This window comes from Streptomyces roseolus, from assembly GCF_014649855.1.
Lineage (GTDB): Bacteria > Actinomycetota > Actinomycetes > Streptomycetales > Streptomycetaceae > Streptomyces > Streptomyces roseolus.
Genome location: NZ_BMTV01000044.1, coordinates 1 through 52173 on the forward strand (window position 1 = coordinate 1; position 52173 = coordinate 52173).

General features: G+C 72.0%; 44 protein-coding genes and 13 pseudogenes. 33 read left to right on the forward strand and 24 right to left on the reverse strand.

Annotation, left to right across the window (positions count from 1 at the left end; all coding sequences use genetic code 11):
- Positions 1–403: 403 nt before the first annotated feature.
- Positions 404–463, forward strand: a pseudogene (locus IE245_RS37485) (hypothetical protein); the annotation flags it as partial.
- 217 nt (positions 464–680) lie between these two features.
- Here the strand turns inward: IE245_RS37485 and IE245_RS33775 are convergent.
- Together IE245_RS33775 and IE245_RS33780 are read right to left on the reverse strand one after the other, a co-directional pair.
- Positions 681–863 carry a hypothetical protein gene (locus IE245_RS33775; RefSeq protein WP_189954724.1) on the reverse strand — a complete coding sequence of 61 codons (183 nt, stop codon included), beginning with the start codon at positions 861–863 and terminating at the stop codon, positions 681–683.
- A 98-nt stretch (positions 864–961) separates the two neighbouring features.
- Complete coding sequence (locus IE245_RS33780; RefSeq protein ID WP_189954726.1) at positions 962–2032, reverse strand: RICIN domain-containing protein; 1071 nt, start codon at positions 2030–2032, stop codon at positions 962–964.
- Between the two features lie 349 nt (positions 2033–2381).
- Here IE245_RS33780 and IE245_RS38260 point away from each other — a divergent pair.
- A pseudogene (locus IE245_RS38260) lies at positions 2382–2477 on the forward strand (HipA family kinase); the annotation flags it as partial.
- A gap of 302 nt (positions 2478–2779) precedes the next feature.
- Here the strand turns inward: IE245_RS38260 and IE245_RS38265 are convergent.
- On the reverse strand, positions 2780–3037 hold the full coding sequence (locus IE245_RS38265) for a hypothetical protein (RefSeq protein WP_189954728.1): 258 nt from the start codon (positions 3035–3037) through the stop codon (positions 2780–2782).
- A gap of 57 nt (positions 3038–3094) precedes the next feature.
- On the opposite strand from IE245_RS38265, the gene IE245_RS38175 reads away from it, so the two are divergent.
- Both IE245_RS38175 and IE245_RS33795 read left to right on the forward strand, forming a co-directional pair.
- On the forward strand, positions 3095–3244 hold the full coding sequence (locus tag IE245_RS38175) for a hypothetical protein (RefSeq protein WP_189954729.1): 150 nt from the start codon (positions 3095–3097) through the stop codon (positions 3242–3244).
- 131 nt (positions 3245–3375) lie between these two features.
- Positions 3376–5334 carry an acyl-CoA dehydrogenase family protein gene (locus tag IE245_RS33795; protein WP_189954732.1) on the forward strand — a complete coding sequence of 653 codons (1959 nt, stop codon included), beginning with the start codon at positions 3376–3378 and terminating at the stop codon, positions 5332–5334.
- 428 nt (positions 5335–5762) lie between these two features.
- Here IE245_RS33795 and IE245_RS33800 read toward each other — a convergent pair whose 3' ends face one another.
- The gene (locus IE245_RS33800; protein WP_189954734.1) at positions 5763–6035 is read right to left on the reverse strand and encodes a hypothetical protein; all 273 of its coding nucleotides are present in this window, start codon (positions 6033–6035) and stop codon (positions 5763–5765) included.
- 777 nt (positions 6036–6812) lie between these two features.
- On the opposite strand from IE245_RS33800, the gene IE245_RS33805 reads away from it, so the two are divergent.
- Both IE245_RS33805 and IE245_RS33810 read left to right on the forward strand, forming a co-directional pair.
- Positions 6813–7460 (forward strand): SMI1/KNR4 family protein, encoded by a 648-nt coding sequence (locus IE245_RS33805; protein WP_189954736.1) that lies wholly within the window; start codon positions 6813–6815, stop codon positions 7458–7460.
- A 108-nt stretch (positions 7461–7568) separates the two neighbouring features.
- Positions 7569–7892, forward strand: a complete 324-nt coding sequence (locus tag IE245_RS33810) for a hypothetical protein (RefSeq protein ID WP_189954738.1) — start codon at positions 7569–7571, stop codon at positions 7890–7892.
- Between the two features lie 236 nt (positions 7893–8128).
- Here IE245_RS33810 and IE245_RS33815 read toward each other — a convergent pair whose 3' ends face one another.
- Complete coding sequence (locus IE245_RS33815) at positions 8129–8707, reverse strand: hypothetical protein (RefSeq protein ID WP_189954740.1); 579 nt, start codon at positions 8705–8707, stop codon at positions 8129–8131.
- Here IE245_RS33815 and IE245_RS33820 point away from each other — a divergent pair.
- Positions 8655–9161: a hypothetical protein gene (locus IE245_RS33820; protein WP_189954743.1), complete on the forward strand. Its 507-nt coding sequence runs from the start codon at positions 8655–8657 to the stop codon at positions 9159–9161. The two genes, IE245_RS33815 and IE245_RS33820, sit on opposite strands and share 53 nt — an antisense overlap.
- On the forward strand, positions 9158–9700 hold the full coding sequence (locus tag IE245_RS33825; RefSeq protein ID WP_229851949.1) for a hypothetical protein: 543 nt from the start codon (positions 9158–9160) through the stop codon (positions 9698–9700). The genes IE245_RS33820 and IE245_RS33825 overlap by 4 nt, the downstream gene beginning before the upstream one ends.
- 504 nt (positions 9701–10204) lie before the next feature.
- On the opposite strand, the pseudogene IE245_RS38180 reads toward IE245_RS33825, so the two are convergent.
- Positions 10205–10440 (reverse strand): annotated as a pseudogene (locus tag IE245_RS38180) (transposase); the annotation flags it as partial.
- A 78-nt stretch (positions 10441–10518) separates the two neighbouring features.
- Between IE245_RS38180 and IE245_RS33835 the strand changes: the two are divergent.
- Together IE245_RS33835 and IE245_RS33840 are read left to right on the forward strand one after the other, a co-directional pair.
- On the forward strand, positions 10519–10722 hold the full coding sequence (locus IE245_RS33835; RefSeq protein ID WP_189954746.1) for an EF-hand domain-containing protein: 204 nt from the start codon (positions 10519–10521) through the stop codon (positions 10720–10722).
- 362 nt (positions 10723–11084) lie between these two features.
- Positions 11085–11636 carry an SUKH-4 family immunity protein gene (locus IE245_RS33840; protein WP_189954748.1) on the forward strand — a complete coding sequence of 184 codons (552 nt, stop codon included), beginning with the start codon at positions 11085–11087 and terminating at the stop codon, positions 11634–11636.
- Positions 11637–11872: 236 nt separating this feature from the next.
- On the opposite strand, the pseudogene IE245_RS33845 reads toward IE245_RS33840, so the two are convergent.
- Positions 11873–12285, reverse strand: a pseudogene (locus IE245_RS33845) (HNH endonuclease family protein); the annotation flags it as partial.
- A 769-nt stretch (positions 12286–13054) separates the two neighbouring features.
- Here IE245_RS33845 and IE245_RS33850 point away from each other — a divergent pair.
- On the forward strand, positions 13055–14065 hold the full coding sequence (locus IE245_RS33850) for a quinone oxidoreductase family protein (protein WP_189954752.1): 1011 nt from the start codon (positions 13055–13057) through the stop codon (positions 14063–14065).
- A gap of 205 nt (positions 14066–14270) precedes the next feature.
- Here the strand turns inward: IE245_RS33850 and IE245_RS33855 are convergent.
- A pseudogene (locus IE245_RS33855) lies at positions 14271–14806 on the reverse strand (helicase associated domain-containing protein); the annotation flags it as partial.
- 377 nt (positions 14807–15183) lie between these two features.
- Between IE245_RS33855 and IE245_RS33860 the strand changes: the two are divergent.
- Positions 15184–18432 (forward strand): phosphoinositide-specific phospholipase C-related protein, encoded by a 3249-nt coding sequence (locus IE245_RS33860; RefSeq protein ID WP_189954754.1) that lies wholly within the window; start codon positions 15184–15186, stop codon positions 18430–18432.
- Between the two features lie 855 nt (positions 18433–19287).
- Here IE245_RS33860 and IE245_RS33865 read toward each other — a convergent pair.
- Positions 19288–19545, reverse strand: coding sequence for a hypothetical protein (locus IE245_RS33865; protein WP_189954756.1), 258 nt, complete (start codon positions 19543–19545; stop codon positions 19288–19290).
- Positions 19546–19756: 211 nt separating this feature from the next.
- Between IE245_RS33865 and IE245_RS33870 the strand changes: the two genes are divergently transcribed.
- The 6 genes and pseudogenes from IE245_RS33870 (at position 19757) to IE245_RS33895 (ending at position 24653) form a co-directional block, all read left to right on the forward strand.
- Entirely contained in the window at positions 19757–20752 is a 996-nt protein-coding gene (locus IE245_RS33870; protein ID WP_189954758.1) for an ArsR/SmtB family transcription factor, read from the forward strand.
- A 102-nt stretch (positions 20753–20854) separates the two neighbouring features.
- The gene (locus IE245_RS33875) at positions 20855–21322 is read left to right on the forward strand and encodes a peptidoglycan-binding domain-containing protein (protein WP_189954760.1); all 468 of its coding nucleotides are present in this window, start codon (positions 20855–20857) and stop codon (positions 21320–21322) included.
- A gap of 356 nt (positions 21323–21678) precedes the next feature.
- A complete protein-coding gene (locus IE245_RS33880) occupies positions 21679–22017 on the forward strand; it encodes a helix-turn-helix domain-containing protein (RefSeq protein ID WP_189954762.1) in 339 nt (112 codons plus the stop codon).
- Between the two features lie 37 nt (positions 22018–22054).
- Positions 22055–22612 (forward strand): annotated as a pseudogene (locus IE245_RS33885) (sigma factor-like helix-turn-helix DNA-binding protein); the annotation flags it as partial.
- Entirely contained in the window at positions 22518–23093 is a 576-nt protein-coding gene (locus tag IE245_RS33890) for a zinc-binding dehydrogenase (protein ID WP_268256622.1), read from the forward strand. The pseudogene IE245_RS33885 and the gene IE245_RS33890, both read left to right, overlap by 95 nt.
- Before the next feature lie 213 nt (positions 23094–23306).
- Positions 23307–24653: an outer membrane protein assembly factor BamB family protein gene (locus IE245_RS33895; RefSeq protein ID WP_189954764.1), complete on the forward strand. Its 1347-nt coding sequence runs from the start codon at positions 23307–23309 to the stop codon at positions 24651–24653.
- A gap of 1108 nt (positions 24654–25761) precedes the next feature.
- Here IE245_RS33895 and IE245_RS33900 read toward each other — a convergent pair.
- Together IE245_RS33900 and IE245_RS33905 are read right to left on the reverse strand one after the other, a co-directional pair.
- A complete protein-coding gene (locus IE245_RS33900; protein ID WP_189954766.1) occupies positions 25762–26385 on the reverse strand; it encodes a hypothetical protein in 624 nt (207 codons plus the stop codon).
- Positions 26386–27378: 993 nt separating this feature from the next.
- Positions 27379–28851: an MFS transporter gene (locus IE245_RS33905; RefSeq protein ID WP_229851954.1), complete on the reverse strand. Its 1473-nt coding sequence runs from the start codon at positions 28849–28851 to the stop codon at positions 27379–27381.
- A 277-nt stretch (positions 28852–29128) separates the two neighbouring features.
- On the opposite strand from IE245_RS33905, the gene IE245_RS33910 reads away from it, so the two are divergent.
- Together IE245_RS33910 and IE245_RS33915 are read left to right on the forward strand one after the other, a co-directional pair.
- Positions 29129–29854, forward strand: a complete 726-nt coding sequence (locus tag IE245_RS33910; protein WP_189954768.1) for a TetR/AcrR family transcriptional regulator — start codon at positions 29129–29131, stop codon at positions 29852–29854.
- A gap of 360 nt (positions 29855–30214) precedes the next feature.
- Positions 30215–30964, forward strand: a pseudogene (locus IE245_RS33915) (transposase); the annotation flags it as partial.
- 285 nt (positions 30965–31249) lie between these two features.
- Here IE245_RS33915 and IE245_RS33920 read toward each other — a convergent pair.
- Positions 31250–31684: a TY-Chap domain-containing protein gene (locus tag IE245_RS33920; protein ID WP_189954770.1), complete on the reverse strand. Its 435-nt coding sequence runs from the start codon at positions 31682–31684 to the stop codon at positions 31250–31252.
- Complete coding sequence (locus IE245_RS33925; protein WP_189954772.1) at positions 31681–32190, reverse strand: DUF6301 family protein; 510 nt, start codon at positions 32188–32190, stop codon at positions 31681–31683. The genes IE245_RS33920 and IE245_RS33925 overlap by 4 nt, the downstream gene beginning before the upstream one ends.
- A 381-nt stretch (positions 32191–32571) precedes the next feature.
- Here IE245_RS33925 and IE245_RS33930 point away from each other — a divergent pair, with 381 nt between their 5' ends.
- On the forward strand, positions 32572–33144 hold the full coding sequence (locus IE245_RS33930; RefSeq protein ID WP_189954774.1) for a hypothetical protein: 573 nt from the start codon (positions 32572–32574) through the stop codon (positions 33142–33144).
- Between the two features lie 59 nt (positions 33145–33203).
- Here IE245_RS33930 and IE245_RS33935 read toward each other — a convergent pair whose 3' ends face one another.
- Complete coding sequence (locus IE245_RS33935) at positions 33204–33344, reverse strand: hypothetical protein (RefSeq protein ID WP_189954776.1); 141 nt, start codon at positions 33342–33344, stop codon at positions 33204–33206.
- A 206-nt stretch (positions 33345–33550) separates the two neighbouring features.
- Here IE245_RS33935 and IE245_RS33940 point away from each other — a divergent pair, with 206 nt between their 5' ends.
- Positions 33551–34081 (forward strand): hypothetical protein, encoded by a 531-nt coding sequence (locus IE245_RS33940; RefSeq protein ID WP_189954778.1) that lies wholly within the window; start codon positions 33551–33553, stop codon positions 34079–34081.
- A gap of 13 nt (positions 34082–34094) precedes the next feature.
- Here the strand turns inward: IE245_RS33940 and IE245_RS33945 are convergent.
- Positions 34095–34421: pseudogene (locus IE245_RS33945) on the reverse strand (transposase); the annotation flags it as partial.
- 137 nt (positions 34422–34558) lie between these two features.
- Here IE245_RS33945 and IE245_RS33950 point away from each other — a divergent pair.
- Together IE245_RS33950 and IE245_RS33955 are read left to right on the forward strand one after the other, a co-directional pair.
- Positions 34559–36124, forward strand: a complete 1566-nt coding sequence (locus IE245_RS33950) for a serine/threonine-protein kinase (RefSeq protein ID WP_189954780.1) — start codon at positions 34559–34561, stop codon at positions 36122–36124.
- On the forward strand, positions 36121–37677 hold the full coding sequence (locus tag IE245_RS33955) for a serine/threonine-protein kinase (protein ID WP_229851956.1): 1557 nt from the start codon (positions 36121–36123) through the stop codon (positions 37675–37677). Before IE245_RS33950 ends, IE245_RS33955 begins: the two co-directional genes overlap by 4 nt.
- Positions 37678–37739: 62 nt before the next feature.
- Here IE245_RS33955 and IE245_RS33960 read toward each other — a convergent pair.
- Positions 37740–38012: pseudogene (locus IE245_RS33960) on the reverse strand (heme-binding protein); the annotation flags it as partial.
- Between the two features lie 15 nt (positions 38013–38027).
- Between IE245_RS33960 and IE245_RS38295 the strand changes: the two are divergent.
- Positions 38028–38522 (forward strand): DciA family protein, encoded by a 495-nt coding sequence (locus IE245_RS38295; protein ID WP_506005192.1) that lies wholly within the window; start codon positions 38028–38030, stop codon positions 38520–38522.
- Between the two features lie 79 nt (positions 38523–38601).
- A pseudogene (locus IE245_RS33970) lies at positions 38602–39259 on the forward strand (IS5 family transposase); the annotation flags it as partial.
- A 222-nt stretch (positions 39260–39481) separates the two neighbouring features.
- On the opposite strand, the gene IE245_RS33975 reads toward IE245_RS33970, so the two are convergent.
- The gene (locus tag IE245_RS33975; protein ID WP_189954782.1) at positions 39482–39904 is read right to left on the reverse strand and encodes a winged helix-turn-helix transcriptional regulator; all 423 of its coding nucleotides are present in this window, start codon (positions 39902–39904) and stop codon (positions 39482–39484) included.
- Between the two features lie 84 nt (positions 39905–39988).
- Here IE245_RS33975 and IE245_RS33980 point away from each other — a divergent pair, with 84 nt between their 5' ends.
- On the forward strand, positions 39989–40804 hold the full coding sequence (locus IE245_RS33980; protein ID WP_189954784.1) for a Rossmann-fold NAD(P)-binding domain-containing protein: 816 nt from the start codon (positions 39989–39991) through the stop codon (positions 40802–40804).
- A gap of 10 nt (positions 40805–40814) precedes the next feature.
- On the opposite strand, the gene IE245_RS37505 is transcribed toward IE245_RS33980, so the two are convergent.
- From IE245_RS37505 to IE245_RS38190, 3 genes and pseudogenes are all read right to left on the reverse strand, one after another.
- Positions 40815–41141 (reverse strand): transposase, encoded by a 327-nt coding sequence (locus tag IE245_RS37505; RefSeq protein WP_229851960.1) that lies wholly within the window; start codon positions 41139–41141, stop codon positions 40815–40817.
- Between the two features lie 378 nt (positions 41142–41519).
- A pseudogene (locus IE245_RS38185) lies at positions 41520–41693 on the reverse strand (winged helix-turn-helix domain-containing protein); the annotation flags it as partial.
- Positions 41612–42124, reverse strand: a complete 513-nt coding sequence (locus tag IE245_RS38190) for a helix-turn-helix domain-containing protein (RefSeq protein ID WP_373305449.1) — start codon at positions 42122–42124, stop codon at positions 41612–41614. The gene IE245_RS38190 and the pseudogene IE245_RS38185, both read right to left, overlap by 82 nt.
- Here IE245_RS38190 and IE245_RS33995 point away from each other — a divergent pair.
- Positions 42063–42749 carry an HAD-IA family hydrolase gene (locus IE245_RS33995; RefSeq protein WP_189954788.1) on the forward strand — a complete coding sequence of 229 codons (687 nt, stop codon included), beginning with the start codon at positions 42063–42065 and terminating at the stop codon, positions 42747–42749. The two genes, IE245_RS38190 and IE245_RS33995, sit on opposite strands and share 62 nt — an antisense overlap.
- A 7-nt stretch (positions 42750–42756) precedes the next feature.
- Positions 42757–43130, forward strand: a pseudogene (locus tag IE245_RS34000) (helix-turn-helix domain-containing protein); the annotation flags it as partial.
- 362 nt (positions 43131–43492) lie between these two features.
- Here IE245_RS34000 and IE245_RS34005 read toward each other — a convergent pair.
- On the reverse strand, positions 43493–43783 hold the full coding sequence (locus IE245_RS34005; protein WP_506005191.1) for a DUF8817 family protein: 291 nt from the start codon (positions 43781–43783) through the stop codon (positions 43493–43495).
- Positions 43780–47133 (reverse strand): annotated as a pseudogene (locus IE245_RS34010) (AfsR/SARP family transcriptional regulator). Before IE245_RS34010 ends, IE245_RS34005 begins: the two are co-directional and overlap by 4 nt.
- A gap of 138 nt (positions 47134–47271) precedes the next feature.
- Between IE245_RS34010 and IE245_RS34015 the strand changes: the two are divergent.
- The 4 genes from IE245_RS34015 to IE245_RS34030 all read left to right on the forward strand — a co-directional run bounded on the left by IE245_RS34015 (position 47272) and on the right by IE245_RS34030 (position 50974).
- On the forward strand, positions 47272–48030 hold the full coding sequence (locus IE245_RS34015) for an SDR family oxidoreductase (protein ID WP_189954790.1): 759 nt from the start codon (positions 47272–47274) through the stop codon (positions 48028–48030).
- Positions 48031–48069: 39 nt separating this feature from the next.
- Positions 48070–48675: an NAD(P)H oxidoreductase gene (locus IE245_RS34020; RefSeq protein WP_189954792.1), complete on the forward strand. Its 606-nt coding sequence runs from the start codon at positions 48070–48072 to the stop codon at positions 48673–48675.
- Positions 48672–50180: an MFS transporter gene (locus IE245_RS34025; RefSeq protein WP_189954794.1), complete on the forward strand. Its 1509-nt coding sequence runs from the start codon at positions 48672–48674 to the stop codon at positions 50178–50180. Before IE245_RS34020 ends, IE245_RS34025 begins: the two co-directional genes overlap by 4 nt.
- Positions 50181–50869: 689 nt before the next feature.
- Positions 50870–50974: an STAS domain-containing protein gene (locus IE245_RS34030; protein ID WP_268256623.1), complete on the forward strand. Its 105-nt coding sequence runs from the start codon at positions 50870–50872 to the stop codon at positions 50972–50974.
- A 346-nt stretch (positions 50975–51320) separates the two neighbouring features.
- Here the strand turns inward: IE245_RS34030 and IE245_RS34035 are convergent, their stop codons facing one another.
- Together IE245_RS34035 and IE245_RS34040 are read right to left on the reverse strand one after the other, a co-directional pair.
- Positions 51321–51698, reverse strand: coding sequence for a DUF1304 domain-containing protein (locus IE245_RS34035; RefSeq protein ID WP_189954795.1), 378 nt, complete (start codon positions 51696–51698; stop codon positions 51321–51323).
- A 162-nt stretch (positions 51699–51860) separates the two neighbouring features.
- Positions 51861–52028: a hypothetical protein gene (locus tag IE245_RS34040; RefSeq protein WP_189954797.1), complete on the reverse strand. Its 168-nt coding sequence runs from the start codon at positions 52026–52028 to the stop codon at positions 51861–51863.
- Positions 52029–52173: the final 145 nt, after the last annotated feature.

Below are 52173 nucleotides of genomic sequence, written 5' to 3' on the forward strand. Positions count from 1 at the left end.
CGAACGGTCGCCGCGCTGGAGGAGGCCGGCCGACGTTGCTGGGCGCCGCGCCGGTACGACACCCTCTACGAGAAGGCAGGCACCGCGCGGGGACTACCGCCAGGCGGTCCCCGTCGTCGTCACCCCCCTGGAACAGTTCCGACGAGCTCGTGCACGGTAAGCGGTGAGACGCCGGGCCAGGGATGGTCGATCATGGTGGGGTAGTGGGGACCGTGACTCGTGCAGCGATCGTTGGCAGCCGTCGATCGCGGGCCTGTCGGCCGATGTGATCGCTGAACTCGTCGCGGAGCTGGGCCCGTTGTGGCATGAGTGTCAACAGGCAAAGCTGACCTCCCGGCCGCGGCAGCGGCGTGTGGGAGCCGACGCGAAGCACCGGCTGGTGTTCGTCGACCGGCTCCTGGCCATGCTCGTCCATCTCCGTCACGGGGTCACCCATGACGTGCCGGCCTGCTGGTCCGGCGTGGATCGCTCCACCATCACCCGGGCCATCGGAGAGGTGCGGCCCCTGCTCGCCGAGCGGCGGTGCACGATCAGCCCCGGCGTTCGGCTGCGGACCCTGGTAGAAGTCGTCGACCACCTCGGCGCCGGCGAACAGACCGGAATCATCGACGGCACCGAGATCCGAGTCCGCCGCCCCCACCGGGACACCCGGCACGCCGTGAGCCGCGTGCGACGGGGGCTCAGTCCAGCAGCCCGACCAGCCATCCTAGGAGGTCGCCCACCGCGCCGAAGGCCCACTGGGCCGCCACCACGAGCAGCACGCAGACACCGAGGAAGAGGACCGTGCCCCAGCCGCAGCCGTGGCCGCCCACCTCCGCCGAGCTGTTGTCGCGGCCGCCGGCCTCGAAGTCGAACAGATCCATGTGCGCCCCCTGAACGCCCTCGTGAAGCCCCCGGCTCCGTCCTTCTGTGATCTCAGGACTCGCCGGGGCCCGGCGGTTCCGGCCGACCGCGGTGGGGTTCAGCGTGCGACGGTCCAGCGCTGGCCCTCGGAGCCGTCGCAGGTCCACACGCCGAGCTTCTTGTAGTCCTCGTGGTAGGTGAGGCAGTCCTGGTCGCTGATCCTGATCTGGTAGGCGTCGCCGTCGAGGGGGAGGACCTCCCACTTCTGGGTCGTGCTCGCCTTCCAGGTGTTGATCTGGGCGTAGTAGGTGCTGGTGTTCATGGTGAGGGCCGGGCCGTTGCCGTTGGCGATCTCGTAGCGCCCGTCGCCGGCGTCCTTCAGCGTCCACGTGCCGCTCGTGGTGCCGAGCTTGCCCGCGACGACGGACGAACCGGACGAGGTGTTCGTCGCGACGGCTCCGAGGCCGTTGACGGTCCGCAGCTGCACGGGGACACCGACCGGGAGCTGCCCGGCCGCGGGGCCGGGCGCCTCCGGCCCGCTGTAGGAACGGAAGGCCGGGGGAGTGCCGGGGTGGGCGGGCACACCGGGGATGGGGGTCATGTCGCCCGGTCCGGGCGTCTCGCCCTTGGGTGCGCCGGGGTCCGCCGGGGGCTCCATCGTGGGCCGGAAGTCGATGGTGGAACCGTTGCGGTCCCACAGGCCGTAGAAGCCCCAGTTGATCCAGCCGCCGTCACCGTGGTTGGTGAAGCTGCCGCCGCCGGAGAAGATCCAGATGCGGAAGGTCTGGTCCTCACGCGAGTTGGGGGAGCTGTACTCGACATCGCCCTGGAACGCCACGTCGCGGAGGTTCTCCGTGTAGTGGTTGTAGAACCACGGGTCCCCGAAGGCGTTCTTGCCCTTGATGTCGAAGATCATGATGTTGTAGTTGCCGCCGGTGTAGTCCGTCAGCATCTGCAGCAGTTCCTTGACGAAGTTCTCCCGGTCGAGCGTCTTCGCCTGGCTGCTCTCCTTGACCGCCAGGATGCACCACGTCAGCGTGCCCGTCCCGTACGACCCCGGCACGACCGTGTCCTCCGGCTTGCAGTTGTCGGCGGCGCCGTCCGCCAGGGCGGGCTGCGCCGCCCCTCCGACCAGCAGGGCGCTCGTGCACATGGCGGCTGCCACGACCGTGGCCAGGCGCTTCTTCACTCGGGGACTCCTCGGGGACGGGACGCGAAAGAACGACGGTCCCCACCCTGGGCCTCTCCCCTAACGTTCCGCTGATGATCCACTTACGTCTTACGTCGGCCGGGGACGACGCCCGGCTGCGGTGATCACCCTCGGTTTCTACGCTCCCTTCGTGCCGGAGGCAGGCGGCAAGGGAACGTGGCGGCTCGACGACCTGCTCGAGAGCGGGGACGGCCGGTCCGCCGGCCGGAACTTCCCGGGTTCTCCCCAGCGCCGTCGACCGTGGTTCCCGCCCCTGCGCTCCGGGGAAGTCGTCCGTGGACGGTAAGGCCGAAGAGATGGGCGGCCTGGGAAAGCGTGGGAAGAGGACGTGGCGACCCGCTACGTCACGCCCCTGCGTGAGGGCGGTTCGCTCCCCGGGATCGTCGAGGCCGACGATCCCGGCACGTACGTCATGCAGTTGTCCACCTGCCGGCGCTGACCTGCGTTGATGCGGCTGTAGCCACCTCTGACCCGCGCGGACAAGTCCTTCAGCGTCTTTCGGGATCGTGCCGCGTTACGCGGCCGATTCTCCCCACGCGCTCCCCAGGACAGCCGATACTCCCCAGATTCTCCCCAGGAAGGAACGTCGCGGCGGGGCTGGTGGCACGGACATCACGCCACTGCAGCTGCTGCCAAAGGCACGTGGAGTGGCCGTCTGCGGGTCATGGCAGAGACCTGCGCTGAGCGGGTGAGCGCAAGGCGTAAGTCGGAGTCCCCTGAACAGGCTCAGGAGACTCCGGCGTCCAGCGCGACGAAGAAGGCGACATCATCCCCGCGCCCGGCCCCGGCCAGGACGCCGACGAAGAGGAAAGCGCGGCACAGGCCGCCGGGTCCGCCCGGCTGCACTTCGCCGGCCCCCGCACCCCGGCCACCGCCGCCGCCTTCCTGCGCACCCGCGTCTACTGACCCGAGTCCCTGGTCTGGCTGGAGGGCTACCAGGCCCTGCGCCGCTGGCGCGCCGAGCACGGCATCACCGGCCTGCACGCCGTTCCCTGGGGCGTCAAGGCGCTCGCCCGGTTCACCGCCCGCGAGGGCACCGGCGTGACCCCCGCACGCGGCCACGTCGAGCGCCTTCTCGACGACGGCGAGGAGCACGAGCACAAGCTCGGCATCTGGTACGCCGACACCCGCCGGCGCCGCGCCAGCCTCGACCCCGCCCAGCGCGCCGCCCTCGGCGTCACCTGGGCCTGACCCGCCCGTCCCTGCCCGACTCCGCGCCCAAGGGCCCCGGAGCTACCAGCCGGTGCTCCGCCGCCCGTTCCCCGGCTCCTTCCCCTGATCACGTCTGGTATGACACGGGCACGGCGGGGTAACGGACGCCCATGGCATCCGACGACTCCTCCGCCGCGAGCGGCTTCGTACGACCCGAGATCGACGCCGAGTCCCTGGCACGCCTCCTGGACGGGGAGCACGCCGGGGTCCGCGACCTCGTCCGGACCAATCTGGCGGCCCATTCCTCCGTCCTGGACGACGCCGAGCGGCTCGACCGGGAGGCGTTCCGCGAGCGGGTGCGGGACGTCGCGGTCGCGATGGCCGGGACCGGGCAGACCGGGATGGGCTTCCCGGCCGCGTACGGCGGCGGGGACGACATCGGCGCCTCCGTCGCGGCCTTCGAGACCCTCGCCTTCGGCGATCTGTCGGTACTGGTCAAGGTCGGGGTGCAGTTCGGCCTGTTCGGCGGGGCGATCCTGCAGCTGGGCACCGCCCGCCACCACGACGCCTACCTCGCGGACCTGGTGGCCGGCCGGCTGCTGGGCTGTTTCGCGATGACCGAGTCCGGGCACGGCTCCAACGTGCAGGCGCTCGGCACGGTCGCCCGTTACGACGCGGCCGCCGGGGAGTTCGTGATCACCACCGAGGGCGAGGCGGCCCGCAAGGACTACATCGGCAACGCCGCCCGCCACGCGGAGCTCGCGGTCGTCTTCGCCCAGCTGGAGGTCGGCGGCGAGGCACGGGGCGTGCACGCGTTGATCGTGCCGCTGCGGTCCGGTGGCGAGGTCCTGGAGAGCGTCGAGATCGAGGACGACGGGCTCAAGATGGGCCTCAACGGCGTCGACAACGGCCGCATCCGCTTCCACGGCGTCCGTGTCCCGCGCGAGGCGCTCCTCAACCGCTTCGCCGACGTCACGCCCGAGGGCGCGTACGTCAGCCCCATCGACAATCCCGACCGCCGCTTCTTCACCATGCTGGGCACACTCGTCCAGGGCCGGGTCTGCGTCGGCGGCGCCGGGGTGAGCGTGGCGAAGGTCGCGCTCACCCTCGCCGTCAAGTACGCCGTGCGCAGGCGCCAGTTCGAGGCATCCTCGGGCGCCGGGGAGCAGCTGCTGCTGGACTACGGGCTGCACCAGCGGCGGTTGCTGCCGCTGCTCGCCCGTACCTACGCCCTGCACTTCGCCCAGGATGCCGTGCGCGGGCAGCTCCACGCCGTCTTCTCCGGCGACGACGACTCCCCGAAGGCGCGCCGGCGCCTGGAGTCGCGGGCCGCGGGCATGAAGGCGCTCGGTACCTGGCACGCCACGCGCACCGTGCAGGAGTGCCGTGAGGCGTGCGGCGGCGCCGGGTACCTGGCGGTGAACCGCTTCGCCGCCCTCAAGGCGGACAGCGACGTCTTCACCACCTTCGAGGGCGACAACCACGTCCTGCTCCAGCTGGTGGCGAAGGGGCTGCTCACCGACCACGCCGGCGAGTTCGAGGACCTGGACCAGCTGGGGATGGTCCGCTACGTCACCGGCCTCGCGGTAGGGACCGTCATCGAGAAGACCTCCGCCCACAAGCTCCTGGAGCGGGTCCGCGACCTGCTGCCCGGGGGCGACGAGTGGGACCGGGAGGCCGGGCTGCTTGACCCGCAGTACCAGCTGGCCATGCTCCGCTTCCGCGAGGAACACATGCTCGGCGGCCTGGCCCGCCGCCTGAAGGCCGGCGTCGACGGGGGGCGCGATCCCGGAGCGGTGTTCTCCTCGGTGCAGGACCATGTGATCGCGCTCGCCCACGCGCACGCGGAACGGCTGGTGCTCGAATCGTTCGTCCACGCGGTGAAGGCCCTGCCCGAGGGCGGGAACAAGGTCGCCCTGAAGCTGCTGTGCGACCTCCACGCCCTGTCGACGATCGAGGCGGACCGGGCCTGGTTCATGGAGCACGGACGCCTCACCGTCCAGCGGTCCAAGGCGATCAGCCGCGAGGTGAACGACCTGTGCCGCAAGGTCCGCCCCCTCGCCGTCGATCTGGTCGACGCCTGGCGAGTGCCGCCGCAGCTGCTGCGCGCGCCTGACCTGCTGGGCTGACGGGGCCCGGCCTGCCGGCCTGGAGCGAGGAAGGGGAGCCGACGGACGGGCCGATCGGTGGCGGGAGCGGTGCGGGCCGGCCGATGAGGCCGGCCCGTCGGCGCGTCCGGGGCGGGTCGTTCGCGTGTCCGGGGCCTCGTTCGCGCGGCCCGGGGCCTGTCGTTCACGCAGGTCCGGAGTCGGTCGTTCGCGTGTCCGGAGCTTCGTCCGTGGGCCGCGTCCCAGGGGGCCGTGAGTACGGCCCAAGGCGCGACGGCTCGCGGGCGGGGGGCGCGCGGTCGGTCGGCGCCGGCCGGTGCGGGCACGGCCCGGACGCGGGGCCGCCTCGGCCGGTGGCCGTCCCCATCCCATGAGCACGGGGACGGCCACCGGCCGAGGCGGGGCGGATCCGGAGGACCCGTGGGACGGGCCGGGTGCCGGTCCGCGGGTCAGGCGGAGACGAAGAGAGCGCCGAGGACCATGCCGCCGATCAGACCGACCGCGGCGACGACGACGGCAGGCACCGCGAGCCGCTCGTGCCGGACGGTCTTGGCGACGACGGCCAGTACGACGCCGATCACGCCGAAGACGATCGGCAGGAACAGCAGCGCGATCACGCCGAGGACCATCGCGATGATGCTCAGCACGTTGTCGGTCGCGGTGCGCTCCGGCGCGCCGTAGGGCTGCTGTCCGGTGGGCTGGTTGCCGTAGTGCGTCGTCATCTGCCTCTCCTTCGCGAGCGCTGGCACCGGGCCGGTCCGGTCGGACCCGCCTTCGACGCCCGGATGCCCCCGAATCCGTCCCGCACACGCCCGTCGGGCTGGCCGGGGCGCGGACGGGACCGCTCCGCAGGGCGGGCGCCCGCCGCCCTGTCGACCTGCGCGCGGCAACGCCGCCGTCGTGGGGGACGGTGCGGTCTCCACGTGTACGGGAAGGAGGTGGTCCCCCTCACGGTGCCGGGCTCGGGCGGGTTCTGGTCGGCCGCCTGTTCCTCCGCCTCGTCGGCGGGAACCACGAGGATCACCCGTCGGTGGCACCCCTCGGAAACCTCGGACCGCGTCTGCCGGCCGTCTCCGCGCGGGGAGCTACCGTGGCCCACCCACGGTGGGGCGGCCCCGCCACCTTCACTGCACTGACTCTGGGCACCTCGGCTCCCCGCCCCGTGGGCGCCGCCCTCGGGGCGCTGCTGCTGCTCCGCGCCCGCGCGGGGACGGCCCCGCGAATCCGCCGAGGACGGTGAGAAGGGCGAACTGCTCCCCGCCCGCACGGGGGATGGTCTCACAGGTCGGCCGTCTTCTCCGGGCCCGGTGACACCACGCCCCCGGATCATGAGCAACAAGGGGGAAAGTCATGCTGGGCCCGAAGACCGGTAGTCCTATTGCGGAGCCACGAAGAAGGCGACGGGGCGAGGCTCCGGCCTCCGGCTTGTTGTCCGGGAAGGCGAGCGTCCTAATGTGGTGTGGCCCGGACCGAGTCTTCTGTGCAAGGAGCACCAGCCCGTGAACCACGAGCCGTTATCTGACGCTGTCGTCGAGCGCCAAGTCTCCGACGCTTGGGAGCGCATCACCGCCTGGCTCCGGCGTCATGCCCCTGCCTCGTATGCCGCGCTCGGGCCGGGCGCGACCGCGGCCGCAGTGGATGCCCTGGAAGAGGATCTCGGTATCCGCATACCCCTCGCTCTGCGGGTGCTGTGGTCGCTGACCGCGGGTGACGACGGGGTCGACGGTGCGGGGTGTCTGCCGGGCAACCAGGCCCTGATGCCGCTGCACGCGGTTGCCGGCTTCTACCGGCAGCAGATGGCCGCACAGGCGCATCAGGACGCCCTCAACGCCCGTCGGCCCGAGGGCGACCGGGTCACCGTGTGGGCGGCCGTGTGGGTCCCGGTGGCCTCCTACGGCCCGGCGGATCGCACGTCGGGCCTGTACCTGGACGCGTCGACCGGGTACCTGGGCCGCTGGTCCCGCTGCAACGAAGGGCCCGGCGACGAGCTGGACACGCTCACCACGTATCTGGAAGACGTCGCCGACATGCTCGAGGCCCGGGCCCTGGCGAGCCGGGACAGGCCCGGCCTGGTCGGTGGAACGCTGGTGTGGGGCAGCGGGCTCGATCCCGCCCGGGAAGGCCGGTGGCGCCCTCTGGCCAGCTGAACGCCATGAGGAATTGGGCGACGATGCCGTTCTCCTCGTCAGCTCCACGTCTACCCGAGCCGCTCCATCGGCAGCCTCTTGGCCTCCCCTGCCCCGATGGTCGAGGGCATGCCGACCGGCGCGCAGGTCGGCGACGCCGGAGACACGACCGGCGACGGGCACCCCGACCCCGTCTCCGCCGACGGCAAACCGTGGTTGTGCAGGAACAACCGGGCCGCCGTCCGGCCCTCCGTGGCGCCCCGCACAGGGATCGGGGACGGCGGCTGGTCGCCCATGACCATCACCGTGCCCGGCGATGTCGACGAGGACGGCCGCCCCGCCCTCCTCCTCGGCGACCCCCGCAGCGGTGACCTCCACCTTTACGAGGGCAGCACCACGTTCGCCACGTGCAACCGGAGCGGTTGGGCCTTCACGCCGCCGGACGGCCGCTGAGCGCCGGCGCCGCGGACGCCGACCTCGACGGCGCGGCGGACACGTGGGCCGACACCGGAGCCGGTGCACCCATCTTCCACGGAAACCTCGGCAGCGGCCTCCACACCGTCATCGGCCACAGCGGCTGGGACGGCGTCACCGCCATCAGCCGACCCCGCCTCACCCGGCCCGAGCAAGGCCGAAGCCCCTGGGGAGGAGAACCTCACCATGGGCTTCGGCACACTGCTGCGAGGACGTCAGGACAGGGATTCGACGTACCCCCAGCCGCCGCTGCCGACCCGCACGGGAGCGGCCCGGCCGGAAACGGTGGCGGGGCGGAAGAAGAAGTCACCGCCCTGCTGAATCCGCGCGTCGTAGGTTGTGGTCCCCCACAGGTCGGCCAGGCCGTCCCGGTTGCCGTCGCCGAGAGAGACGGCGAGCTCGGCGCCCATGGCCGGCAGCGCCGCGGTGCCGTCGCTGCGGTACTGCAGCACCTTGCCCGTGGTCCGGTTCCGGGCCCACAGGTCGGCACGGTTCAGGCCGTCCGGCTCTCCCTCGGCCCTGCCCGTATCGCCGGGAGCCACGACGTCAAGGTCACTCCCGTACGCCCACTCGGCGTTGCCGATCGCCAGAGCCGCGTGCGGCAGGGACGGGCCCGTCGCCGGATCCGCGCCGCGGTGCAGCCACAGTCCGGTGCCGCCCTGGACGACGAGATCGGGGCGGCCGTCACCGCTGACGTCACCGACGGCACGGGGCGCGGTGCCCGCCCAACGGCCCTCGCGGTTGGGGAAAGCGACCGCGTCGCCGAGCGCACCGTCCCCGAGAGTCGGGTACACGTACAGTTCGGCTCCCATCCGGGCCAGGACGCCCCCGCGACCGTCGCCCGTCCCGTCACTGAAGAACGTCTACGACGGCACGGCCGTCCTCGACGAGGACGGCCGTGCCGTCGTAGAACTGCCCGAGTGGTTCGAATCGCTCAACGAGTCCTTCCGCTACCAGCTCACCGCGATCGGCGCCCCGGCCCCCGAACTGCACGTCAGCCGCCCCCTCGCCGACCACACCTTCGCCATCGCGGGCGGCGGCCCCGGCCTTGGGGTCTGCTGGCAGGTGACCGGAGTCCGCTGCGACCACTGGGCGAGGGCCCACCCCCTGACCCCCGAGGAGGAGAAGCCGCCCGCCCAGAAGGGCCGGTTCCTCCACCCCGAACTGCTCGGCCACCCGTCGGACCGGTCCCTCTCGCCCTACGGGCGGGCCCGCCTTCCCGCCGGCCCTCGCGCGATGGAAGGATGACCGTCACGAGCGAGCACCTGGGGGAACGCATGCACGACCGTGGCGCACCCGAATCGGCGGAGGGCTTCGGCGTCTTCGCCGTCGACGCCGACTGGCCGGAATCACGGCAGGTGACGGGCCACGGCCACACCCCGGCCTCCGGCGACGCCCATGTGTACCTGTGGTTCGGCGCTCCGCATTTCGACCCCGAGGTCGCGCACGTCACGGTCCTCAGTGCCACCTCCGGCAACGCGGAGGCCGGCGAGGCCCTGGAGCGGGCCTTCGAGACCTTCTACCACCCCGACGAGGAAACTCCGGCCGTCCTGCCGGTCTTCGCGCCTGTCGCCATCACCGCGGACGGCGAACCCGTGACGTTCGAACTCTGGCGGAGCAGCGGCAATCCCCGCTGGGTCGCACGGGGGCACGTCGGGCGCACCGACGTCGTCCTGACCGGCGGCGTGATCGAGCCCGGCGAACTCAGCCTGACCCGCGTGACCGACCTGACGTCGTTCACGAACCCGTTCGCGTCCCCTTGGATGCCCGAATCCTTCCTGGGCTGACGGCGCAGGCGGCCGGCGACTCGGCCGGTTGCCTCGTCGGCACGGCGGGTGCCGGCCGTCACACGTGCCGTGGAGGTGACGTCTGTGGCGGAATCAGTGGAAATGCGGGCGACGGTCCGGGAACCGTACGGGCCGGCCGACCTCAGTTCGGTCCCGGTCTTCGCCGGAGGATTCATCGACTTCGGGTACCGGAGGTCGGCCGACCTCGCCGACACCATCTCGGTCGACGACCGGGTCCGCAGCCGGCAGGACCTGTACCGGCGGGTCCTCGACTCCGTCGGGCCGCTCGCCGACGGGACGGAGTCGAGGTCGGCTGCGGGCTCGGCGTCGGGTGCGCGCCGGCGCTGCGCGAGTACGATCCCGGCCGCATCAGGGGCATGGGCATCCACCCGCAGCAGCTGGACCGCGCCCACCGGGCCGACGCGACCCTGCTGGGCAGCGTCTGACGATTGATCACGAGCTGGTTTCGCGGAGCCGGAGGATCAGCGAGGCCGGAACGAATCCGGCACGGTAGCGGCCGGCGAGCTTGTCGAACCTGGTCGCGATCGCGCGGAACTGCTTGAGGCGTGCGAAGCATCGTTCGACCACGCTGCGCTCGCGGTGGACCTCCTCGTCGAAGGCGGGCGGCCGGCCGTCTGGTCGCGGCGCTCGAGGACCTGGCCGAAGGCGGTGGCGTCGTTGACGTCGCCGGGTGTGAGCGCGATGGACAGGGGCAGGCCCCGGCCGTCGACGGCGAGGTGGACCTCGTGCTGTCGATGGTGTGGCAGGGTGGTGGGCATGTGGGCCTCAGGGGCCCGTGAACGTGAGAGAGGTATGCCGTGAACGAGGCCGAACTCAGGGCGCTGTTCGACGAGATCGACACGGATGGCGACGGGCGGATCAATATCGTCGAGTTGGCGGAGGGCTTCAAGGCCGAGGGCGCCCACGGGCACCTCGCGGAAGAGGTCAAGAAGGCCATGACGGCCGACGCGAACCACGACGGGGTCCTCGACTTCGACGAGTTCCGCACCCTGCTGAAGTAGCGGCAGGCCTGACCGCCCGGGCGCCTGGGGCCCGCTCCAGGCGCCCCGCGCGCCGGGTTCAGTGGGGCCCGGCGCATCGGACAGGCCCTGAAGTCGCCCAGCGCTCCTCCATCCGCGGCGTTCATCCGAGGCGTTGAGGGCCTGGGGGCTCTGCCACGGCACCAATCCAGCTGACCAGGACGCGCATCCCCTCAGGGAGATGAAACCGGTTCACCGCGGGTTGCGCGCAAGGCCGTCCGACGTGACCTCTGAAGGACGGCTTCGAAGATCAGGTCCCCTCCGTGTGCCTCAGGCCCCCTCCGTGTGCCGCAGGCCCCTTCCGTGTGCCTCAGTCACCCGCCTTCCGAACCCAGGTTCCCAGCATGAACTTCGCCGTCACCGCGGACGAGATGCGCGCCGCATTCGGACTCACCGGCGTCGTCTACTGCCCCCACTGCACGGCACCCCACCGTCGCCTCGACGCTCGCACCGCGTACCTGCTGAGCACCATCGGACTGCCCGACACCGAGTGGTTCATGTCGAAGACGAGCCCGCGCGCGGACGACCACATCGACATCCCCCGGTGGTACAGCAAGTGGGGCACCGCCCCCGACGAGTGCCGCAACTGGCTCGTGCTCGGCATGCTCGCCGACACCACCCTCGGACTCGACCCGGACTCCGGAACCGTCTACGCCCTCGGCGACGGCCCGGCCCACATGACCTACAGCCCCCTCCATCGGGACGTCGAATCCCTCGTCTACGCCCTCACCCAGTTCCAGAACCTGCAACAGGCCCTGGAAGAGGACGACGAGAACCGCGAGGAGCGCGTCGACGCCCTGCGCGCCCGGATCACCGCGTTCGACTCACTCCCGTTCGCCGACGAGGAGTCACAGTGGCACCTCATCTTGGAGGAAGTCATCGACGGAACCTGGTAGCCACCTTTCCCGGCCAGCAGCGCACGCCGACAGCCGGAAGAGGCAACACCCGGCAGAAGATCGTGACCCCACGAGGTCGCCCCTCCTCGCGGTCGGAGCGGCTCGCCCCCCCCGCATCCGTCAGCGCGCGACGGACCGCTTAGGACGGGACCGCTGAGCCAGAGCGAGCTCTGCCGTGTGCCAGCGACTGCGCGACTGCCGGCGGCGCACATGTCGTCCACCCGGCCGGCGATCCGTCAGGGAGCCGGCGTGCAGTGGACGACGGCGATCTCGCAGGCCTCGGCGTAGACCGTCAGCACGTCGGCCTCGGCCCGGTCCGCTGTCAGGCCCCGGCGGAGCTTGGACGCGGTCCAGTCGCCGATGTAGCGACACGGGCGTCCGGGCGCGGCGGCATCCATGTCGCCGAATCCTGGTCGGCCTTCTGCCGGTCGGTGCGGGCGGTGACGGCGACGAGGGAGGCGGTGGCGTCCTGGTCGTTGGCGTACGCCTCACGGCGCTTCGCATCCCAGGCCGAAGCGCCGGAGTCCCAGGCCTCGGCGAGCGGGACCATGTGGTCGATGTCGAGCTTGCCGGGGTCGGTGACCTCCTGGCCGTCGCAGTACGACGGCCGCTGCCCGCCGGACAGCTTGCAGCCGACCGCCACGGCCGGGACTCGACCGCCTCGGCCTGCAGACCTCCGCCGTCCGCCGTCCCGGGCCCCGGTAGGGTCCGTCCCAGACCGTGCCGATATGGCGTGTGCGGGCCAGGCCCGGTGCCCAGCGCGCTCTGGGAGCCAAGTACCACCGGGCCGCCCCTGCACGCCGCCTGTCGGCTCCTCCGCCCCGCCTGGGTGCTGCTCCCCGCCCCCACGGCCGCGGGATGGTCCTGACGAGGCACGGGTACGGGCGGTCTCCGGGGCTGCTCTCCGTCCGCGCGGGGATGGTTCCAAGGCGGAGCTGGACGCGATCCGGGTCTGCTGCTGCCCCCGCCCGCGCGGGCGCGGTGCCAGGGCGTCGTCGACGTCGTCGGACGCGCGGGTCTGCTCTCTGCGCGGGCGGGGATGGTGCCGGGGGCGGGGACTTGGTAGGGGCGTTTACGGCCGCTGTCTCGCCTGGCCCGTCCGGCCTCCCTCCTCGGCGGTGAGGGGGCCGGGTGCCCCTTCAGCGTCGTTCTGTCGGCTCGTCCGCCTCGCGTGGGCGTTCCCTCGGGCGGGGCGTTCGCTGTTCGGGCGGGAGCGGAGCGTCGGTGTCTTCCTCGCCTCCGGCCTCGGTCTCCCCGGATGCCTGGTGCTCCTCACCCCCGGCCTCGGTCTCCTGTCCCGGGCCCGGGTGCAAAGCAGACGTCTCCGTTCCCGGCGGGGCGGCGGACTGGTCCGCTTGCCGGGAATCGGATCGCCGTCAACGGGGTTGGTGGGGGGACGAGCCGATCATTGGAGGGTCATGCGAGCGATTCAGGTGTACGAAGTGGGCGGTCCCGAGGTGCTGCGGGAGGCCGAGGTGGACCAGCCGCGGCCGGGTCCGGGCGAGGCGGTCGTGGAGGTCGCCGCGTCCGGGGTCAACTTCCTCGACGTCTACCACCGCGAGGGCCGGTACAGCGTCCCGCTGCCCTTCACCCCGGGCGCCGAGGGCGCCGGCACGGTCGTCGAGGTCGGGCCCGGCGTCGCTGACGTCGCGGTCGGGGACCGGGTCGGTTGGGTGGAGATACCCGGCACCTATGCCGAACGGGCCGTCGTGGACTCCTCCCGGCTGGTGCCGCTGCCCGACGACATCGGCTTCGAGACAGCCGCCGCCGTGCTCCTCCAGGGCATGACCGCGCACTATCTCGTCAAGGACGCCTACCCGGTCCAGGGGGGCGACACGGTGCTCGTCCATGCGGCTGCCGGTGGCATGGGGCTGCTTCTGACCCAGCTCATCACCCACCTCGGCGGCAGGGTGATCGGCACGACGTCGACCACGGCGAAGGCCGAGCTGGCGAAGCGCGCCGGGGCCGCCGAGGTGATCCTCTCCTCCGCGGTCGACGATCTCGCAGCCGAGGTGAGGCGGCTCAACGGCGGTCAGGGACTGCCCGTCGTCTTCGACGGCGTCGGCGCGCACACCTTCGACGCGAGCCTCGCCAGCCTGCGACCCCGCGGCCATCTCGTGCTCTTCGGCGCGGCAAGCGGCGCCGTGCCGCCGTTCGATCCGATCCGGCTCGCCCACGGCGGTTCGCTGACCCTGATCCGGCCCAGCCTCGGGGACTTCATCGCCGATCGGTCCGAACTGCTCCGACGGGCCGCCGATGTGTTCGAGTGGGTGCGCTCCAAGGCACTTGAGGTCACCGTGACGGGCCGCTACGCATTGTCCGAGGCCGCCCGGGCCCACAGCGATCTGGAGGCCCGGCGTACCACCGGCAAGCTGCTCGTCATACCCGATGCGGCCGCTCTTGGGCGCCCCGAGGAGACGCAGAGCTGATCGCGGGTGACGAGGACGGGGATCTTGGAGAACGAGATGTCGAGGGCATGACCGGCCGTCACCGCCAAGATCCCCGACAGCATCAGGCACTCAGCAGGCCAAGACCAAGTCCTGGCGGGTTTCTGACGTATCCGGGTCACCCCCCCTTCAAGATCCCTCAGCCGAGACCTGGCTCACCCCTTCACGACCTCCCGGGACAGAACCCCCGCTCCGCCGCCCGCTTCGGGTCCTTCCCGAGACCGCCCTTCCGGCGCAGGTTCGCCATGTGCTGCCCGACCGGCACCATCGCTTCGCCCTCGCCCCACACCGCGTCCTGACGCGGCGCGAGGCGCCCGGTCGCCCGCCCGTAGGACCGCAGCGCGGCCGGCTTCGCCTCCCACGCCTCCTCGCCCGGCTCCCACACCATCCCGGCCTCCGGCGCGTCCAGCAGCGTCTTGCCCCGGTCCGCCGGCTTCCCGGCCCGCAGCGCCTGCGCCGCTGGTGCACCCACCGCCCGAGCGGGAAGTCCTTGGTGACGCCGGCCTCGACCTCGATGTCGTACGGGACGGCGTAGACACCGGTGATCTCGTTCTCCTTCCGCCACCGCAGCAGAGCCTGATAGCCCTCCAGCCACACCAGCGACTCCGACCGGTACACCCGGGGCCGCGGGAACGCCGCGACCGTCGGGGCGTCGCGCGGGCTGGAGAAGTGCAGCAGGGCCGACTCGGCAGCCTGCCCGGCCTCGTCACCCTCTCCCTGACCGGCCACCTCATCGACGCGGCCGACTTTCCGCCGCCGGCTGCACCACAGCGTTCCTCACCGCCGCCAGTGCCCTCGCCCTGACCACCGTCCGGCCTGAGCGCGATGCCCGCCGTCACTGGGGGAGTGGAGGCGGGCGTCTTCGACCTGCTGATGACGTACGTGGCGATGCCCGCCGCCGGCCGTCAACTTTCCGGCGCTAGAGTGCCACTTCCCCGGGATGAGGCGGTGCCGCCGGTTCCGGCCCGTATGCGCGGGCCCTCCACCGGCGCCCCGACGGGCCCGACCGACCCGTCGACCCGACCGACCCGGGGGAACCCGCCGGCTGCCGTAGCCGTCCGGGGTCCGTGCCTCACCCTTCCTGAAGGAGCCCCGCTTTCATGTCCAACAGGGATCGCCGCGCCCTGCGGCCGGTCTTCGCCGCGGTGTGCGGGCTGGTGCTCGCGCTGGCCGCCTCCGTCCTGCCCGGAGCGGCAGTGGCGGCGGTGGGACCGCCGAACCGCCTCGGCCCGGTACAGATACAGAACGTCGCGACCGGCCTGGCGGTGGACGCCGAGGCCGGGGACATGGCCGAGGGCCGCAAGATCCTCCAGCACACGTACGGCAATCGCCACGGGCAGCAGTGGTGGTTCGAGGCGACCGGTTCCGCGTACTACCTCAAGAGCAACGTCAACGGCGCGTACTGCGTGGGCCGTGAGGGCACGCTGGCGGTCCTGAAGGTGTGCGGGGCCGACGGGACGACGTGGGAGTTCGACGAGGTCCAGCCGGACACGTACCTGCTGAAGACGCCGGGCACCGAGCAGTACCTCGCCTCCCCCACCGAGGAGGGCGGCAAGACCAACAGCGGTCAGCAGCTCGTCCTCGGTACCCGAGCCGAGGCCGACGCTGGCCGTGGTCGCTGGTACCTCACCGACCTGGCCCTGGAGGAGTACACGCCGCCCGCCGATCCCCGGCTGGACCAGACGACCTTCCTCACCGCCCACAACGCCTTCAACTCCTACGGGGACGGCTACGCCTTCCCCAACCAGTCCCGCAGCATGGCCACGCAGCTGGACGAGGGCGTGCGCGGCATGATGCTGGACGTCTACGACCAGGGCGCGGACGACCCGCTGAGCATGTGTCACGGCACGTGCGTGATCGGCGGCAGCCGGCCCTTCATGGACGGCCTGCACGACATCGTGTCGTTCCTCCAGCGGGACACCTCGGCGGTGGTCACCGTCTTCCTGGAGGACAAGGTCGACGACCGGGCCAAGATCGCCCGCGAGATGCTCTCCGTCACGGGCCTCAAGGACCTCGTCCTCGACCCGTCCGCGCAGGACGTGGCGTCGAAGGGCTGGCCGACGCTGTCCCAGATGCGGACCCTGAACAAGCGCCTGCTGATCTTCTCGAGCTGGGGTGACATCCCCGACGCCGGCGCCCGGTCCCAGTCGGACTGGACCGTCGAGAACTACTGGAGCATGGGCGACCTCGCCAACAACAAGGACTGCTACTCCCGTTGGGACGGCATCCCGCTCACCAGGCGCGGCGCGAACTTCACCCCGCTGTTCGTGATGAACCAGTTCCGCAACGCCCCCACCGCCATCACCGCCGCCATCGACAACGGTGACGCGCTGGTCGACCGGGCCCTGAACGTCTGCGGACCGGCCGCCCGCAAGACGCCCAACTACGTGGCGGTCGACTTCTACGAGCTGCCGCTCGGCGGCGCCACCCACCGCGCCATCGACACCATCAACCGCCACCGGTACACCGCCGAGGCCGCCCAGCGCCCGACCTCGCCCTCCCACCTGCTCAGCGCCGTCAACCGCAAGTCGCCCCTGCCCGGCCTGCCCGACTGGTCGGGCACGGGCTACCGCGGCGGCAGCCCACTGCCCGGCGACGCACAGCTCACCGGCGACGAGGCGTGCCGCATCACCCCGGAGGAACTGGACGGCACGTACGGGGTGCGGTCCGACGACGGCGCCGACGACTCGGCCGGCCTCCAGCGAGCCATCGACGACATCCGCACCCGGTGCGGCGGCGCGGCCCACTTCGAGCGGCTGTCGCTGATCAGCCTGCCCGCCGGGCGGATCGACATCACCCGGCAGATCTCCGTCGACGCCAGTTACCTGACGATCCGCGGCCGGGGCAGCGACCCGGCCCAGGGCACCGGCACCCGGATCGTGTTCCGCCCCGACGAGAACACCCGGTACGACACCCTGACCGCCGACGGCAGTCGCTGGGACCAGGACGCGATGACGTACGAGTCCGGGGCCGACACCGCCAAGGGCGGCTGGGCCTGGCCCGGCCGCGGGCTCTTCCGGATCTCCACCCGCGAGGTCGCCGCCCGCTACGCCGACGAATGGGCCGCCGCCCCGGCCAACCGCAAGGACCTCTACGAGGGTTCGGTCAACCAGCACTGGGCCTCGGGCGTGAAGGTCCGCGGGTCGGCCGCCGACCCGGCGTACGCCGCCAAGGAGGGCGACCGGGTCGTCCACCTGGACGCCAAGGCGGACATGACCCGCTTCCAGGCCGGCGGACACCTCTGGGTGGGGGCCGCCAACAGCCGGAAGTTCTACGCACTCCAGGCGGCCGCGGACGAGAGCCGGTTCGAGAACCTGCACATGCGCCAGCAGGTCTTCCGCGTCGCCTCCGTGGACGCGGCGAACCGTACGCTCACCCTCGACAAGCCGCTGGAGTTCGACGTGCCGGTCGACTCGGTGTCGGACGGCTCCGCGCCGATCGGCAGCACCGTCTACCCCAGCAAGGTGACCCCGCTGAAGATGGTGGTCGGCGTCGGCTTCGAGAACTTCTCGTTCACCCAGGACATGCCCGGCATGAGCCCGGAGCAGGCCCGCCACAACTACGGCAACCTGGCGCCCGAGTACGCCATGCACGGCCTCGTCTTCAAGTGGGCCGCGGACTCCTGGGCCCGTGGCGTCCGCGCGGAGATGACCGGCTCCCACCCGATCGTCACCGAGGTCGCCAAGAACCTCCAGTTCGAGCGGAACCACCTCGACGGCGCGTGGAACAAGGGCAAGGGCGGCAACGGCTACTTCCGCGGCAGCCGCGTCTGGGACTCCCTCTACGCCTTCAACACCACGCGCAACCTGCGGCACTTCACCCTGCAGTGGTCCTCGTCGGGCAACGTCGTCTACGGCAACGACTTCGACTCCGACCTGAACCTCCACGGCGGCTGGGAGCGCCGCAACCTCTTCGAGAACAACACCGTGCGCGTGCCGTACGAGCACTACTCGGGCAACTGCACCGCCCGCTGCGGCGGCGAGGGCGGCGAGGTGGAGACCGGCACCTGGTACCCCATCTGGTGGGCCGCCGGCGCCAAGGCCCTCAAGTGGTCCGGCTCCTCGGGACCGCAGAACGTCTTCCACGGCAACACGCTGACGAAACAGCTCTCCCCCGGAGGCCCGTACGTCGACTTCCTGCCGTACGCGAAAACCTCGGACGGCGCCCAGCCGCTCTACCAGTTCGGCTCCGGCCCCACCGACCCCGCCCGCTTCCAGCACCTGACCCAGGGCGGCTCGCCCATCCCCGACTGGAACGGCCGCGAGACCACCGACTACACGTCCGGCGCAGGCGTGAACACCACCCACACCGCGCCGACCACCTCGGTCTTCCTCAAGAGCACGGGCTGACGGCACCCCCTGACGAGCGGCCCGCTTGCGGACCCTTCCGTCCGCCACGACGACGGCACGTGCGAGGTCCAGGTTCTCCAGGAGGCCGCCGCCGACGATCAGCAGCCCCCCGGTGCCTTCGGCAACGATGCCGAGGGCACCGGGGCAGGCGTGGGCCGAGCCCGCCGTGGGAGACCCGTACCTGTGGTGCGCCGGCCTCAGCAGCAGCGTGCCGCACGACCGTACAGTCCGGCGCGCGGCACGCGAGGGAAGCCGGTGCACGCCGCCTGCGACCCATCGGCCAAGACCGAGCGGCCCAAGCGCCCGCCGCGGCAGCGCAAGCAGGGCCTGACGCCTCCACCGGTGCGCGGCCGCGTGGCTCCGGGCGCGGACCGGCGACAGCGTGGATCGACCTCTCCTGCACGCAGTGCCCGGCACAGCCGGGCCAGCGGTGTGGAGTCCGCTACAGCGACGGGACGAGCGCGGAGGCGAAGATCCCCCACCGCGAACGGGCCCCGGCGGCGAAGAAGGCAGCGGCGCCGAGGCGAGAACGGAGCCGCCGCCTCCCTGACGGCGCGGGCCCTCGACACAGGCCGGTGGCCAGGCGACGGCTGTGAGACCGATCGGGAGCGGCCGAGGTCGTTCAGCTCGCCCACCTTCTGTCGAGGCAGGCCGACCGGGCCGCGAGCCGTCAGGCCGACGTGACCTCCAAGTAGGGCCCGCCCTACGGGGCGACCCGCCCCGGTCCGGCCCGCGCCGTGGGCGCAGCGCCTGCCCGAACTCGCCACCCGCCCGCTGGACGGCGAGCCCCTGGAGATGACCGCGTGAACGCCCTCCCAAAGCTGTCCGGCGTCGACCTCGCCCGCCAGGCCCTGCTCACCGCCCGGGAGGCGGCGAAGAAGAACGGCGCGGCACGGCTCTGCGGCGGGACGGCCGCGAGCCGCTCGGGCTGGGCGCGGCGATCAGCGAGACGGACGGCTTCGCCGCCCCCAGGACACCGCGGGCGCGCTCGTCGCTGAAGAACAGCGCCTGCGCGACCTCGTACGCGAACTCGCCCTCCAGGTCTCGCCCCACCCGTTCTGAGCCGCCCTGGAGGGCCTCGCCGTCGTCGAGGCCCGTGCTCAGCCCAAGCATCACCCCAAGGCCCTGCCCGACGCCGCGCAACCTTCCTCGGAACCCCCTGTCCGTCTGCCGCCGCAGGCGGTTTCGCCCCATGCACGGCGGCGGCAGCGGGGACGGGGTGACCCGTCCTACCCAGCGGCGCGCGCGGCGAAACCTTTGCCTTGGCGTGATCCGTGGCCGACCCTCGGTGGCGCCAGGACGCCGGTCAACCGGGGGGACACTCGTGCTACGCATCCACTTCACGCCCGCGGACCTCACCCGCGTACGACTCCACACCGAACCCGACCCGCTCTGGGAGGTCGTCTGCAGTCTGCACCGACTCCAGACCACGCAGGGCCGTCGCGCCCACGCCGGCTGGCACCGTGCGACGCGGCGCGCGCTCGCGGGCACCCCGCTGGGGAAGGCGGTGCACCAGGTGCTGTTCCCGGTGCTGCCCCGCGCGGCGTACTTCCCCGACTTCCTCACCCCGTACGAAGCCGTCGACGGGCTCGGCCGAGGCCTGGCCGCCGTCGTGGACACCCCGCCTGAGCGCATCGCCCACGAGACGCGCACCCTTCGGCGGGTCACCGGCGCCCCGTCCTGGGTGGCGCGGCTCACGGAGCGCCCGCGGCGCGAGGAACTGGCCGCGGTGCTGCGGGCGTACCACGAGGCGGTCGTCGCGCCGTACCACGACCGGATGTGCGCAAGCGTCGCGGGCGAGTGGGCGGTACGGGCCCGGCTCGCCCTCGGCGTGGGCGTCGACGGGCTGCTCGGCGACCTGTCGCCCACCGCGCGCTGGCGCCCACCGGTCCTGGAGGTGGACTACGTCACCGACCGCGACCTGCACCTCCAGGGGCGCGGGCTGCGCGTCATCCCGTCGTACTTCTGCTGGCGTACTCCGATCACGCTGGTCGACGGGGCGTTACCGCCGGTCCTGGTGTACCCGCTGCAGCACGGCGCGCCCTCGCGCGGCGAGGTCGCGGCCACCGCGTCCGCACCGCTCGCCGCCCTCCTCGGCAGGACCCGCGCGGCGGTGCTCCGGGGGCTCACCGCCGGGGCGACCACCTCCGAACTGGCCCGCGCACTCGGCGTCTCGCCCGCCACGGCCACCCATCACACCACCGTGCTGCGCAACGCGGGCCTGATCACCACCCGCCGCGCTCACAACGCCGTCCTGCACACCCTCACGCCCACGGGGGCGGCGCTGCTGAGCTCCGGTACACCCCGTTCCGGTGCGTGAGCGGGACCTTTGGACGCTGCTCGAAAGACGTAGTAAGAGTTTTCCGTCTTCTGCCAGAGTCGCTGTCACCAGCCGCAAGTACCCGCCTCATTGGAGGAGCACATGCGTAGCAGGATCCTGGCAAGGTCATTCGTCAGCGTCGCCACCGCCGTCGGAATCGCCGCAGGAACGCTGGCGGGCGCGAGCGCGAGCTTCGCGGCGTCCGACACGGCGGCCCCGAAGCAAGTGGAGGCGTCCAGCGCGGACTTCACGGTCGCATACCAGAACTTCGGCCTCAGCAGGACCCAGGCAGCAGGCGTACAGCGCTGGCTGAAGCGGTACTGGGGGTACAGCGACTCGGTCGACGGATACCTCGGCACCGACAGCTGGAAGGCGATGCAGCGCTTCCTGAGGGCCAACTGGGACTACACCGGCGCGATCGACGGCGACCCCGGGTACGGTACGAAGACGGCGCTGCAGCGTTTCCTGAAGGGGCACTGGGGCTACACCGGCGCGATCGACGGGGACTTCGGCGCGGGGAGCCAGGCGGCGTTCAAGCGGTTCGCCGACTGGTGCGTCCGTACGTTCTAGATCCACGCCAGACCCGCGGCCGAGCGCCGGCAGGGGCCCTTCCCGAGGGCTCTGGCCGGCGCTTCGCGCTGCCGACCACGCGGGGCGGCGCCCAGTGCTCTTCCCGGACATCGGCGGAACGCCGCTGCCGTGTGGAGGCGGCCGTCCCCGATCGGACACCGACGGCGACTGAACCGGCCGGCAGGGCACCGCGAGCCCCCGGCTCGCAAGCTCGACCCCGCCCACGGCCCGCGCCGAACGCACCGCTGCATGACCCTCCACGGCGGATAATCGCAGTTCAACAGCGTTGTCAATGGGCCCCGTACCGTCCTGTCGAGCTGATGGGCAACCAGACCGCTGTGTGCGGAGGTGGGCTCGTGTGGCGGGAGGTGCTCCGGGCGTTCAAGTTCGCCCTGGACCCGACCCCGGTGCAGGCCGAGGCGCTGGCCCGGCACACCGGCGCGGCGTGGTGGGCGTTCGACTACGCGCTCGCCGTGAAGGTGCCCGCGCACCAGCGGTGGCAGGCCGAGGTTGCCGGGCTCGTCGCTCAAGGGGCGGAGGAGGCGGAGGCGCGGCGGCGGGTGCAGGTACCGGTGCCGTCGAAGCCGCAGATCCAGAAGCGACTGAACGAGGTCAAAGGGGGCCCCGGGTCGATCCTGGCCCCGCATTCGGGGTCGGGGAACATCCGGGTGCCGGGCCGACGTCGGCGGCGGTGAGGACGAGACGTCGTACGCGGGCCCGCTGGAGAGCCATGTCGTCGAGACGCTGTCGCCGACCGAGCGGGCCGTCTTCGTGCTGCGCGAGGTCTTCGCCATCGGCTACGACGAGATCGCGGCCGCGGTCGACAAGAGCCCCGCGGCCGTCCGCCAGATCGCCCACCGCGCCCGCCGGCACGTCGACGCCCGGCGTCCCCGCCAGGTGGTCTCCCCGGACGAGGGCCAGGCCGTCCTGGACTCGTTCCGGCGTGCCGTGGAGACCGGGGACCCGCAGGTCCTTTTTGACGTGCTCGCCCCCGAGGCCGTCCTGATGAGCGACGGTGGCGGTTTCAAGCACGCCGCGCTGCGGCCGGTCACCGGCGCCGAGCGGGTGGTCCGGATGTTCGCCGGCGGAATCGGCAGGTTCGAAGGCACGTTCACCACCGAACCGACGCTGGTCAACGGCCACCCGGCCCTGCTCGTGCACATGGGCGGCGAGAGCGACGGTGTCATGGCGATCAGTGTCGAGGACGGCCTCATCACCGGCCTCTACTACGTCCGCAACCCCGAGAAACTCTCCCGCGTCACCTCCGCGACCCCGCTCACCCTGCGCTGAACACCACCGGCCCCCGACGGCGGAGGCCGGGCAGCACTTCGACGTGGTGCTGCAACTGGCTCCCGCCGACCCTGAGGAGAACGCGCAGCTGGTGAACCTGGTCGCGGACGGCGGAGCGTTCGTCAGCGTCACCACCCCAGGCCCGCCGGATGCCGGGCGCGAGGTGCGCACGGTGCACGTGTTCGCGCGCGGCGACGCCACCCAGCTCGCCGGACTGGTGGCCCGCGTCGATGCCGGAGAGCTGGCGATCGAGGTGGCCGAGCGGCTGCCGCTGGCCGACCTTCCCGCAGTCCACGCCCGCGCCGCCCGCCGGTTCGCCCGGATCGCCGAGCTGGCCGCCCAGGTCGAGGACGGGGACCTGGCCGAGCGGCTGCGTGCCGACCAGGCCGCCGCGGTCCGCGCCCCGGCCGCCGCCGGAGAACTGGTCGGCAAGACCGTCCTGACCCCCCTGTCGCCGGCCCACGCCATTCCCCGCCCCTGAGCCCATGGCCCGCCGAGTCAACTCCCTTGCTCACCAATTCCATCCGGCTCGGTCGAGACCGTGAGGAAGTGCCACGTTCATGAGACCGGGCGGGCTGTGCCACCGACATCCCGACGGCGCCATGGCCGTGGGGGAGGGCGTCACGAAAGGGAAACGGGCGTGGCGGGCCGCCCCACGGGCGCCCTACCGTACCCGTGGATCCGAGGGGGTGCGATGCGGCGTCAGGGGTGGCGGTGGCTGCTGATCGGAGTGCTGGGCCTACTCGTCACGGGGTGCTTCGCCCCGCAGGGGCCCGCGTTCGGCGACGGTTCGGCGGTTCCCGAAGAGGCTTCACGGGTCCGGCTGCCGGTGCGGCCGGGGCCTGACGGCACCTGGACGGTGAACTCCCCCCAGGACGGGCTGCTCGGCCAGGGCCGCGTGCTCGTCCGGCGGGAGAACCCGGACCGGCGGGGCTGGCGGCTGGCGCTGCCCGCCGAGTTCGCCCTCACCTCACGGCGTCCGGGCTCGGCGCACTCCGCACTCGTCCACGACCACGAGGTCGTTCTGGTCGGCGGACGCGAGGGCCGCCGGGGACCGAGCGCGATCGCCGGGCTCGACATGGAGAACGGACGCCTGGCCTGGCGGCTCCCCGTGGCGCCGGACAGCCAGGTCTTCCTGAACGTCTCCGGGGCCGCGTCGGTGCTCGTGGCCGACTGCCGCTCCGGCTCCTGCCGCCTGACCGGCGTGAGCTCCCGGACGGGTCGGCGCGTGTGGTCCCGCACGGAGCCGGGAGCGGTGAAGATCCTGGACAGCTGCCGGGCCGACGCCTTCACCGCGGACCCGCTCTCCGCTTTCGCTCCTGACCATTGCCGCCTCTACCTGGTCACCCACGATCACGTCGCCATCCTGGACATGGACGACGGCCGGCCGCATGGGATCCCCGGCCTCCGGGTTCCCCCTGGTGACATCGACCGGATCACCGAAAACGCTGGGCGGATCACCCTGTCCACTGCGCCGGCCAAGGGCACCTGCCGCGCCACGGTCGCCGCCGGGCCGGCGGCGACCCCCGACGGGGCCGCAGACCTCGGCTGGCAGCACACCTTCGTGTGGGACCAGCCCCAGGCCCCGCGCGACCCGCGCACCGGATGCCGCTGGGACCGTACCCTCCCCCTGCTCGTCGGCTCCTTCCTGGTACTGCCGGAAGCCGGGAACGCCCTCGTCCTCAACCCCTACTTCGGCGTCCGGGGGCGATACTCCCGGCGGCTCGCCCCGGGCGAGTACCTGACCGCCGACATGAGGAGGATGGAGATCATCCACGCGCCCGGCCGACCGGACCGGGCCTTCGACGAAACAGACGAGCCGGTTCGCCCGGACGGCCTGAGCTCCGCTGCGCGCCCCCTCGAGGGCCGTTTCTGGCAGGACGGCCGGCGCCTGCTCCTGCTGGACCGCGAGGACCGCCCGCTCTGGGAGGGCACATCGGACTGCCGGGCCTTCATGCATCAAGGCACGTGCCCTGGTGTCTTCCTCACCTATTGCGACGGCCCCGACCTCGTCTCCCTCAGGCCTGTGCGCAAAGACTGAGGACTCGCTCAGGTGCCGAGCGGGACTGGGACGATCCGCGCACCGTCAGCACCGCGCTTCCCACCGACGACTGAGCCCGTCCAGTGCGCTCCCTGCACGGGCGGCATCCCGTGCAGGAGGACGCGCCCCGGCGGGATCTGCTCTGTGGCCTGAACCGCTGTTCGCCTGCGGGGCGCCCTCCCCCACGACCGTCCCGTCCTCGGCCCCGTCTGCGGCTTCGTCCCCGAGGGAGGGGTCCGGTGCGACCGGGGTGCCGGGGGAGGGCACCGACCCGGGCCGGATCGCCCTGCATCAGCCTCGCGCTGCCTCGAAGGCCCGCGACCAGGCCACCCGCGCACCCCGCCGCCGTCGGTACCACCCCACCTCCGACCGCCGGCCGCACCGCCCCCGGACGCGGTCCCGGCTGGGCTGGTGAAGACCTGGAAGGCTGCGTCAGCCGACTACCGCCTCGCTCTCGAAGCGCACCGCGCCGCCGCCGACCCCGCCCACCGGCGTCCCGCCGCGCCCGGCGACGGCGCCCCCTCCCGGATCCCCGCCGATGCCCAGGCGGCCTTCGCCGACTACCGCGCCCAGGCCCGCGAGACCGCCTCCGCGATCCAGGACGCCGCCATCCGCCGCGCCCGCGCCGAACGCGCCGCCGCACGACCCTCCCCATCGTCTCCGACCGCACCCGTCAGCGCCTCGAACGCCTTCTTTCCGATCTTGAGAACGAGCAGGCGATGCCAGAGGACTGGAGACCGGTGTCGCCCCTTCCCGCCCCCTGGGCCGGCACGGCGCTGGCCGGCGGCGTCAGGCACGTGCGGTTCGGCGTCGGCGGGTCAGGGCCGGGTGCGCAGCAGCTCGGGCACGCGGCTGTTCTGGGTGAGGCCCCGGCCGGTGTCGTACCCCCATCCGGTGTCGTTGCTCATGACGGTCCCCTCCTGGTGCGCGGCGTCCGGTTCTGCGCCGACGAGGTGACCGTCGAGCCGAAGCACGGAAGTTGTCACAGGCAGAGCCGATCGAGCTGGAGCACGGGACTGGTCGAAGCCGCCTGATGGACACCAGCGAGGCACGCGGCTTGTCACGGATCCTCGTCCACGACCACCGTGGCCGACCAGGAAACGACCTCTCAGTATCCCAAGCCGGCGTAGATGGTGACGTTCTTGCCATTGTCCGTGGCCCCGACGCACAGGTCACGCCGGTCGAGCAGCCAGCCGTTGGTACGGCAGCTCTCCCGCTGGAGGCCCAGTTCGCGGATGATCTCCGGGTGGGACAGGCCGTCCTCACCGGTGACCGTCGCGACGCGCCAGCAGCCGCCGGAACCGCAGCTGACGCCTTCGTCGACCAGGCTGATGCCCGGCGGCAATGAGGGGAGGGCCTTGGACGGCGGGGCCTCCGAACCATCGCTGATCAACAGCGCGTACAGGAGGCCGGCCACGACGGTGAGGGCGAACTGCGTTCCCAGGAAGCCGATCGCTCCGTTGCGCCGGGAGATCCATCGCGGCGGAGGAGAGTTCTCGTGCCGTCCTTCCAGTCCCGCTCCGCAGGCGATGAGCAGGGGCGCGAGAGCCGTGAACACGAGATGGGCGTCGGGTCTGGGAGCATCGAGCCAGCCCTGCTGGACACCGATCAGCAGACTGGCTCCGGCGAGCAGCATGCCACCGACCGCGAATCCGACGGGACGGGTACGGGCGATCGTCATCCAGACGACGGCGGGCGCGACGGCGAAGAGTATCCCCAGGACGGTCAGCATGTACGGGGGGACGTGCGCCCCCGAGCGCCCGGTTCCACACGGCCGGAGCGGCTTACCGCGCGCCCCGGCCATGTCGTCCAGACGCAGGCCCGCGGCCGGGCCGGACGAAGCCTCGCCAAGCTGCCGGTCGACAGGCCGCCGGCAGAAGTGTCCTCGGCGTCGTCGCTGCGGTTGTCCTACACGGTGGTGCTCCTCGGTGAAAGCGCCGGACCTCACCGGGACCGGGTCCGCTCTCACCTGCTACAGGTGTCGATCCGGGTGGCCGTGTGACACTCACCGTGATCATTTTTCGGGCACGTCGTCGAGGAGCCCCGTGGAGCGGGCGCTGCCCGCATCCGTCGTGCCCCGGCTCCTCGCGGGTACCAGCATCCACCTCACACGCGCCACTGCCCCGGCGCTTCCCACCTGGATGAGGAGACGTGGTGGCCGAGACCGCCACCCCACCGACCGCGCCGACGGCGGAGCCGGTCGGAGCCTGCCTGGCGTCGTCCGGCCTCGACCTTGCCCGGCTCTTCCTGCACCAGGCCGGCGGCGCCGCGAAGACCCGCGGGGTACAGGCCGGGGCCCGTACGCCCCGGCACCGGCGCTGCTTCCCAGCCGCGCGCATCGTCGGAGACCAGCGGGAGGTCAGGGTGACGAACACCTGCTCCCCGCCTGCGCGGGACGGTGCCGTGTCTGGCCGGCCTCGCGCTTTCACGAGCGGGCTTGTGTTGTTCTTGACCGGATAGCCGGAGAGCGCTGCTGAGCTGCAACGACGGGGCTTGCCGGAAGTTCTGCCCGCTGGGAAGGAAGAAGCACTCCCCAGGTGAACGAGCGCATCGGTCCCCTCCCGCCGGTTCGAGGCCTTGTCGGCGGTGGCGGAGGCGCGTAGGGACCCGCAAAATCGGTGCGTGAGGTCCGGGGCGCTGCACCGGCGGTGGTGCGGGTCCGCAGCCGGTCGGGGGATGTGCCCGGCCGCGGACCCGGTTCGGGGTGGGAACCTTTCAGCCCAGCTCAGCGGGAGACGGCACCGATCTCGTCGGCCCGGCCGCTCGGCTCGCCCACGGGCTGCGGTGCCGGGCCGCCGGGCTTGCGCAGGGTGAAGGCGAGCAGCCCGCCCACGACCGCGGCCGCGCCGCCCACCCATGTCGCCGTGCGCAGGCCGTCCGCGACGGTGGACAGGGCCGGCTCGGCGTCGGAGTCCAGGTCCAGGCCCGCGGTGGACACGGCCACCAGGACGGCGAGACCTGCGGCGCCGCCGATCTGCTGCGCCGCGCTGGCAAGCGCGGAGGCGATACCGGCCTCGCTCGGGTCGACCCCGGAGGCGGCGCAGATGAACATGGCCGGGAACGTGACACCGCCGCCGATGCCCCATACGACCAGGCCGATGAGGAGCTGCCAGAAGGGGGCGTCGGTGGTCATCGTGACGGCCAGGACGATCATGCCGATGCCGTTGACGGCCATGCCCGCGAACAGGGTCGCGCGCGGCCCGAACCTCCCCAGCAGGATGCCGGTGAGCTTGAGCGAGGAGACCATCGAGACGACGGTGAGCGGGAGGAAGGCGAGGCCCGCCTGCAGTGCGTCGTACCCGAGCACGTCCTGCATGTGGTTGGTGAACAGGTAGTACGAGCCGGACAGCGAACTCTGGAACACGAGGATGATCAGGATCGCCGTCACCAGACTGCGGTTGCGGAACAGCCGCATCGGTGCGAGCGGGGCCCGGGTCCTGGTCTCGACCAGGGCGAAGACGGCGAGGAGAACCAGGCCCGCGACGATGGAGCCGACGCCGCGCAACGAACCCCAGCCCGCCTCGGGGCCGCTCACCAGGCCCAAGACCAGCAGGGACGAACCGGCGGTGGCGAGCAGCGCCCCCGGAAGGTCGAAGCTGGCGTCGCTGCTGGAACGCTCGTCGGGCGGCAGGACGGACGGAGCCGCCACCGCGGCCAGCAGCGCCATCGGGACCAGGATGAACAGCACCCACTCCCAGCCCCAGGCGTTGGTGAGCAGGCCGCCGAGCAGGGCGCCGGCCGCCAGGCCGCCGCTGCCGGAGGCGCCCCAGACGGCGAGCGCGCGGTTGCGCGCGGCGCCCTCCCCGAAACGGGTGTTCACCAGCATGAGCGTGGCGGGAGAGAGCAGGGCGGCGCCGAGACCCTGTAAGGCACGGGCGGCGATGAGCACACCGGGATCCGTGGCCAGACCGCCGACGAGGCACGACGCCCCGAAGACGACCGCGCCGGCGACGAAGAGGCGCCGGCCGCCGAGCCGGTCGACCAGCCTGCCGCCGAACAGCAGGAGGCCGCCGAACGCCACGGCGTAGGCGCTGACCACCCACTGCAGCGACTGCGTGGTGAATCCGAGCGCGCTTCCGATGTCGGGAAGTGCCACGTACACGATGTTGTAGTCCGCGGCAACGAGGAACTGGGCGAAGGCCAGCAGCGCGAGCATCAGCCCGGGATGCGGCTTGCCCTTGGGGGCGGTATCGACCACGACAGAGCTTCCTTTGTCACTGGGGCCCGTCCACACGGTGGGCCCGGCAGGTATGAGTTGCGTCGAGTACACGGCGTTCAATAACAACACGCCGGAGTGTTACTCAATGGCACTCGACTGTCAAACGCCGTTTTGTCGGCGGGAAGTTGGCCGGAAGTGACACTCCCTCACGGACGTAAGGACCGTCATCGGTTGTGGTCCTTACGTTCGTGAAGGAGTGAACGGCAATCAATATCTGATCAGGGAGCAAAAAACTTCACGCTGTTACGATGGCTTCATGGCAGACCCGAAACCGAGCAGGCGTGAGCGGCTCCGCGCAGAAGCCGCCCAGGAGATCAAGGCGATCGCGCTGAAGCACATGGCGGAGAACGGCACGGCAGCCGTGTCCCTGCGTGCCATCGCTCGCGAGATGGGGATGACCGCCGGCGCCATCTACAGCTACTACGACACGCGGGACGCTTTGATCGCGGCCCTGGTCGCCGACGTCTACAATTCCCTGGCGCACGCGCTGGAGGAGGCCGTCGCCGCCGCGCCGGAAGGGCCGGTCGGCCAGGTCATGGCCTACGGTCAGGCGTACCGCAACTGGGCGGTCGCCAACCCGCAGGAGTTCCGCCTCGTCTACGGCGACCCGGTGCCGGACTACCAGGCTCCCGTGCGCGGTCCGGCCGCCGAGGCCGAGCACCGCGCCTGCACGGCGCTGACCGGAGTCGTGGTTGCCGCCTGGCCCTGGGCCCGGCGGCTCCACGCCGACGAGAGCTACGACTGGGACGACTACGACCCCGAGTTCGTCAGGACCGTGCGCTCGGCCTTCCCGGACCTGCACCCGTCCGCCGTGGCGCTGGCGATGCGGTTGTGGGGGCGGTTGCACGGGCTCGTGTCGCTGGAGATCTACGGGCACCTGCGACCCCAGGTGCAGGACCCGGCCAGGCTGTACCAAGCCGAACTGGTCGACCTCACGCACCTGTTGGGACTGACCGCGCCGGTCGGCGCGGTCCTCGACTGACGTCGCGCCGCGCGACACGGCGCCGGGCCGCACCCGCGGGTGCGGCCCGGCGCCGTGTCGCGCGGCGCTCTTCCGAGCGGACGAACTCCCGGCGCCGCGCGGCTTGACAGTCAGTAGCGCTTCACCACTGTTGGCCGCGCCAGAACTGAACGGCGTGCACTTCTCGGGCTCCCTGTCGAAGATGCCGAGGTCTGCCTCGCCGCGTGCGTGGACGGCAGGCAGCCTTACCTCGCGTTTTCATGACGCGGGCTGTCCGGTAGGCGGCCAGGAAAACAGAAAGCTCCTCTGGCCAGCAACAACAAGGATTGTCGAGGTCCTTGTCGCCACCGCCGGGGGCACTTCCCAGGTGAAGCGCTCCATGGGCCCTATCCCCGTGTCCGCGTTCAGGGCGACGGCCGCCAGGTCGTCTCCCGGGCCGGGGCGGTCCTCCTCGTCGGAACGGTCCGCAAGTCCGGTCTCGACCGGGCGGTATCCCGAGTTCTGGCGTCGTGGCGCAAGCAGCGGGCCGTCCACGATCCCGGCGAGATCCCCATGGATGTCGCGCCGGCGGTCGCGCTGGGCGGGGACTGCCTCGCAGACGTCGCGATGCTGCGGTGCGAGCCGGCCGTCTTCGGCCCGGTCGCCTCCGACCCGACCGTCTCCCGCCTGATCGGCACCCTCGCCGCCTCCGGCGAGAAGGCCCTGCGGGCCGTCCGGTCCGCACGGTCCGAAGTCCGCCAGCGGATCTGGTCGGTGTCCGGGGAGAACGCCCCGGACACCGACGGTCAGGTCACGGTCGACCTCGACGACGTGCTGGTGACCGCGCACTCGGACAAGGAGGACGCGGCCGCGACCTGGAAGAAGACCTACGGCCACCACCCCCTGACGGCCTTCGTCGGCCACGGTCCGGGCGGCACCGGCGAGCTCGTCGCCGCTCTCCTCAGGCCGGGGAACGCGGGCTCGAACACGGCCGCCGACCACATCACCACCGCCCACCTCGCCCTGGCCCAACTGCCCAAGCACTGCAGACGAGGACGGCAGACACTGATCCGCACGGACTCCGTCGGCGGCACCCACGACTTCGTGTCCTGGCTCGCGAAGCAGGGTCGATGGCTGTCCTACTCGGTCGGCACGTCCGACATGCCGTCCCAGGACCGGTCCGCGACGAGCACCGTCCCTGCGCTGCTGGGCATCCGCCCTCCTGGCCTCCGGCCGACCGCGTTCCGGTCCGCGACCAGGCTCGTCAGCGCAGCCCACCCCCGCACATCGACAGAACCGATCGGGTGACGTCTTCCCCGTCTTCCCCGTCTTCCCCGTCTTCCTCGTCCTCCCCGTCATACGTGGCGGGCGCGGCGGGCTGACCGCCAAGATCCACTTGGCAGTCGAACACAAGAGGTCCACACGGCGTCCCGGAGCTCAGTCGCCTTTGAGGCCCAGCGAGGGGAGACGCAAGGGGCGGTTTCCGCGTGTCCAGGCTTTGTACACCAGGGTCTCCGGGCTGGTGATCCGCAGGGCGTCGCGCAGTCCGGTCACCGTCATCGCCGCCAGCCTGCGATAGGCGTCCGACGTCGAGGGCCAGGGCAGTTCGGTCTGCCGGTTGTGGCCGTAGACGGTGTCCTCGGGCTGTCGCCAGCCTGCCTCGGTGATCAGCCGGTGTCCGGTCTCACCGGCGCGCGCCGGAGGGTCGAGGTAGTGATCGGCGACCAGTTGGGCCTCCGCCCTTTCGTCGGCCTGGAGGAACTGCGCGTACCGCCCCGGCGGTCCGTCCTCCCTGATGATGAGCACCGAGCCGGTGGTCAGCGTGGAGAGTTGTTCGGCCAGCCTCTCGCTGAACTCGTCCCACTCCGTCACGGCTGCTCCTCGTCATCCATCTCGTCCAGCCGTTGCAGTTCCTCGTCGAGAGCCAGCCGCTTGTTGGTCACCAGCTCCAGGTACACCGAGCTTTCTGAGCGCTCGAGAAGCAGAGTGGTGTCGGTGCCGACCCAGTGGATCGCGGCGTACCTGCCCGGACTCCGGTCCGTAGGCTCGCCCAGGACGTCGCGGAGAGCGGTCGACATCCGCGCGAACGCGTCAAGGGTCTGGTCCCACCGGTGCGCGTGGTCGGTCAGGCGCAGTCGGACCCGCTCGACCGTCTCCTCTTCCCGTTCTCGCCTGCGGCGGGCCCCTTCACCGTCCTCCCTCTCGAGCACCGTGTCGAGCGCGTCCCACCGCGGCCGGATCACCAGTGCCCGCCGAGTGAACCCCGGCGCCCGCCTCGCACTGGGCGTAGCGCCCAACTCCCAAGTGCGGTCCAGCGCCTGCAACCGTGTCGCGAGTTCGACGACCTCGGTATCGCTCAATGCACGCCATCGCGTCATACACAGCCAGAGAAACGGTGCCCCCCCCACGGACCCGCCCCCTGTCCTCCTTACCCTCCGTACGGCCGTCCCGCACACCATCGATCTGCCCGGAACCCGCCGAGTCGCGACCACGCGTCGGCGTCGGTCAGACCACCCATCCCGACATCGGCCAGGCGTCTTCAGGGCGCTAGCCTATCTCCAGAATTGGAACGGCTTTCCAGAAAGACGGTTCCGGGGGAGGCCGTTCGCGCCCTCGCAGGGGGAGCCGGAGCGGCGAGTCCCACTCGGATTCGGTCTTTCGCTCGGGAGCCGCAGCATCGACCGAGCCGGGAACGTCGTATCCAGGGGGCGGGGCGATCTGCGTGCCTGCCGGGACAGTCACAGAGAAGTGACAGGGAGGTGCTTGTGTACGAACAGTTCGACCACGAGCTCCAGGCCCGTTTCAACCAGATGGCCAGGGAGCTGCTGCAGATCGGTGAGGACTGCGCGTCCCCCAAGGACCTGCAGCACTACCTGAGTGAGCTGAGCGCCCTGGCCGGCGTGATCCGTCACAGCGTGGAGCACGCCGCGTGGCGGTCCCTGTCGGCGGAGGGCGCGTCGCTCGACGTCAAGCCCTCGTCCCGCGAGGTGCAAGAGCAGCTCCGCCGTCCGCCGCAGGCCGACCTGGACCACCCCGGCCAGGCCGCGCAGCTCGCAGCCGTCTGCAACGTGATCGCGGGTGCAGAGCACCTGAGGGAGCTTGCCAGGGCGGCGTGGCTCGCCGGCTGCACGGAGGAAACCCGCCGGGAGGTCGACGGCGCGCGCGCTCAGCGGGCCCAGGCGGACAAGGCCACCTACGACGAGGTCCTCGGCGGCATCGACAGAGCTCTCGGCGCTCTTCCGCCCGACGCCCGGCAGGCGGCCCGCGAGGCGCTCGGCCGGGAGCTCGCCGGCATCCGGCAGAGGGCCGGCGCCAAGACGCCGCAGCCCTGACCGGACGAGGCCCGCACCTGCCGGGCGCGGGCCTCGTCCTTGCCTCGAGGAGGGCTGGGTCAGACCCAGCCGGTGTCCCCCTTCATGCCCCACTCCGGATCGGAACCCCGGTCCGAATCCGCGCGCCGGCCGTTCCGCTCCGGATCAGTCGTGCCGCCCCAGCCGGCGTCGCTGTATCCCCATCCGATGTCGCTGCTCACGACGCTCCCCTCCCTGCAGGCGGCGCCTGTGCTGCGCGGGTACGCCCCGGCCATCACGACGGTCTCGCAGTGTCGCCGGGCGAAGGCCGAGGAGCTCGCAGGCCTTGTTCCGCGGCAGATCCGGCTGCTTGGACTCGCCGCCTCCGGGGAGGAAAGATTTCCCGTTCAGGTCCGAGGCGGCCTTCCCGGCAGACAGCATGGAGGGCATGGCCGAACAGACACACGAACCCACCATGGAGATCATCCGAGCTTCGTTGGACCCCGTCAGCCACCGTTTCCGCGCGCGGCTGGCGGATCTTCCGACCGGACGGCTGATTCTGGCCGAGGCCCGCAAAGGCGCCGCCGATCAGGACGCGAAGCGTCTGATGGGGCTGGGTGTCGAACTCGCCAGATCGGCAAGCGCACTGACCCTGGAACTCATGACCCATGACGAGAAGAGCTCCGAGGAGTACCTCGCCGACATGAGCCGCTTCGCCCACGAAGAAGGGCTGGAGGCAGCGCGACTGGTCGCCGAGGTGGCCAACAGCATGCTGCACGACCAGAGCAGTGACGGCATGGAGACCTTGACCCGCGCCTTCGCCGGGGACCAGGCGGATTACCTCCGCTTCCTGTCGGAAATCGCCAGTTGCTGCGGGACGAGCATCTTGTACCTGAAGGTGAAGTTCGATGTCCCGGTGGAGGACAGCCTCGACAACCTGCGGAAAGTGCTGCGGAATGACAACGGGGCATCTTCCTGACACTGCCGCGCTCGTGTCCCGAGTCGGAGATGCGTCGGCAGTATGCGGCGACCTTGTCGAGGATCTCGTCGGCGGTCTTCGTCCAGAAGAAGGGCCGGGGGTGCTCGTTCCAGCCGGTGAGCCAGGACCGGATGTCGCGTTCGAGTGCCTGGACGGAGCGGTGGACGCCTCGGCGGAGCTTCTTCGTGGTCAGCTCGGCGAACCACCGCTCGACCAGGTTCAGCCAGGAGGACCCGGCCGGGGTGAAGTGCGGGTGGAAGAGCGGGTGGGCGGCCGGCCGTGTCTTCAGGGCCGGGATCTTGTGGGTGACGTGGTCGTCCAGGATCAGGCGGACGTCGAGGCCGCATTCCTGACTCGGAGGACCAGGGTGTTTCCGGGGGTGAGGGTGCCCCGTCGGCCTGGACCTCCGTGAACTAGGATTCCGTTCTAGTTCCGGGGGCTCCTCTCCCGGAAGGCTCTTCGGGGGAGGCGGCGGCGATGCAGGCAGTGGGACCCGACGACCCGTCACATGTCGGTCCGTTCCGGACGGTTGCCCTGCTCGGGCAGGGCGGCATGGGCCGGGTCCTACTGGGGGCGGCGGTGGACGGGCGGCTCGTCGCCGTCAAGCGCGTGCACGCCGACCTCGCCGACGACGAGGGGTTCCGCGCCCGGTTCCGGCGCGAGGTGGACGCCTCACGGCGGGTCTCCGGGGCCTACACGGCACCGGTGGTCGACGCCGATCCGGACGCCCCCGCACCCTGGCTCGCCTCCCTGTTCCTGCCCGGGCCCACCCTGAGCGAGGCCCTGGAAGAGGCCGGTGTGCTGCCGGAGGAGACGGTGCGGCGGCTCGCCGCCGGGCTCGCCCGGGCCCTGGCCGACGTCCACCGGGCCGGGCTCGTCCACCGCGACCTGAAGCCGTCGAACGTGCTCCTCACCGAGGACGGCGTCCGCGTCATCGACTTCGGCATCGCGCGGGCCGCCGAGGCCGCGACCCGGATCACCCACACCGGCGCCTTCATCGGCTCCCCCGCCTTCATGGCCCCCGAGCAGATCGCGGGCGGGGAACCGGGGCCCGCCGCGGACGTGTTCGCGCTCGGCGCCACCCTGGCCGTGGCCTGCTCGGGGAAGCCGCCCTTCGACGGCGACTCGGTCCCCTCGGTCCTGCACGCCGTCGTCCACGAGGAGCCCGACCTGTCGGCCGTGCCGCCGGGCCTGCGGGGGCTGATCGCCGCCTGCCTCGTCAAGGACCCGGCCCTGCGGCCCACCCCGCAGGCCGTGACGACCTTCCTCGGGGCCGTGCCCGGCGCCGCCCGCCCCTGGCCGGAGGCCGTGCACGCCCGGATCGCGGCCCAGCGGGCGGAGGCCGACCGGCTGCTCCGCACGGCCCCGGCCGCTGCTCCCTCGTTCGTCCCCGCACCCGCGTTCCCGCCCAGGTCGGCTCCCCGGCGTCGGCGGGGGCCGATCGCCGCGGCCGTCGCCGCCGGGGTCCTCGTGGTCGCGGGCGCGGTGGGCGCGGCGACGGGCTGGGCGGCGGACCTGTACTACCTGGTGATCCCCGAGCCCGTGCCGACGCCGGGGAATGTGCCGCTGAGCGAGGTCGCCGACCGGTACACCGGCGCGCTGCCCGCCTGCGACCAGGTGTTCGCGCGGGTGAAAGCACCGGCCGGGTTCTCCCCGCAGCCCACGCTCGCCCCTGGGGCCCGCGTCACCCCGAACGACGGGAGGCGGTCCTCGCAGTGCGAGTGGACCACCCGCTCCGGTGACCGGATCAACGTCACCTGGGACCAGTACGACAGTGCCGGCGGGCGGACCGGCGCCGAGCGGGCGAAGGAGAGGTACGAGGAGTTCTACCGGCGCGGCACCACCCCGCGCGACCCCTCGCCCGGTTTCGTCGAGGAGGCCGCCTGGGAGAAGCCGGGCGACCGGCACTGCGTCCTGCGCGGCCGGGACGTGAACCTGGTGGTCTTCCTCGTGGTGCAGGGCCCGGCCCTTCCGGTGGGCCGCTGCGAGGCCGTCACCCGGGACGTCGGGCGGCAGACCATGGAAGCGGTGAAGTCCCCGTGAGTCGCCCGCTCGGCCTCGCGGACCCGCAGCGGACCGGCCCGTACCGGCTCCTGGCCGAGCTGGGCCGGGGCGGCATGGGGCGAGTGTTCCTCGGCGTCGCGCCGGACGGGCGGCTCGCCGCCGTGAAGCAGGTGCACGCCAGGCTCGCGGCCGACGAGGAGTTCCGCGCCCGGTTCCGGCGCGAGGTCGAGGCTTCGCGGCGGGTCTCCGGGGCCTGCACGGCGGCCGTCCTGGACTCCGACACGGAGACGGCCGTGCCCTGGCTCGCGTCCGTGTTCGTGGCCGGCCCCTCGCTCGGCGCTGCCGTGGCCCGCTCGGGCCCGCTGCCCGCCGAGAGCGTGCGGCGGCTCGCCGTGGGCCTGGCGACGGCGCTCGACGAGATCCATCGGGCCGGCCTGATCCACCGCGACCTGAAGCCGGAGAACGTGCTGCTCGCGGAGGACGGGGTACGGGTCATCGACTTCGGCATCGCACGGGCCGCCGAGGGCGGGAGCCTCACCGAGCTGACCGGGACGGGCCTGGTGGTCGGCTCGCCCGCGTTCATGTCGCCCGAGCAGGCGGAGGGCCGGGAGCTCACCCCGGCGAGCGACATGTTCTCGCTCGGTTCGGTCCTGGTCCTGGCCGCGACGGGGAGGAGCCCGTTCGCCGGGCCCTCGACCCTCCAGGAGCTGTACGCCGTCGTGCACGCCGAGCCCGCGCTCGACGCCGTACCGGCGGAACTGCGCGGCCTCGCCGCCGCCTGCCTGGCCAAGGACCCGGCGGCCCGGCCCACCCCCGCGCGCCTCCTCGCCGCCCTGGGCCCGGCGGCGCCCGTCACCCGGCACTGGCCGCCGGCGGTCCACGCCGCGATCGCCGAGCAGCGAGCGGAGATCGACGGGCTCCTCGCCGGGGGCCCGGGCTTCGGACCGGCTGCGGCCCCGCCCCCGGCGGCCACCGCCGTCGTCACCGAACTGTCCGCCCCCGCCCCGCGCCGGAAGGGCCGCCGGTCGCTGGTCGCGGCGGCGGCCGCCCTGTGCGTGCTCGGCGGCGCGGGGGTCTGGTGGTACGTCCAGGAGGACGAGGGCGCCGGGCCGCCGGACCGGTACCTGACGATGCCGACCTGCGCCGAGGCGACGAGGGGGCTCCCGCTGCCGGAGCGCCGGACTGACCTGGACAACACCAGAGACAGCACCTCGACGGCCGATACCAGCTGCTCCTGGTACGAGCGGAACGACCACCTCCAGGGCGGCTGGGACGTCACCTCCCACGCCGACGTCCAATGGCGCCTGCGCCGCTCTGTGGGCACCTCGGAGAACGCCACGCGGGTCCAGACGGCGGAGTTCTCGGAGAACGCGCGGGCCGGACGCCCCGCGACGGGCCTCGCCTTCGCCGACGAGGCGTACTGGCTTCCGAAAGGCGACAGCCGGCACACCACCTGCGACCTGTTCGTCCGCAGGGCGAACCTCACCGTCCGCGTCACCCTCGGCGGCGATCCGCATCCGGCCGACACCTGCGAGCAGGAGGCGGTGCGGATCGCCGAGGCGGCGGTGGCGGCGGTCCCGGACGCGCCATGAGCGCGGGACCGCCCCCTGAGAGGTGGGCCCGCGCTCGGCGTCACCGGCCGGCAGGGGCGTGATCAGCCGTTGAGCTCGGCGACGCCGACCGGGGCGAACTTCTCGTCCAGGTCGCCGGACGGGGCGTCCGCGACGCCGATGCCCGCGATCGAGGCCCCGCTGGCGGTCACCGGGGCACCACCACCGAGGAACAGGGCGGCCAGGGAGGTCCTTCAGCGTCGGGCGTTCGCGAGGCGCTTGACCAGATCGGAGGTCGGGGCGTTCCAGGAGACAGCGGTGTACGCCTTCTCCTTCTCCACCGAGGGCTCGTACGACTGCGGACCGGCACCGTCACCGCCGTCTCCCCGACCCTGCCCGCCCACGTCCAGGCCACCGGCTACGACCCTGACACCGGCCGCCTCGACCTGCGCCCCGACTCACCCGCCTACGCCACCCAGCTCCGCCTCCTGACCGCCCGGATCATCGCCACCGCCAACGAACACGTGGGCCCCTCCGCCGTGCGGGCGCTGCGGGCCCTGCCACCCGGCGCCGTCGACACCACCCCGCCCCCGGCCGCCGGCCACCCCGGCCCGACCGCGGTCGCGACTCCGGCTGGGTCGGTGAAGACCAGGGACACCGCATCGGCCGGCTACCGCAGGGCCCTGGAAGCCCGCCACGTCGCCGTCGACCCCGACCACCCGCGCCCGGCCACCGCTGGTGTCGGCGACCTCTCCCTGATCCCCGCCGAGGCCCGCGCGGCATTCGCCCAAGTCCGCTCACAGGAACACGAGACGTTGATGACGCTCTTTGAAAATCGGTTCTGTCCGCACTTCAGTGAACCTCTTTCACCCTCCAGCACAGGATGAAAGAGGTTCACTGATCGCTTCGGAATGAGTTCCGTGTGAGGGCTTGGCGGCCGGGTCTGGTGGCGGCAGAGGGGTACGGGTGTCGGCTGATCTTGCGCCTGATGCCCTGTGGGAACGTATCGCTCCACTGCTGCCGCCTCGTCCGCCGCGGCGTCATCGGTATCCCGGCCGGTTGCCGGCGGACGATCGTGCGGCTCTGCGGGGCATCGTTTACGTGCTGCGCAAGAACGTGAGCTGGAGAGACGTGCCCACCGAGCGCACCGGCTGCAGCGGGGTGACGGCCTGGCGGCGGCTGCGGGACTGGACCGAGGCCGGAGTCCGGCCCCGCCTGCACGAAGTGCTCCTGGCCGAACTGCGCAAAGCAGGCCTGCTGGACATGGGCGACTGCGCGACCGACGGCTCGCACGTCCGGGCCCTGAAAGGGGGGCTCACACCGGACCTTCGCCGGTCGACCGCGCCCGGCCGGGCAGCAAGCACCACCTGATCGTCGACCGACATGGCACTCCTCTGGCCGTCTCGCTGACCGGCGGAAACCGTCATGACGTCACCCAGCTGACGCCGCTGCCAGCCGCGATCCCCCGCATCCGCGGAGTGCGCGGGCGGCCTCGGCACCGGCCGGGCCGACTGTTCGCCGACCACGGCTACGACTCCGCATCCGCTACGAGATACGCGCCAACCTCCACCTCGGCCTGCTTCAACTCGCCTGCGCCATCATCTGCTTGAGACGCCTCCGAACCTCATTCTGAAGCGATCAGTTGGTTCAGCTCGGCGAGCGGGGTCCGGTGCATCTGGTCAAAGTCTCCGGCCTTCTGCCACCGCTCAAAGCGCCGCCGGCAGGTCTGACCCGAGCCGAACCCTCCACTCCAGGGGCAGCCACGGCTCGATCAGCACTCACAGGCCATCGTCCACGATCCACGGCCGGGTAGTCGTTGCGGGCATGGCGTTGGCGACACCGGCAGTCATCGGATCTCGTTCTCAGGATGCTGCGCGTCGTAAGCCTGGCGGGCATGGGCGATGCCGTCCCGGTGCTCGAGCGACCAGTCAGCCAGTGCCTTGACGAGGTGGGTCAGGCTCACGCCCGTCTCGGTGAGGCGATAGTCGACCTGAGCAGGCACTGTCGGATAGACGGTTCGAAGGACCAACCCGTCGCGTTCCAGCCGGCGCACGGTCAGGGTCAGCATCCTCTGCGAGATCCCGTCGATCGCGCGCTGAAGCTGCCGAAAGCGCCGTGCACCGTTCGCAAGCTCGACGATCACGAGGACTGACCACTTGTCGCCCACGCGGTCGAGGACGTCACGGATCCCGCAGTCGGGGTGGTGAGGCTGTCCGCACGGGGCGAGTTCTGCGGGTTCAGCGGTTACATCGGTGTGCGTCACGGACATCGAACTGCCTCCTTGTGGGCTGACCACGGCCGGTCGAGACTCATCGTAGTTACTGATGAGAACCACGTAGGGGGAAGAACCGTAATGATCATGGTGACCGGCGCGAACGGAAGTCTCGCATCCCTCACTCTTCAGGAGTTGGCCGACCGGAAGGTGCCCGCGCTGGGCGGCAGCCGAACACCCGGCGACGGGCAGCGCCACCTGGACTTCGACGCCCCCGCCAGCCTGGACCTCACCGGTGTCTCGACGCTGGTCCTGGTCTCGGCCGGGTACGCCGAGGACGACCGGGTCATCGCTCGGCATCGGGCCCTCCTCGACGCCGCCGTCCGTGACGGAGTCGTGCACGTGATCTACACCAGCCTGACCCGTACCGGGGATCACCTCGGGTTCGCGCTCGCCCACCGCGTCACAGAGGACCTGGTCAAGGCCAGCGGCCTCGCTTGGACGGTCCTGCGTAATGGGCTCTACGCCGAGCTTTTCGGGGCGCTGTTGACGTGGACACCGGACGGTCTGGAGTCAGCCTTTGGCGATGGCGCTCTCTCTGCGGTGGCTCGGGCGGACTTGGCCGCCGTAACAGCCATCGTCGCCGGCCACCCGGCCGCACACACCGGCAAGACCTACGACCTGGTCGGCGACCCGATCACCGCCGAGGACGTCGCCGCGCGTCTCGACGTCACCCACCGAACCATCGGCCTGGGCGAGTACCGTGCTCGGCTCCTCGCGGACGAGGCCCTGATGCCGTTCCAGCCGCCGATGCTCGCCTCGATTGCCACCAGCATCCGCCATGGGCTCCTCGGCAACTCCAGTCCAGACCTCGACATCCTGCTCGACCGACCGCTCGCCGACGCAGTGACCATAGCGGCGGACACTGCGGCCGCGAGGCGTCCTGCCGCTCGCTGACGCGGATGGTTCATCGCGACGCGCCGCTGCCCTTTGACGGTCGCCGGCGGCTGGTCGAACGCTGCCTTACCGACCTTTCCGTTAGTTCTGTGGGGTCGGGGGGGAGGGCGAGGCCGGTGTGGGCGAGGAAGGACCAGGGCAGTTGAGGGTTGGTGTTGATGCGGTGGATGCCCTGTTCGGTGGCGTCGGCGACACCGGCGAGGTGGTCGCCGGTGAGGTTGGGGAGCTCGCGTTTCTTCAGCGAGGACCACAGCAGTTCCACCGGGTTGAGCTCGGGTGCGTAAGCGGGTGATCGCTCAGGGGTGAGCCGGTCCTGCTCGGCGACCCCAGCCCGCATGGCCCGGCTCCAGTGAGTCGACAACCCGTCCCGCACCAGCACCACCCGCCCCCGCGGTGGAACGTCTTCATCTGCTCCGGGACCTCGATGAGAACGGGGGTGTCGTAGCTGCCGGGCTTGAGGTGGAAGCACCATCGGGGACCACGATGGGGATCGGCGGCGTGGTGACCGAGAGCTGCGGCCATCGAGGCGCGTTTCCAGTTCAGCCGGTGCCGCAGAAGAGGCGTGCGGCCGCGGGGCGCGTAGGTACGGCGGACCTGCGGCAGCAGCGACACTCCGGACTCGTCGAGGAAGACGATCCAGGCACGTGTGTTCACCGCCCCCTTTCGATCCGCGGCCACTCGTGCGCGATCCAGCGCGCGACCTCCGCTCGTCCCTCTCCACCGCCCGCAGCTCAGGCCGCTGCAGGCTCCACCCGAGCCGGCCCGTCAGCAACCGCCGCACCGAGGCCTTCGACAGCCTCACCCCTGTCACCCGTTCGACGACCAGGCCGACTCGTTCCAAGATCCACAGGTCGGCCTCGAAGTCGTGTGCCTGGGCGCCCTGCTCCAGCGCGGCTCGCACCCGTTCGGCCCGGGCATGGTCCAGTTTGGGCGGGCGACCGGTGGCAGGACGCCGGCGCGGAGCATCGGCGCCGCCCTTCTCCCAGACAGCCTCCACCGCCGCACGCTCTCGTCACTGACGTCCAGCATCCGCGCGATCTCGGCACCCGAACGTCCCTGATCGAACAACACGGCTGCCCGCACACGCCGGGCCCCGGACAGCTGCGGCCGGGACAAAGGAGAAACGGCAGAAGAGGGCTTGAAAGACACCGCACCAGGATCCCGCCAACGGCCCCGCCACACCCACAGAACCAACGAAAAGATCAGTAAGGCTTGTCCCGCAGATTGCCTGCTCAGGGCCTGATGGCATGATCGGGGCGTGATCAGTGAACCCGGCCGTCCCGGTGCGATGAGGTATGTCCTGTTCGATGTCGATGGCACGTTGATCGACGCCGTGGAAAATCAGCGCCTGGTCTGGCGCGCGTGGGCGGAGCGGTACGGACTCGATCCTGATGAGGTCTACCGAGTGGCGCTGCGGACGAGGCCGATGGAGACGTTCGCGCAGGTTGCTCCGGATCAGGACGCAGGGGAGTGCCTGGCCGTACTGCATGAGCTGGAGGACGAGGACGTTCGCACCGGTTCATATACGGCCTTCCAGGGCGCCTCCGAACTGCTGAACGCCTTGGATCCCGGGACGTGGGCGCTCGTGACCTCGAACTACGAGCACCGGGTACGCGGACGTTTCGCGCGGACGGGTTTGCCGGTCCCGAAGGTTGTCGTCGATGCGGCCGCGGTGACGGACGGCAAGCCGTCGCCGGTGCCGTATCTGCAGGCGGCCGCACAACTCGGCGTCAGGCCGGAGGACTGCCTGGTCGTTGAGGATGCTCCCTCCGGGGTGCAGTCCGGGCTGCGTGCCGGGATGACGGTGTGGGGTGTGAACACCCCTGCGGCAGTCGACGGCGTGCATCGTCACTTCGTCAGTCTGCGCGAAGCGGTGCCAGACATCCTCGCCTTCGCGTCCGGGGTCCATCCTGATCGACCGGAGGGTGCGGCCACAGCGGAATGATCTTGCTATGGCTGGTGTGATCACGGCGCCGGAGCCGCTCCGGACAGCCCCGTTCACCGGGCTGAGCCCGCGCTGCTCCGGCAAGTCGGTGACCCTGGTGCGGCGCAAGGTCCCGGACGAGCCGCGGCGCGGACGGCCCTGGAGCCTGCCGCTGGAAGACCGAGTACTGCTGATCGCGACCCACTGGCGCACGAACTTGACGCTGGGCCGACTCGCCGCGCTCTTCGGCGTCCCGAGGTCCGCCGCCGACCGGATCATCGACCGTCTCGGGCCGAAGCTCGCGTTCCAGGTGAGGCAGCGGTTCGCGAAGGGCACCGTGCTGATCGTGGACGGCCTCTGGTGCCCACCCGCGACCACGTGGTGGCCGAGCGGTTGAAGAACTGATGGAGGACACAGAGCCTCTGCTTGCCGATGCCCTATCGGCATGCCACCTGGTGTGGCGACCGGAATCTGTTCGTCTATGACGACACCGGGCAACTCCTGTCAGGCGCTCCTGACTTTTTTTGGAGACGCCCGAGGCGTTCGCCCTGCCCAGGGCTGCCTATTTCCAGCAGTGGCTCGTCGACCTGGCCGCGCCCTGACCGTCGCGGCTTTCGGCTACGAGGCAAGCCTCCTGGCCGCCTTGGGCACTGCCCGCGGCACGGTACTGGTCTCTGGTCGCGAGAAGGTCGAGCACCGCTCCCAATAGCCGCAGTGCCGGCCGATGGAGGCGTGAGTGCCTGACCGTGAGCCCGGTCAGGCACTCACGCCTCCAGCAGCTCCCTCAGCCGTGTGAGGTCGTCCCGCGCCGCCTCCCGCTCCTCCTCTGTGAGGGCGGCGGCGCGGGCGAGGGCGGATGCGGCGGTCTTTTCGTCGGCGAGGCGGCCGGCCACGTCCGCGCGCAGGACGAGGAGGCGGAGCAGCTGTACGGGGGTGGGGGACTCGTCCTCGTTTCCCGCAGCGCGGTCGAGGATGCGGGCGGCGCCCGCCGCGTCCTCCTTGGTAGGCCTCCGAGGCGAACGGAGCCCCGACCTCGTAGCGGTGGCCCTGCTCAAGTCGCCGGCATTCCGCGATCCGGCCGGCGGTCATCCGGACGATGCCGGTCAGGCCGCCTGCCCGGGAAGCCCGGGCGCCGACCGGACGGCACCGGTGTCGTGGAGACCGCGCCGGCCTCCTCCACCGCCGCCTGCGCCCCGAGCCCTTCGCCCCGGGCTCGGGCGGCCCGGAACGCTCCGTCCCCCAGCTCCGCGCGTACCGCCGCCTCCACCCGATCCACGTCGCCCCGTTCCGCGGCGGGCAACGGCGCCCCCGTCGAGGCACGCAGCGCATCCGCGGCACCCAGGAGGAGGGCCGCCCGCGTGCACCGTCCGGACAGGGCCGCCGCTCCCGCGAGGCCCTCCAGGGCCAGGGCCACCGCCCGTGGGTCGCCGGTCGTCCGTGCCGTCGCGTAGCCCTCTTCGTGCAGCGCCAGCGCTCCCCGCGCGTCGCCGCGCAGTTCGGCGACGAAGCCCAGTTCGGCGAGGATCAGGGCGTTCGCGCCGTCGAGTCCGACCAGCCGGTGCCAGTCGAGGACCTCGCGGAGGTGCTCCTCGGCCTCCTCCAGGAGGCCTTCGCGGCGGGCGCCGAGGCCGAGGCCGAGGACCGCGTTGATCTCGCCCGCCCGGAAGCCGACCTCGACGGCCTTCTCCCGCGCTGCCTGGTGGTACGCGCGTGCCTGCGCCATGTCCCCCATGAGGAGGGCGGTCCGGCCCAGCCCCGACAGCAGGTCGGGCACCTCGGTGGTCAGACCGAAACTCTCGGCGGTGTCCAGGGCGGCGCGCTTCAGCCGGGCGGCCCGCTCGTACTCGGCGCGGATCTCCGCGACGGTCGCCAGCGGGTACACGGACCACAGGCCCCCGCACGCGTCGCCGAGCGCCTTGAACAGTGCGGCGCTGCGGGCGGCGTCGTCCTCGGCGCCGATCAGGTCGCCCCGCAGCAGCCGCTGCACGGACCGGTCCCCGAGCGCCGCTGCCTCCCCCCACGGCTCCCCGGCCGCCGTGAACCCGTCGAGCGCCTCGTTCGTCAGCTCTTCGCCCTAGCTCTGGCTCCCGGTCCCGCAGAGCGCGTGGGCGAGGAACCAGCGGGCCCAGGCGAGGGCGGCGGGATCGGCTCCGTGCGCCGTGTCGAAATGGGCGAGCGCGGCCCTGATGCGGTCTCGGCGGTCGGTGCCTTCGCCGCTCATGACGGTGAGCCCGGTGTGCCAGACGGCGACGCGGGCGCGCAGCCGGGCGGCCGGGGCCGCCGGCGTGCCCAGGGCCGCCGCCGTCCAGCGGACCGCCTCGCCCAGGCGGCCGCGCAGCACCCAGTACCAGGCCAGCGCGTCGACGAGCCGGAGCGCGTGTTCGGCGTCGCCCGCCCGCACCGCGCGGTCCAGCGCGGCACGCAGGTTCGGGGACTCCGCGTCGAGGCGGGCCAGCCACTCCCGCTGGGCGTGGCCGCGGAGTTCCGCGGCCTCCGCCAGGCGCGTGTAGTAGGTCAGGTGCCGGGCGCGTACGTCCTCGGTCTCGCCCGCCTCGGCCATCCGTTCCACGCAGTAAGCGGCCACGGATTCGAGCAGCCGGTAGCGCGGCCCGTCCCTGCCGTCGACGGCGACGACCAGGGAGCGGTCCACCAACCGGGCCAGGAGGTCGAGGACGTCCTCGGGCGCGACCTCGCCGCCCCCGCAGACCTGTTCCGCCGCCTCCAGGGTGCAGCCTTCCGCGTGCACGGCGAGCCGGCGCAGCACCCGCCGCTCCGGTCCGGGCAGCAGCTCCCAGCTCCAGTCGATGACCGCGCGGAGCGTCTGCTGCCGGGCCGGCGCGCCCCGCTGCCCGGCGCTGAGCAGCCGGAAGCGGTCGTCGAGCCGGTCGAGCAGCCGGTGCACGCCGAGGGCCCGCACCCGGGTGGCGGCCAGTTCCAGGGCGAGCGGGAGTCCGTCGAGGCGGCGGCAGATGCCCTCGACGGCGGCCCTCTGGGACGCGTCCGGTGCGAAACCGGGCGCCGAGGCGGCCGCCCGCGCGACGAACAGCTCGACCGCCCCGGAGAGGTCGAGCGGGGGCACCGCCCACAGCGTCTCCCCGGCGAGGGCCAGGGGCTCCTGGCTGGTCGCGAGGACCACGAGGTCGGGGACGGTGCGCAGGAGCAGTTCCGTCAGTGCGGCGGCCTCGTCGATCACGTGCTCGCAGTTGTCGAGGACGAGCAGCATCCGCCTGCCGCGCAGGGCGGCGGCGAGCCGCTCCGCCCCGCTCGGGGGCCGCCCCGCCTCGGGCCGTGTGCCCCATGCCCCGTCGTCGCGCAGCTCCAGGGCCGCGGCGACGACCTCGGCCGGCTCGCCCCCGGCACCGGCGAGTTCGACCAGCCACACCCCGTCGGGGAACAGCTCCCGCACCCGCCGTGCGGCCTCCACGGCCAGCCGTGTCTTGCCGACGCCACCGGGGCCGGTGAGCGTGACGAGCCGCCGTCCGGCGAGCAGTCCCCGGATCTCCTCGACGGCCGCCTCACGCCCGACGAGTCCGCTGATGGGCACGGGCAGGTTGCCCCGCGCCCCGCCCCCCACGGGCGCGTGCGCAGGGGTCCCGGTGCCCGGGCCCGGGGGCGCGCCACCGGAGGATGCCGTAGGAGCCGGGGCCCTCGCCGCGTCGAGCGCGGGGTCCTGGCGGAGCATCGCCCGGTGCAGTTCGGCCAGTTCCGGGCTCGGATCGAGGCCCAGGTCCTCCGCGAGGCGGACCCGCAGCTCCTCGTACTCCGCGAGTGCCTCGCCCTGCCGGCCCGAGCGGTACAGCGCCTTCAGGCGAATGGCGCACAGTCGCTCGCGCAGCGGATGCCGCTCGACGAGCTCGGCCAGCTCTCCGACCAGGAGGGCGTGTTCCCCGGCGGCGAGGCGTGCCTCGGCCGCCTCTTCGCGGACGACGAGACGTTCCTCCTCCAGACGGTTCACGGCGGCCCGGGTGAACGGCTCGTCCGCGAAGTCCGCGAACGCGGGCCCCCGCCACACCGCCAGCGCCTCGGCGAGCAGCGCGGCCCGCCGTCCCGGGTCGGGGACGGTCCGGGCGCGGGCGGCGAGCCCGGCGAACCGGTCGGCGTCCAAGGCGTTTTCGGGCAGCACGAGTTGGTACCCGGGGGCACGGGAGACCAGCAGGTCGCGGGCGCCCGGCTCGGCCTCGTCCAGGACGCGCCGCAGCTGGGAGACCCTGGCCTGGAGGGCGCGCAGCGGCTTGGCGGGCGGTTCCTCGCCCCACAGGTCGTCGACGAGGCGGTGCGTGGCGACCGGCCGGCCCGTGTCGACGAGCAGCGAGGCGAGCAGGGCGCGCACTTTGAGCTCGGGAACCCGGACGGGCCGCCCGTCCTCGGTCCAGACGGCCGTCTCCCCCAGCACCCCGAATCGCATGCGGCCACCGTAACCCCTCGTTCGAACCGGGCCCGAACGAGTCCCGAACCGGGCCCGAACGAGTCCCGAACCGAACCCGAACCGCCGGCCCGCAGAGTCTGCCCCGTCACCAGGACACACCACCACCGAGGAGTTCCGATGAACCGCACCGCCCGCCTCGCAGGCAAGACCGCCCTCGTCACCGGCGGCAGCCGCGGCATCGGCCGCGCGATCGCCCTGCGCCTGGCCGCCGACGGCGCCCGCGTCGCCGTCCACTACGCGAACAACGAGACCGCCGCGAAGGAGACGGTCGCCGCGATCGACGCGGCCGGCGGCTCCGCCTTCGCGATCCGTACCGAACTCGGTGTCCCCGGGGACGCCGAGGCCCTCTGGAACGCCTTCGACGCGCACGCCGACGGCGTCGACATCCTGGTCAACAACGCCGGGATCGCCGGGCCCGGCACGATCGACGAGGTCGAGGAAGCGGATTACGACCGGGTCTTCGCGGTCAACGCCAAGGCGCCGTTCTTCATCCTCAAGCACGGCCTCGGCCGGCTGCGCGACGGCGGCCGGATCATCAACATCTCCTCCGGCGTCACGAAGGTCGCCTTCCCCGACATGACCTCGTACGCCGCCTCCAAGGGCGCGGTCGAGGTGCTGACCCTGACGCTCGCGCAGACCCTCGGCGCCCGGCGCATCACCGTCAACGCGGTGTCGCCCGGCACGATCGAGACCGACATCCACCCGTGGATGGCCGACCCGGCCGCCAAGGCGCACGCCGCCGGCTTCTCCGTCTTCGACCGGGTCGGGCAACCCGGGGACGTGGCCGACGTGGTCGGCTTCCTCGCCTCGGACGACGCCCGCTGGGTGACCGGCCAGAACATCGACGCGAGCGGCGGCTCCGGCCTCGGCCTCTGACACCCGACGCGCCCGCACCCCTTCCCGAAGGACACCGTCATGCCCCGTCACACCCTGCTCGTCCACGCCCACCCCCGCACCGACTCCCTGACCGCCCAGGTCGCCGGCCTCGTCCACGCCCGGCTGAAGGAAGGGGGCGGGACCGTCGACGTACTCGACCTGTACGCCGAGGGTTTCGACCCGGTCCTCCGCCCCGCCGACGAACCCGACTGGGAGAACCGGGAGAAGGTCTACTCCCCGGTGGTCCGGGCCCACATGGACCGCATCACGGCCGCCGACGACATCGTGGTCGTCTTCCCCGTCTGGTGGATGGCACCGCCCGCCGTCCTCAAGGGATGGATCGACCGGGTGTGGAACTACGGCTTCGCCTACGGGCGCAGCAAGCCGCGCCTGGCCGGGAAGCGCATGCTGTGGCTGGCCCTGATGGGCGGTCCCGAGGCGGAGATCGAACGGCTCGGCCTGTCCACCGCCCTGGACGTCCAGCTACGGCTCGCGGTCTCCCGGTACTGCGGGATCGAGAACGCGTCCGTCGAGATCGTCTACGGCACCGAACTGTCGGGGGTGCCGCGCGCCCGGCGCCCGGAGCGGGTGCGGGAACTGCTCGAATCCGCCGAGGAATCCCTGAACGGAGCGCTGCCGCGATGACTACCACCCATGCGTCCGCGTCCCCCGCAGAGGCGGCGCCGGCGAAGGCGGGCGCCCGCCAGTGGCTCGGCCTCGCCGTCCTGCTCCTCCCCGTGACCCTGATGACGGCCGACCTCGGCGTACTGTGGCTGGCCACTCCGTACCTGGCAGCCGATCTGCGGCTGAGCAGCGCCCAGTTGCTGTGGATCACCGACATCTACGGCTTCCTCACCGCCGGCACCCTGGTCGTCATGGGGACGCTCGGCGACCGCCTGGGCCGCCGCCGGCTGCTGATGGCCGGCTCGGCGGGCTTCCTCGCGGCCTCGCTGCTGGCCGCCTACGCCCCGAACGCGGGGACCCTGATCGCGGCGCGCGCCCTGCTGGGCGTGGCGGGCGCCGCCGTCCTGCCCTCCACGCTCGCCCTGATCAGCCATATGTTCGCCGACGCACGGCAGCGGGCGACCGCGACCGCGATCGCGATGTGGGTGACCGCGCTCTCGGTCGGCCTGGCGATCGGCCCGATCGTCGGCGGCGTGCTGCTGGCGTCCTGGTGGTGGGGCTCGGTCTTCCTGATCGGTCTGCCGATCATGGCGATCGCCCTCGTCACGGGGCCGGCGCTGCTGCCGGAGTACCGGGACCCGGGGGCCGGCCGGACCGATGTGCCCAGCGTGGCGCTCTTCCTGCTGGCGGTGCTGCCGCTGGTGTACGGGGTGAAGACGGTGGCCTCGCACGGACCGACGACGACGGCGGCCGCGGCCTTCGCCGGCGGCCTCGCCTTCACGCTGCTCTTCGTCCACCGCCAGAACCGGCTGGCCGCGCCCCTGCTCGACCTGCGGCTCTTCCGCGACCGCGCCTTCACAGGGGCGCTGCTCACCCTGCTGCTCGGCATGACCGCGCTGAACGGGGTGGAGTACCTGGTTCCGCAGTACCTCCAGGCGGTCGCGGGCCTGTCACCCCTGGAAGCCGGTCTGTGGCTCCTGCCGGGGGCGGCGGGACTGGTCGCCGGATCGCAGCTGACGCCGCCGCTCGCCCGCCGCTTCCGCCCGGCGTACGTCCTGATCGCGGGACTGCTGGTGTCCCTGACCGGGTACGCGGCGATCGCCCTGGCCGCCGGGGTCGCCCTGGCGTCCCTGGGGCTCGCGGTGATCATGTTCGGGGCGGCCCCGATCAGCGTCCTCGGCACGGCGCTCGCGGTCGGCGCGGCTCCGCCGGAAAAGGCGGGCGCGGCGGCGGCGACCGGCCAGACCGCGTACGACCTGGGACTGGCCCTGGGGATCGCGGTGACCGGAAGCGTGGCGGTCGCGGTGTACCGCAGCGGTGTCCCGGGCGACACCCCGGCCGCGGCGCGCGAGTCGCTGGGCGCGGCGAGCGCCGTGGCGGACCAGGGGCTGCTGACGACCGCGCGGGAGTCCTTCACCACGGCTCTGCAGTCGGCGTCGGCCCTGAGCGCGGTTTTCGCCCTGCTGACGGCGGTGCTGGTGGCGGTGCTCCTGCGGAAAGTGCCGAGGATCACCTCGGGCGACTAGCTGTATTGATCACGAGCGTTGTTAACGCCGACTTCACAGTCTTCACCGCTGGCGGGGCCGGAAACGACGAGCCGGCCCGAGAGCGGGGCGGCCCGATCTGCCGACTCGACCGGTCCCACCCGCGGGCGCCGGGCATGAGGATCCCAACGCCCGCGGCAGCGTCAGGCCGTTGTTCCCAGCAGGGCGCCGAGCGGGGCCTGGGAGTGATCGCCGAGGAGGAAGGCGGTCCAGCCGTTCAGGAACTCGTCCCGGTGATGCGGCCGTCTCCGTCGGTGTCGAGGAGCGTGCGGGCGGCGCGGGCCTGCGTGGTGTCCAGGCCGAAGGCGAGAGGAAGGACTCGAACTGCCCGACGGTGATGATGCCGTCGTCGTCGCTGTCCATCGCGGCGAACTCGGCCACCAGGCCCGGAGTGAGCCGCTCCTGAAGTCCGGCACGGCCACCGTGGGCGCCGGCGATCGCCTGGTGGACCTCCTCGCGGCTGATGACGCCGTCGGCGTTGGTGTCCGCGTGCTCCCGCAGGATGTTCCACGTGCGCCGCCACTCCTTCAACAGCGCCTCCCCCTTGGCCGACCCGGCGACTCCCGCGGCCTGCGCGATCGCCTTCGCACGGGCGACGAAGCCCTTCTCCTCCAGGAAGCCGTTGGCGTCGGTGTCGAGGAGGTCGAATCATCCCCTCGGGCGGCAAGACGCTGCACCTCGACCTGGCCGGCGTCTCATTCATGGACTCCAGCGGGCTCGACCTCCTCGTCTTGCTACGCCGACGTCTCCAAGCCGAGGACGGCCGGCTCGCGTGACGCCCTGACCGCCTGAGCGGCTCCGTGTCTCCTCTTTCCGCCACCGACGGTCGGGGATGCCTGCCTCGTCGTGGTGATCGGCCAGCCCATGTCCGGTAACCACAGTGACTGCGAGGCATGGGAGCTCTCCGGAGCCAAAGCCGCCGCCGGCCGCGCTACTGCGGTCATCGACGGCGGCTACCGGGCGCCGGTCTGGTCATGGTCATTCCCGCACCGTCGCGTGCGCGGGGATGGTCCCGCACGCGACGCCCTAGACGAGCTGCTCTCCGCCCGCGCGGGGGAGGAGCTGTCCACCGTGGTGGTCAGGTGGGGGGCAGGCTGCGTAGTCCCCCTGTGGGTTTTGCCGTTACGGGAGTTCGGTGATCAGGATGATGACGCCCGGGACAGCCTGGCTCAGTGCTCCGCGCCACAGCTTGGGGTCGGAGATGAAGAGCATGATGCCGCCGCCGGTCATGAAGGCGGCGATGTACAGGATCAGAGAGCGGGCAACGGTCTGGTGTCCCAGGTGCAGAGCCACGAAGCCGGCGATCATGCCGCAGGCCAGGAAGAGGTTGTAGAACCCCACGTTGAACCGCCATAGACGGACCTCGGGCGCATCGGCCGTGCTCCCCGTGAGGAACTGCCGCACCCATGCGCGTCGAGCGTAGAGGAAGCTTTCCAACGGCCAGACCACGATGTGGACGGCGGCGGCGACCAGTGCGAAGACCTGGCTGACGATGTGCATGCTCGCATGATGGTACGAGCCATGCCATGAGCGGCCGTCGCGCAACGCGCTCACCCCTCAGGTCCATCCGCTCAGCCGAGGCCGCGAACAGGGGTCTGATGCAGGTTCGTGCGATGGCCGGCTTCGCCGGTGAAGCCGGCTGGGGCTTGTCGTTCGGGGCGGTCACGGGGAGCCTCCGTGGTCGCTGCGGAGGGTGGTGCCGAGGATGTGGGTGGCGGCGGGCATCGGGATCCGGGTCGCGGGGAAGCCGAAGCGGTCGACGGCGGTGAGGGGGAAGCAGGCGGTGGTGAGGGTGGTCTGGGTGTCGCGGCCGGTGTGGCAGCCGCCCATCAGACGGGACCAGACGGTGGCGTCGAGTACGCGCTGAACGCGCCGGCTCCACCGAGCCGGGATCGTGCACCGGCTCGCGGGCAGCTATGCGCAGCGGGCGGACCCGGTGGTGCGGGCGCCGCAGGCCGGGGTGCCGGTGATGCTG

Coding starts and splice junctions, on each gene's coding strand:
- IE245_RS33775 (WP_189954724.1), bottom strand. CDS start 863: ATGGATCTGTTCGACTTCGAGGCCGGCGGCCGCGACAACAGCTCGGCG.
- IE245_RS33795 (WP_189954732.1), top strand. CDS start 3,376: ATGGCATCCGACGACTCCTCCGCCGCGAGCGGCTTCGTACGACCCGAG.
- IE245_RS33800 (WP_189954734.1), bottom strand. CDS start 6,035: ATGACGACGCACTACGGCAACCAGCCCACCGGACAGCAGCCCTACGGC.
- IE245_RS33810 (WP_189954738.1), top strand. CDS start 7,569: ATGCCGACCGGCGCGCAGGTCGGCGACGCCGGAGACACGACCGGCGAC.
- IE245_RS33825 (WP_229851949.1), top strand. CDS start 9,158: ATGACCGTCACGAGCGAGCACCTGGGGGAACGCATGCACGACCGTGGC.
- IE245_RS33840 (WP_189954748.1), top strand. CDS start 11,085: ATGAACTTCGCCGTCACCGCGGACGAGATGCGCGCCGCATTCGGACTC.
- IE245_RS33850 (WP_189954752.1), top strand. CDS start 13,055: ATGCGAGCGATTCAGGTGTACGAAGTGGGCGGTCCCGAGGTGCTGCGG.
- IE245_RS33860 (WP_189954754.1), top strand. CDS start 15,184: ATGTCCAACAGGGATCGCCGCGCCCTGCGGCCGGTCTTCGCCGCGGTG.
- IE245_RS33865 (WP_189954756.1), bottom strand. CDS start 19,545: ATGCTTGGGCTGAGCACGGGCCTCGACGACGGCGAGGCCCTCCAGGGC.
- IE245_RS33875 (WP_189954760.1), top strand. CDS start 20,855: ATGCGTAGCAGGATCCTGGCAAGGTCATTCGTCAGCGTCGCCACCGCC.
- IE245_RS33895 (WP_189954764.1), top strand. CDS start 23,307: ATGCGGCGTCAGGGGTGGCGGTGGCTGCTGATCGGAGTGCTGGGCCTA.
- IE245_RS33900 (WP_189954766.1), bottom strand. CDS start 26,385: ATGCTGACCGTCCTGGGGATACTCTTCGCCGTCGCGCCCGCCGTCGTC.
- IE245_RS33910 (WP_189954768.1), top strand. CDS start 29,129: ATGGCAGACCCGAAACCGAGCAGGCGTGAGCGGCTCCGCGCAGAAGCC.
- IE245_RS33925 (WP_189954772.1), bottom strand. CDS start 32,190: ATGACGCGATGGCGTGCATTGAGCGATACCGAGGTCGTCGAACTCGCG.
- IE245_RS33940 (WP_189954778.1), top strand. CDS start 33,551: ATGGCCGAACAGACACACGAACCCACCATGGAGATCATCCGAGCTTCG.
- IE245_RS33950 (WP_189954780.1), top strand. CDS start 34,559: ATGCAGGCAGTGGGACCCGACGACCCGTCACATGTCGGTCCGTTCCGG.
- IE245_RS33975 (WP_189954782.1), bottom strand. CDS start 39,904: ATGTCCGTGACGCACACCGATGTAACCGCTGAACCCGCAGAACTCGCC.
- IE245_RS33980 (WP_189954784.1), top strand. CDS start 39,989: ATGATCATGGTGACCGGCGCGAACGGAAGTCTCGCATCCCTCACTCTT.
- IE245_RS37505 (WP_229851960.1), bottom strand. CDS start 41,141: ATGCGGGCTGGGGTCGCCGAGCAGGACCGGCTCACCCCTGAGCGATCA.
- IE245_RS34015 (WP_189954790.1), top strand. CDS start 47,272: ATGAACCGCACCGCCCGCCTCGCAGGCAAGACCGCCCTCGTCACCGGC.
- IE245_RS34020 (WP_189954792.1), top strand. CDS start 48,070: ATGCCCCGTCACACCCTGCTCGTCCACGCCCACCCCCGCACCGACTCC.
- IE245_RS34025 (WP_189954794.1), top strand. CDS start 48,672: ATGACTACCACCCATGCGTCCGCGTCCCCCGCAGAGGCGGCGCCGGCG.
- IE245_RS34035 (WP_189954795.1), bottom strand. CDS start 51,698: ATGCACATCGTCAGCCAGGTCTTCGCACTGGTCGCCGCCGCCGTCCAC.
- IE245_RS34040 (WP_189954797.1), bottom strand. CDS start 52,028: ATGGGCGGCTGCCACACCGGCCGCGACACCCAGACCACCCTCACCACC.